Source organism: Flavobacterium sp. (assembly GCF_031423415.1).
Taxonomy (GTDB): Bacteria; Bacteroidota; Bacteroidia; order Flavobacteriales; family Flavobacteriaceae; genus Flavobacterium.
Window position 1 is genome coordinate 1 of the sequence record NZ_JANPFL010000083.1, and the last position, 46,779, is coordinate 46,779.

Sequence of the window (46,779 nt, forward strand, 5' to 3'; positions counted from 1 at the left end):
ACAATTTTAAGCTCCGATTCAACCAAATCAAGGAACAAATTGTTTTTTGGCTTAATTATTTGTTCAACTTCTATCCTGAAAATAATATTCCTATTTTTGTGGAAATTAAAAATAGCTCTTTTTAAGGGTTGACTAAATAATAAACACTGATAATTTTTGATTTTCTAATATATTTGCCACGGTTTTTAGATGTATTTTGACTTTGACAAAGTTTTAAATACCACCAGAATAAAGTCAGTAATTATTGCTAATAGATAAGAGGCTCATACAAGCTTCAAAATAATGACAGTTAAAAATGGAAAACAATAAAATTTTATACATAAATTTCTTTGATGGAATTGATGTTATCAAAGTGAACAAATTTATAGTGTTTGTAAATGATGCAATCAAAAATCATAATCCTTCGGAAATCATTTTCTTGATTGCTTCAGGCGGCGGTGATGTCGACTCAGGATTTGTCCTTTATAATTATCTTGTAAGTTTAAAACCTGCAATCTCTATCGGAATGCATAATGTTGGGAAAATCGATTCTATTGCCAACGTTATATTCGCAGCAGGCGAAAAGAAATTTGCCTCTCCAAATGCGTCATTTTTATTTCATGGTGTTTCAATGAATTTAAACGGGAGTTTTAATAAAAACAGTCTTACAGAATCGGTTAGCCGGCTTACAAGTATGGAGTTAAGAATTACCAAAACAATTAGTGAAAACTCGAAACTTACTGAAACGGAATTAGAAGCTCTCTTTCATCAAGGAGAAGATCGAAGTGTAGAATTTGCTCTTGAAAAAGAAATAATCCAAGAAATTAAATTCCCCGCAATTCCTGTTGGTGCAGTACATTTAATTATGAATTTCCAATAGAGCCCACTTTTGTCAAATATTTCAGTTCAGCTCACAAATTCTGGACAATAAAAGAATAGATTGAAAAAGGTGTTCCCCAATAGAAAGTTTTAGTTTTTTTAGTCTAAGCTTTAATGTTTTAATAAACGTATAATTTATAAACATCTAAAATAATCAAAAGAATTATTAAATTGAAAGGCCTAGTCCAGATGTAAAATCTTGAATAGGTTTTTTTTATTTATGATTTGTAACCAAAAAATGATAATCAAGTCATACTTGTCGATAAATTCAAAATTATCTCAATTTCATATTAGTTTTTTCTCAATTTATAATTGTATTTTTGCAGCGTTTTTGCAAACTATTCGCTTGCAATTTCAACAAACCTGTCTGTCGACAGGCAGGCAACAACTACAACAACAACAACAGTAAAATGAATCAAACAAAATATATTTTTGTCACAGGCGGAGTTACGTCTTCTTTAGGGAAGGGGATAATTGCGGCTTCATTGGCAAAATTATTGCAGGCAAGAGGATATCGAACGACTATCCAGAAGTTTGATCCATACATCAACGTTGATCCAGGAACATTAAATCCCTATGAACACGGAGAATGTTACGTGACTGATGATGGTGCTGAAACCGATTTAGATTTAGGACACTACGAGCGTTTCCTGAATGTTCCAACTTCGCAAGCAAATAATGTAACCACGGGACGAATTTACCTTTCGGTTATCGAAAAAGAACGAAGAGGCGAATTCCTTGGGAAAACAGTTCAAGTGGTTCCTCATATCACCAATGAAATTAAAGACAGAATGCAATTGCTTGGTAAATCGGGCGGTTTTGATATTGTAATAACTGAAATTGGCGGAACCGTCGGAGATATTGAATCTTTACCTTACATAGAATCAGTTCGTCAATTGGTTTGGGATTTGGGCGAAAATAACGCAATTGTCATCCATTTGACTTTGGTTCCTTATTTGGCAGCAGCCGGAGAATTAAAAACAAAACCTACGCAACATTCCGTTAAAACTTTGATGGAAAGCGGTATCAAAGCTGATATTTTAGTTTGCAGAACTGAACACGAAATTTCAGAAGAATTGCGCAATAAACTAGCCTTGTTTTGCAATGTAAAAAGAGAGGCCGTTATACAATCTATCGATGCTTCAACGATTTATGAAGTGCCTAATTTAATGCTCGAAGAAGGACTTGATGTAGTGGCCTTGAAAAAATTGGATTTACCAAAAAAAGCCGCTCCAGATTTAAAACATTGGAACACCTTTTTGCGAAGATTAAAAAATCCAAAACATACCGTAAATATTGGTTTAATTGGGAAATATGTTGAATTGCAAGATTCATACAAATCCATTTTAGAAGCATTTATTCACGCTGGTGCCTCTAATGAAACTAAGGTAAACGTGGTTTCTATTCATTCGGAATTTCTTAATGCCGATGATGTAGCAGAGAAAATGTCGGGATTAGATGGAATTCTTGTGGCGCCAGGTTTTGGCGGAAGAGGAATTGAAGGAAAAATTGAAGCCGTTCGTTATGCTCGTGAAAATAAAATTCCGTTTTTAGGAATTTGTTTGGGAATGCAAATGGCGATTATCGAATATGCTAGAAATGTTCTAGGTTATGCCGATGCCAATTCTACCGAAATGAATCCGGAAACGTCGCATCCTGTTGTCAATTTGATGGAAGAACAAAAAACCATTACAGATAAAGGTGGCACAATGCGTCTTGGTGCATGGAAATGTAATTTGAAACCAGATACATTGGCCTATAAAATATACGGAAAGGAAACTATTTCTGAACGTCATCGTCATCGTTACGAATACAATAGCAGCTATGTAGCCGTTTTGGAAAAAGCGGGACTGAAAGCTTCGGGTGTTAATCCAGAAACAGGCTTGGTAGAAATTGTAGAATTAGAAAACCATCCTTTTTTCATTGGAGTGCAATACCATCCAGAATACAAAAGCACCGTAGAAAACCCGCATCCACTGTTTGTAAGTTTTGTGGCAGCAGTTGTAAAAACAAAGAAGAAATAAGCCCCCTAGCCCCCAAAGGGGGAACTCGGGTATAAAATAATAAGTAAATAGTAAATAAACACATTCCAGACTCGGCTCCCTTTCCTCTGCCTGTCGGCAGACAGGTTTGGAGAGGGTCGGGGTGAGGATAAAAAATTAAAAATGGAAGAAAAAAAATTAGACCTCAATTCGATTATTGGTTTCGTATTGATTTTTGGTATCTTGATTTGGATAATGTATAACAACAAGCCTTCGGAAGCAACTATTGCAGCTGAAAAAGCCAAGAAAGAACTTGTTGCCAAAGAAGCTCAAAGAAAGGCAGTAGCAGTTAAACCACTTGCAATTCCAACCGTTGCAGTAGCAGGAGATTCAACTCAATTGGTTCAGTTGCAAAAAACATTAGGCGGTTTTGCTTATTCTGCAACACTTCCATCGGCAAAAGAAGGTTTTACCACTATCGAAAATGAAAAAGTAATACTAAAAATCGCCAACAAAGGTGGTTATATTGTCAATGCTACCCTCAAAAACCAAGAGAAATTTGAAAAAGGTTCAGGACAATTGGTTGAGTTGATCAAAGACAATAATGCCAATTTGAACATTCAATTGAAAACCAGCGATAATCGTACTTTAAATACAAAAGTGCTTTATTTCGAACCAACTTTAACCAAAGTCGAATCAGATCAAATCCTTTCAATGAAATTAAAGGCTGGTGCCAATGAATTCCTGGAATACAAATACATTTTGAAACCAAATGATTATATGGTTGGTTTCGATTTGCGTTCTCAAGGTTTGAATAAAGTTTTGAATACTGCCAAACCATTAGATTTAGAATGGAATTTAAAGACATACAGAAACGAGAAAAGTATTTCGTATGAAGATCGATATACGGATATTCGTTATGAATATGAAGACGGTAAAAACAATAGTACATCAGTATCTAGTAAAGACACTGAAGATACGCCAATCAAAGTGAGTTATATTGCTTTCAAACAGCATTTTTTCACTTCCATTTTATTGACAGACAAACCTTTTGAGACTTCAAAACTGCATTCGACAAAATTAGTTAATGACGAAACAATTGATACCGTTTTTACTAAACAATTAAAAGCAAATGTACCTTTAGCTTTCAGTAATGGTGAAATTGATTATAAAATGAACTGGTATTTTGGGCCATCAGATTATAAAACATTAAAACATTATGATAAAAATCTTGAAAAAATTATTCCATTAGGTTGGGGAATTTTCGGTTGGATTAATATGTTTATTTTCATTCCATTGTTTGGATTTTTAAGTACTACTATTGGACTTTCATTGGGAATCGCAATTATCATATTCACGATTTTGATTAAGATTGCCATGTCACCAATCACGTTTAAATCATTTTTGTCACAAGCAAAAATGAAAGTATTGCGTCCAGAAATTACTGAATTGGGTGATAAATTCAAAAAAGACCCAATGAAGAAACAACAGGAAACAATGAAGTTGTACAACAAAGCGGGCGTAAATCCAATGGCGGGTTGTATTCCAGCATTGATTCAACTTCCGTTTATGTATGCTTCGTTTCAGTTTTTTCCGTCAGCATTCGAGTTGAGACAAAAAAGTTTCCTTTGGGCCGATGATTTGTCTTCATTTGATGCCATAGCAAAACTACCATTTCACATTCCGTTATATGGGAATCATATTAGTTTATTTCCAATATTGGCCGCGATTGCGATTTTCTTTTATATGAAAATGACTTCTGGCGATCAGCAAATGGCTGCGCCTCAACAAGAAGGAATGCCAGATATGGCCAAAATGATGAAAATTATGATTTATGTTTCGCCAGTTATGATGTTAATATTCTTCAATAGTTATGGCGCGGGATTGAGTTTGTATAACTTTATTTCGAATTTGATTACCATAGGAATTATGATTGTTATCAAAAGATATTTCATCGATAGCGATAAAATTCACGCCCAAATTCAAGAAAATAAATTGAAGGAACCTAAAAAACAAGGGAAGTTCCAACAAAAACTGCAACAAGTTATGGAACAAGCCGAAGCTGAAAAAGCAAAAAAAGCTAAGAAATAGTCATAAAAAAATCCCGAAATTTTCGGGATTTTTTTTTGGTTTCGTTTTTAGGACAATTTGTCAAAAATTGTTGTTTCCGATTTAGTGGCTTTGGATGAAACTGAACACTTTTTTTAACTGAAGACTGAAAACTAGCTTTTCACTTCTTTATTGAAATATACTAAGTAATAATACATCTGCTTTTCTTCGTCCCAACCTTTTTCTACATATTTTTCGGCACTTTCCGGATTGATGAAATCCATTTTGATTTGAATTTGGGTGTCTAAGTTGATTACGTTTTTAATTGATTTTCTGGCATCTGAAACGGCTGCATTCGCAATTGGAAAAGTCGTCACGTCTTCGATGCTGTATTTTTCGCCTTTATCCACTTTGTAGTTTTTGAATTCAGGAATCAAATCAGGATTGTCCAGCACTTCATTCAAGAAATTGCTTTCTTCAAATTGGTCATTTTTGGCAAAATAATTGACCGAGCGATTCATAAACATCACTTCTTCTTTTTTGTCCTCGGCAGGAAAAACTACATCTTTGGCAAATCCTTGGCAGAATTTCAAGTATTTTTTGGTGATGAAATTCTCGTCTTCAAAAGCATCAACCGAAAGGAAATGTTCCAACCAATAACGGGCATCATAACGATTACTATCAACGGTCAAGATTTTATAACCTTCCTCTTTTTTATAATTGAAAATGATGCAGCCTTTGTCTAATTTGCTGAGGTTGATTCCGTGTTGCAAAATCATTTCTAAATTAGATTCTTTCTCTTCAAACTGCAAGAAATCCGATTGTAATTCGCTTTTGAAAATCCCAATCGCATCAACAACATTGTTGTCGATATTGATATTCGTCAAATGTGTCACATAAACTTCGCCGTTTTTGATGTGTGGATGGTTTGATTGTTCAAATAAATGAGTAGTAATTTGCTTTGAAACTTCATGAATAGTACTCGGATTTTCAAATATTTGAGTAGCCATTTTGAACATATCATTGTATTCCAAATCGACTTCGTGGGCAAACTGAAAGTAATTTTCTTCTTTTTCTCTAAACGGTTTAAAGAAATATTCTTTGATTAAAGGAACAATTTCGTCGTTTAAACTAAAAGGGTTTTCAGATAAAAAGATAGCTTCGTTGCGGCTTTTATTTCCCACTCTGTGAATGGATAAGGTTTCAATGTGGGTATTGAATAGGTTTATCATTAGTTATAAAGATTTTCCTCACCCCGACCCTCTCCCAAGGAGAGGGAGACTTGAAGTGAGTTTGTGGGTTTAAATATTAGGTGATTTTATTTAGAAATGAGAAAAAGTACTTTACTCATATTATTTTAATCCAGTTTTGGCTCCCTCTCCTACGGAGAGGACTGGGGTGAGGACTAATTCCAATTCTCTTCAAACCCGTAATCTTCGAAGCTATCGTCACTTTCGAACATATCGAGGTCTTCTTCGTCGAGGTCATCTTCAAATTCATTAAATTCTTCCTCTTCGTCCTCAGCAATAAAATGTTTATCCATCGCTTCAGCGGGCATTTCACCTACAGAGAAAATAGTTTCTGGATAGGTATTTCCAGCAACAATTTCTTCGATTGCGGCTAGTTCTACCAAGAAAGTCCACATACTGATGAAATCGTAAACATAAATAATCTTAGTATTTTCTTTGTCCAAAATATCCGAAAGTAAGTAATCGCTCATTGTTTTTTGTTCACCAGGAATATCACCAGTGTCAAACATCGGAATTTCGTCTTCTTGATTCCAAGTATCGTCACAAGTGTAGAAAGAAGCCACTTCCATACCGTCAAATCCAAAAGAATTGAAAATGGCGTTGTGAAAATCTTCTAACGTATCGTCGGCAAGTATCGCAATATCTCTAAAAATGTCGTCTGCGGCATCGAGAATTACTCTAAATTTATAAACCATAATTTTGTTTTTATTGAAAGTTCAAAGGTAAAATTTAATTTTAGATTTTAGATTTTAGATTTCGGATTTGTTGAAAAGATTTTTAGTTATGTAAATTATAAATTTAATTGCTTAATCACTTTTGCAGGATTTCCAACGGCCAATGAATTATCGGGAATATTTTTTGTCACAACTGAACCTGCGCCAATAACACAACCATTCCCGATAGTAATTCCAGGAAGAATAATGGAGTTACCACCAATCCAGCAATCATCTCCAATAGAAATGGGCAAAGCGTTTTCGAGTGTTTTTCTTGATTCAGCGTCAAGCGGATGATTGGCAGTGTACAAATGAACATTGGGTGCGAAAAAAACATTGGATCCAATACTGACTTTGGCTCCATCAAGAACAACACAATTTACATTAAAGTATACATTGTCGCCACAACTAATATTGTATCCGTAATCACAAAAAAAGGGCGGTTCAATGTAAAGATTTGCTCCAGTATTCGGAATTAATTCTTGGATTATTTCTCTTGCTTTTTTAGTTATTCGATATTCAATGACGTTTAATCTATGGAGTAAGTTTTTTGCTTTTCGTCTGTCTTTTACTAAAATTGGATCGCCTGCTAGATAGGCTTCTCCGTCAATCATTTTCTCTTTTTCGGTTTTCATAACGGTTTAATAGTGTATTGTAAATATAAAAGAAATTATACAAGAATACAATTCATCCCCATAATTCCTCAATTCGGTAAGTTTAAATTTTTAAACTGTTAAAACCCCCATAAATTTGTTCCAGCATTAATTAACAACATAAAAAGTAAAAATTATGACCAAAATTATTATCGTAATCGTACTCTTTATTTGCAGTTTGTTATAGCTAAAAACAAATGAAAAAAACTATCGTACTTTTTGTTACTTTTAAACCTGAAAACACTTTTTTGCCAAAATGGGGTTTAGAAAGAGCTGAAGCTGCTTTTAAAAATTGTAATTAAAATTTATATAATTCCTATTTAAACCTTTCAAAGTTTTAAAAAAAAATAAAATGAGTAACAAATTAGTAAAAGAATTTCCAAAGGCATTTATAATTTCATTAAGTATATTTTTTGTATTGATGCTATTAAAATACATTAATGGAAATAACATTCAATTTAATTATTTTCTATGGGTAAATTTTTGTTATACAATGCTTTATGGATTGAGTTTGTATTATGCCAATGCTTTGGTATTTATTTTTCTGGATTCAGTTTATAAAACGAATCGATTTTCAATAAATAGGCTTATTGTTGGATTTGTCAGCACTTTCTGCATTACTTTTTTCGTGGTTTTTCTTTTGCGAATTTTTGAAGATGTCATTGTCGAAAAGCAATCTTTTCAGGATTATATTCAAAATGAAGAAATGTCAAATTTTGTCATTCCTGTAGTCATCTTTTTGATCGTTTCTTTGGCTATTCATTCTTTTTATTTTTACAAAGCACTTCAAGAGAATAAAGTCAAAGAGCAGAAAATCATTGCTGGAACGGCTTCGGCTAAATTCGAAAGCTTAAAAAACCAAATCGATCCTCATTTTCTATTCAATAGTTTGAATGTTTTGAGTTCTTTGATTGAGGAAAATCCTGAAAATGCACAAAAATTCACCACTTCGTTGTCAAAGATATACCGCTATGTTTTAGAACAAAAAGACAAAGAATTAGTTTCGGTTGAAGAAGAATTGGCTTTCGCCAAAACGTATATGAATTTGTTAAAAATGAGATTCGAAAACAGTTTGTTTTATGAATTGCCGGCAACCGTAAATATCGCAGACGCAAAGGTTGTTCCGCTGTCATTGCAGCTTTTATTGGAAAATACGGTAAAGCATAATGTGGTTAGCGAACAAAGACCTTTGCACATTCGGATTTATGTTGAAGGAGATTATTTAACCATTCAAAATGATTATCAAAAGAAAGAAGTTTTACAGGAACGTAATGGAGTTGGTTTGCAAAACATCATCAATCGCTACGGAATTATCACCAACAGAAAAGTTTTAATAGAACAAAGCGAACAAACCTTCACCGTTAAAATACCTATTTTAACCAAACAAATTTCGATTATGGAAACAGCAACTTATAATGAAAATACAGCTTATTACAGAGCCAAAAAACGAGTAGAAGAACTCAAAGGATTATATGGAAATTTAATTGCCTATTGTTGTGTGATTCCAATTTTAATTTTTGTGAATTTGATGTATTCTCCACATTTTCAATGGTTTTGGTTTTCGGCGGTAGGTTGGGGATTTGGACTTTTGATGCACGCTTTCAAAGTTTTTGGCTACAGTTCCAATTGGGAAGAGCGTAAAATTCAAGAGATTTTAAAAAAAGAGGAAAACAAACAAAATTGGAAATAATATAAACTATTTGAAACGATGGAAAATAATTATCAAGAAGAAGAACGCTATTTTAAAGCAAAAAAAAGAGTAGAAGAAATCAAAGGGTTTTATGGGAACTTAATTTCATATGTCGCTGTTAACGCAGGTTTGTTGGTTCTCAATTTAGTGACTTCGCCAAAACATTTGTGGTTTTATTGGCCACTTTTATGGTAGGGAATTGGAGTGATTTTTCACGGTTTAAAAGTCTTTAATTACATGCCTTTTTTTAGTAGATATTGGGAAGAGGAAAAAATTAAAGAGATTATGGAAAATGAAAAAACAAATAAGGAAACTTGGAAATAATTTAAATTTTAAAAAAATGAGACAATCAAGAAGAATGTTTGAGGAATACCAATCAGAGAATTTTAATCCAGATGAGCGCTACAATTTGGCTTATAAACGAGTAAAAAGAATCAAAGGGTTTTATGTACACGTGATGGTTTATGTTTTGGTAAATATATTTATCGTTTATGGTAATTATTATGGAAATTCCAATAAAAATTTTGATTTTTGGAGTTGGGAAACCTTCTCAACAGCACTATTTTGGGGAATTGGTTTATTGGCTCATGGATTATCAGTTTTTGGAAGAAATATATTTTTTGGACAAAACTGGGAAGAGAGGAAAATCAAAGAGTTTATGGAAAAAGAAAAAAGCGAAAAATGGGAGTAGGAGAAGTATTCAGTTTTCTAGTGTTCAGATTTCAGGTTGCAGATTATTAACTTCAGAACTCTTAACCCTTAAACCCTCGAACTTCTCGCCCTTAACCCCTAACTTCCCAATGAAGACAATAATAATCGAAGACGAAAAACCTGCAGCAAGATTGCTCCAACGCAAACTCGAAAAACTCAATATCAATGCTGGAGTGATGCTACATTCCGTTGAGGAATCCATTGAGTGGTTTTCTAAAAATGAGCATCCAGATTTGATATTTCTTGACATTCAATTATCGGATGGATTGTCGTTTGAAATCTTTGAAAAAGTGAACATAAAAAGTGCTATAATTTTCACGACGGCTTATGATGAATATGCCCTAAAAGCATTCAAATTAAACTCTATTGATTACCTTTTAAAGCCCATTGATGTAGATGATTTGGAAGTGGCGATTTCTAAATTTAAAACACGTTTGCCAAAACTAGAAAATACCCTGCAATTGGATTTTGAACAAATAAAAAAAATGTTCCAAAATCCATTCGATGCTAATTTCAAAACTCGGTTTACGGTCAAAATAGGGCAGCATCTCAAAGTGATTTCTACTGATGAAATTGAATGTTTTTTTAGCGAAAATAAAGGAACTTATATTCATACTTTTGACAATAGGAATTATTTAATTGAAAGCAGTTTAGAAGTTTTGGAGCAAGAATTAGATTCTAAAAATTTCTTCCGAATTAGCAGAAAATTCATTATTCCATTAAAATCGATTAAGGAAATTGTGGTGTATTCGAACTCAAGATTGAAGGTAATTTTACCTTCTTATAAAGAGGAAGAGGTGATTGTAAGCAGAGAAAAGGTTCAAGAATTTAAAAATTGGATAGGATGATTCTATATTAAATTATTATAACAGATAAACATACTTAAAAATACTGGTGTTTAATTAATTACGAATTCAATATAGATTATCTCTATGGTGATTTAAGTTCTAAAAAAGGACTTTCTTATTCCTATTATGAAAAAAATCAGTAAGGAATAGGTAATAAAAAAAGGAACGATAAATTCTATCAAATTCATAGGCAGCATGATTGCAATAATTAGTAATTGAAAACCCAATCCGTAAACAGAAACGAACGTCATAAACCAGTTAGGAAACGTTTTTGCTTTGTATGCTTCACTGTCTAAAGTGTGAATTATTTTGTCGAAAATGCCATAGACAATTGTGTAAATTCCAAACCAAATATTGACCCATTTTTGAGTTTCTCCAGGTAAAGCTATTGGTGACTTGTCTTCGAAAATTTTGCTGGTTTTATCTCCTCCAATTGAATTATTTCTCAAAATTACATAATAATAATTGTATAAAGTTCCTTGTAATTGGATGCAAAAAAAGGCTAATAATGCCATCCAAAATGAAGTTTCGGACCGATAGCAAATCATCATAAAAAAGAAAAAATTGAGTATAATATCAAACACACTATCGAGGTATCTTCCAACATAAGAAGGTGTGTTTTTTAGTCGAGCCAGTTCGCCATCTACAGCATCAATAATCGATTTCAAGACGATGAAAAAACTAGCCAAAAAGTAATTGTTTTGCAAAATGCAGTAAATGGCAATTAAGCCACAAACACCAAAAAGCAGGGTGACGTGAATAGGTGTAAATCGCGTGTTTTTTAATTGATTGGCAAATAGTTTTGCAATCGGTCTTCCGTAATCCGACAAATCTAAGAATTTATCTTCGGCAGCAAGTTTAGACATTTATAGATGTTCAAAAAAAGAATGTGACAATATAGTCCGGTAATTATATCAATTGCCTACAGTTGTTTAGTAGGTTATTTTTTATTTAGAAAGTCGATGCAAAGTATAGGTCATCGCTGTGAGCAAAAAGAAAGCCATTATTTGATGAGTCAATCCAAGCCATAGTGGAACACTGTAAAGCAAGGTAAAAACGCCTAAGCTGAATTGTATAAAAACAATGAGTAGCAATGCATTGATTCCAATTTTCTGTTGCAAACTAAGCGTGTATTTTTTACTTTGGAAAAATAAAGCAAGAATGATTCCAACTACAAAATAAGCAAGCGTTCTATGCACAAATTGAACTCCACTTTTTCCTTCTGTTAGTCTTTGAAACCAAGTATTTTTTTCTAAAATAACACTTTCGTGAAGGAATTGTCCGTCGCTCATTAATGGCCAATGGTTGTGTATTAAACCGGCATTCAATCCAGCAACAAAACCACCGTAGATGATTTGCACTAGTAAAAAAACTAAAGCAATTCGAGCTATTTTTCGTAATGGGAGAATAACTTCTTTTTTGTTGGGATAAATCAAATCCAAGGCTACCCAAAGCGTATAAGCAAAGGTGATAAATGCAAAAGTCAAGTGTAATGCTAGTCGGTAATGACTCACGTCTGGATTGTCAATCAAACCGCTTCGAACCATAAACCAACCCAGAAATCCCTGAAAAGCACCCATTCCTAATAGTACGAAGCACTTTTTCAAAGTTTCGCTAGAGAGCCGTTTTCTAAGGAGAAAATAGATAAACGGAATGATGAAAACCAAACCAATAATTCTTCCTATCAATCGGTGAAACCATTCCCAAAAATAGATGAACTTGTAATCACTAATTGTGAAGTCGTTATGGATATTTATTTTTTGGTATTCTGGAAATTTCTTGTATTCTTCGAATGCTTGCGACCATTTTTCCTCGCTTAGCGGAGGAAAAGTATCGGTAACTAAATGCCAGTCGGTCATTGAAAGGCCTGAATTTGTTAATCGGGTGATTCCGCCAACCACAACCATAATAAACAATAAGCAGCAACCTGAAAGTAACCAGATAATGACTGATTTATTTTCTTTAATCATTGTTTTGATTTAATTTTTGCAAAGATATTTTATATTCAATTAAATATCAATTTAACAAGCGTTAATCTTTAGCCCTAATTTCTGTCCTTTTTTTAACACAAAGTCATAAGCAGCCTGATAGTCATTCGGGATTTCGCCTTCCAAAATAGCTTCTTTTACGGCTTCTTTCAAAACTCCAATTTCGCGTGATGGTTGCAAATTAAAAATTGCCATAATCTCTTCTCCAGAAATGGGCGGTTGAAAATTACGAACTTGATCTCGTTCTTCGACTTCTACAATTTTCTTGCGAACAATCTCGAAATTCTGATGGTATTTTTTGAATTTATTGGGGTTTTTGGTTGTGATATCGGCTTCACATAAAGTCATTAGGCTTTCAACATCTTCGCCGGCATCAAAAACCAAACGGCGCACGGCAGAATCGGTGACCATATCTTCAGATAAAACAATGGGACGCGAACTCATCACCACCATTTTTTGTACAAATTTCATTTTTTGGTTCAACGGCATTCGCAATCTTTCGAAGATTTTCTTGGCCATTTTCCCACCCAAGAATTCGTGACCGTGAAACGTCCAACCCTGTTTTTTGTTGAAACGTTTCGTTGGAGCTTTTCCAATATCATGCAATAATGCTGACCAACGCAACCAAACATCGTCCGTCTTTAAACAGATATTGTCGACCACTTCCAACGTATGATAAAAATTGTTTTTGTGGGTTTGTCCTTCAATTTCTTCCACTTGGTTTAAAGCAGTTAATTCCGGAAGAATAATATCTAAAAGACCAGTTTTGTATAATAGTAAAAATCCAATAGAAGGTTTGTCAGTTGAAAGAATTTTATTCAATTCATCGACAATTCTTTCTCCAGAAATAATATTGATTCGGTCAGCATTTTTTTTGATGGATTGCAAGGATTTTTTTTCAATATCAAATCCCAATTGATTTGCAAAACGAATGCCTCTCAACATTCGCAAAGGGTCATCAGAGAATGTAATTTCTGGATCTAACGGCGTTTTTATGATTTTGTTTTTCAGGTCATCCAATCCGTTAAAAGGATCTGACAATTCACCAAAATTATTTTTTTTTAAAGATAACGCCAAAGCATTGATGGTAAAATCACGACGGTTTTGGTCGTCTTCTAAGGTTCCGTTCTCAACAACGGGATTTCGGCTGTCAAGATTGTAAGACTCTTTTCGAGCGCCTACAAATTCGATTTCGGTTTCTTCATAACGTAACATTGCTGTTCCGTAGGTCTTAAAAACCTGCACTTTTGGTTTTTTAGGCAATAATTCCGAAACTTTTAACGCCAATTCAATTCCGCTACCCACAGCAACAATATCGATGTCTTTTTTGAAGTCTCTTTCCAATATTAAATCTCTCACGAAGCCACCAATCACATAACTTTCTACGTTAAGTTCTTGCGAAGCTTGAGAAATGACTTCGAATATTTTAGTATTTAATGCTTTGGTGTAGTTGGGTTTTACTGTAGCCACTGATTCACTGATTTTTTTAAAAGATTATTTAATAATTCTTTTGTATTCAAGAGAAGTCTTGTTGAAATTTACTAAAATAGCAAGTCTATGTCCAGAAACGTGCAAGTAGTTTAAGCATTGTGAAATATGCTTTTCGTGTATTGAATCTGTTGATTTTATTTCAATTATGATTTTATCTAGTACGATAAAATCAGCATAAAATTTATGATTTAAAATAATATCTTTATAATGAACTAAATACTCTTTCTCTCTATCAAAAGAAAAGTTAATCTTTTTTAACTCATATTCAAAAGCATCTTTATATACAATTTCGGAGAAACCTTTCCCCAAATTTTTATGGACTTCAATTAAAGCACCAATAATTTTATATGTATCATCTTCATATAAATAGTCTGACATAATAATCTGTGAGATTTAATTTTTAAAAAAAAATCAGTGAATCTGTGGCGAAAAAAAATTATTTTCGAATCACTTTTACCTGCGAATCGTTCGTTAATTTTATAATTGTCGAAGGTTTTCCTGCAATTTTATCGCGGTGCAAATTTACTACATAGTCCACACCTTTTATAATTTCTGGACTAATATCTTTGAAGGCAATAGGAGTTGGTTGTCCTGAAATATTTGCCGATGTAGAAACCAATGGCTTTCGCATCTTTTCAATTAGTTTAAAACAAAAAGGCTCTTTTACGATTCGGATTCCTAATGTATTGTCAACAGCTATTAAATTGGGTGCCACATTTCTGGGTTTGTCTAAAATTAGTGTAGTTGGTTTTTGCTTCGCCTGTTCGCTATCGCTCGAGCCGGATAAATCAATAATTTGCCAAGCCACTTCTGGAATATCCTTGAAAACGTTATACATCATTTTCTCACCATTCATCAAGACAATCATCGATTGAGTTTCGGTTCGTTGCTTGAGTGTATAGATTTTGGCAATAGCATCAGGATTTGTGGCGTCACAACCAATTCCCCAGACGGTATCTGTCGGGTAAAGGATAATTCCGCCTTGTTGGATTACTTCGAATGCTTTGTGAACTTCCTCGTTGAGGTTTTCCATAATATTACTATTTAAAACTATCTTTTATTGCTATTTTATATTTTTATAAATCGAATACAGTATCAACCCATTGATTTATAGTGTATTTTTTGTAGATACTTTCTTCTAAAGGTATATATGGTGTATTTAAAAAGCTAGAATCTATATTTATGTTGTTTTTATCAAGAATCAGAATATTATTAGGATTATAAAAATCGTATTTTTCTATAGACTTATTGGTAGTAATAATTTTTCTTTGCATTGCCATTGCTTCAAATATTCTAAAACTTAATCCGTCATGCTTGTGTCTAATGAGGTCTAAGAATATTTTTGAATTTTCTAATTCTTCTCTGAGGTCATTGATATAAAGAGGTTTTTTTCTAAAAATAATTTTTGGATTACTGTCTTTAGGTTCTTTTTTTCCTACTATTATGAATTTAAAATCAATGTTTTTGTCGGTAAAGTAATTGGCTAGTTTATTTAAAAACTCAAATCTTTCATCAATAGATAAAATAATAAAAACGGTATTTTTAATTTCAGTTTTATCACCTAATTCTTTTTTTTCTAAATAAATATAATTAGTAATAAATGTAAAATTATGTTTTTCACAGTCAAATAAATCAAATGAAAAGACTTTTTTAAAAACACCTTTAGTTAGATTTTTAATTGGAAATCTTTTGCAACTATCATAAATGTATGATATGTATAAGTCAGTAAGCTCCTTTATTTTTAAATGTGTTTTTTTGCTTATTCTATCTGGTCGAAGTACTAAAATAACATCTTGATGACCCAGTTGTTTTAGGCAATCAAGGATGTATTGTTCCGTTTTTATTTTCTTAATATTCTTATTAAAAAATAATTTAAAAAAGAAATTAGTGATTTTGTCGAAAAAAGAACTATACTTATAATGAAATTTTGAGATGTCAATATGATTTGCGTCAATATTTCGTCTTTTTAATTCTAGAACAATATAATGGTCAAAATCGAAAAAGTCGAAACTGATTAGGCAAATTTTCATATAGTTAGGCTTAAAAATGAGTTATTGTTTTAGAAACAATTCTTTTCAGAAATAATTTATAAAAAATAAATCATATTTTTTTACTGTTCAGCAAAAGTAGATATTAAATAGTAAATTGCAACAAATTTTATACAGCATCAATGTCAGGAAAAATACAAGTGGGTTATTTAGTTTCATATGATTATGAATTATTAAAAAATTCATTGCCAACTATATATACAGAATCAGATACCATTTTTTTGGCTATTGATAAAAATAGGAAAACATGGAAAGGGGATTCCATTGAAATTAATCCTGATTTTTTTGATTGGATCAAGGTATTTGATGTTGATAATAAAATTTTTTTTTATGAAGAAGAATTTTATATCGCAACCCTAACAACAATGCAGTGTGAAGTGCGAGAGCGAAAAATGCTTGCAGAAAAAATGGGGATTGGGAATTGGTTGATTCAATTAGATTCGGACGAGTATTTTTATGATTTTGAAAAGTTCGTCGCCTATTTAAAAAGCAAAAATAAATTTTTAAAAAATCCGCAGAGTAAAATTGTGCAAATTTGTTGTTTCAAAATCAATTTGTATAAATATGTTGAAGGAGGAGTTATGTATGTCGATAAACTAGATAAGTTTATGGTAGCAACCAACTATCCAAATTATAAAATTGGTCGGCACGGTAAATGCAGATCAATATATGTAAATTCTGTTTCGTTGCATGATTGCTTGTCAAGATCTAGGAGTGAACTTGAAAAAAAGTTAGATAATTGGGGACATAACGAGGATATAAACAAGGAAGAATTTTTAGAAAAATGGGATTCTGTAAATGTTTCCAATTATAAAAATATTCGCGGATTTTTCTATCTCGATCCAATGCATTGGAAAACAATTGAATATATGAAAGGTAATTCTCTTCAGGAATTATTAATAAATTTTAAATCAAGTGATACAATAAGAATAAGTTCCTTTTTTCTGGCTCGAAAGAATTTTGGACAATGGTTTAAATTCTTGTTTAAATAGTTTTATAACAAGATATCCTTATAGACTTTCAAATACTCAGCAGCAGCAATTTTCCAATCGAAACTTGCTGCTCTTTTTTTCATGAGTTCCTTCATTTCATTCTGATTAGCATTGAAATGATTCAATCCGTTGATCAAAATAGTTTTCATGTATTCTGGATCAAAATTATCCCAGTAATAGGCATTTTTGCCTCCAATTTCGGGTAATGAAGTTCTATTTGACAAAAACACGGGCTTTCCAAAACTCATTGCTTCAATTGGAGGAAGGCCAAAACCTTCCCTGATAGACGGAAAAACAAAAGCAAGGCATTTTGACAAATAAAATTGTTTGGCCAAATCGTTCACTTTTCCGGTCAGAAAAACGCGGTTTTGCAAGTTGTTTTCTTTTATAAAATTTTCAATTTCCTTGCCGTACGCTTTATTGTTGTTTCCCGATAAAATTAAATTGAAATCGGTTATGTGAACCATCATTTTAACTAACGACAGAAAATTTTTGCGTTCCAAAAAGTCGCCAATCGAATATAGAAAGGGTTTGTCGACCGGAATTGGTGAAATGAATTTTGAAGTGTCCAAAATTGTCGAAATAGGATTTCCGTTATGAATTAAATATTCAGGAATCTTTGGAACATCAAAATACTGGTGTGTTTGTTTTTTTGCGAATTCAGAAATATAAGTTATCGCTGTAGCTCTTTTTAGTTTTTCGATAAATAATTGATTTACTTTATGACTGATGTCTGTAGAGATTTCTTCCACAAAGTTCACATCGTGAACAGTCAGCAAGTAATTATTGACGTGAAAAGGTTCCACTTTTGTATTTTGATTTACAGAATGCCACAAATCGTATTTTTTTCTAGTTCTGAAAATCCAATGACGAGATAAGTTTTTGTATTTGTGGTATATGAATTTTTCTCCAAATTCGGTTTGAAGTAATCTCGGATTTTTTACATTTAATGTCAGTTCTAAATCATCAAACTCTAATTGCGAAAATCCTTTAATCAATTCATAATTAAAAGTTCCTAATCCAGTAGCTTTGTTCTTGAGGTTATGGGTTTCCAGAAAAATGGACTTTGTCATGGCAGGGATCAAATTTAAGCAAATGTAGGGTTTAAATTGTATAACCAAAAAGCATTGACTACTTTTGCTTATAATAATTATGCGTTTTGATGATAACAAATATCCATTCTAATTTCCTGAAAAACAAGTCAAGTTTTTTATCGATTATAAAAAATTTTAGCTCCACTGGGATTCTTTTTGGCGATGGACAACGAAATAAAATCAAATTGTTTGAGGTTGATGGAAAAACCATCAATGTAAAGTCATTCAAAATCCCGCATTTAATTAATAAAATAGCCTACAAATATTTTAGAAAATCCAAAGCGAGACGTTCTTTTGAATATGCTACAACATTGTTGGAAAAAGGAATTGGAACGCCACAGCCTATCGCTTTTTTTGAACACCAAGACTTTATTGGACTCTGCGATAGTTATTATATCTGCGAACACCTTCAATGCGATTTGACTTATAGAGAATTGGTTGAAATCCCTGTTTTTCCGGATCACGAGAATATTTTAAGGCAATTCACACGCTTTTCATTTGATTTACACGAAAAAGGAATCGAGTTTTTAGACCATTCTCCTGGAAATACTTTAATTAAAAAAAATTTTGATAGAAACTACGATTTCTTCTTGGTTGATTTGAATCGAATGAATTTTCACGACAGCATGAATTTTGACTCTAGGATGAAAAACCTCAGTCATTTGACGCCAAAAAAAGAAATGATTGCGGTGATGAGCAACGAATATTCTAAAGTATATACGGATCAAAAAGAAGAAGATATTTTCGAAAAAATGTGGTTTTACACTAATAATTTTCAAAAGCGTTTTGCCAAAAAAATTCGCTTGAAAAAGAAATTGAAATTTTGGAAGTCTTAATTTTATATGTGGCTAATTTTTTAAACCACATAGAGTTTAAAGTTTAAAAAATGATAAGAAGAAAGCTTCGCTTTTGAATAGATTTCATAGATTCTATGTGCAAAATTTATTGCTATGATGGTCTTTTTTTGTCTTTCAAACAACGTTTCTTCTATGTGGTTAAAAAAACTTGTTATATTAATGATTTCATAAAAGATTCTGTTTCAAAAACAATTCGATTTTATCCTTGAACAATTCGGGTTCGAATTCTTTATACAAGAAAAGTGCATTTTTTTTGAGTTCTTTCTCCTTTTTTGAAGCCAATAATTGGAATTTAAAATCATTCAAATGTACCGAAATATGATGTAGGCCGTCTTCCAGAGTCGCCCAAATTTTCTTTTCTATCCAAGGCGAAAAAATAGTAAAAGAGGGTTTTTCTAGAGCTTTTGCCATATTAATTGCTCCTCCATCGTTGCCAATAATCAAATCGCAATTGTTAATTAGGGCAATAAAGGAACGCAAATCACTTCCTAATAAATTAAAATAGATTTTTTCTTGTGTGGAAGGTTTGCAAGCGTCAAAAACGATTGTGGCATCCTTGATTTGCTTTGGAAAATAATTGAAAAGAATATTGACATCTTGATTGTCGGCAATGAAATCCACCACTTTTGCCATATATTCTAGAGGATACGTTTTTTGATTTTCGCTTCCCAAAAGGCTAATCATAACTGTTTTCCGGTCTTTCTTTAAATGATGATGTTTAAAAAGAGCAATTGCATCCCGATTTTCTGTATCGGTAACATATAATTTGGGAAAAGGATCAATCTCAATTTTCAAATCAAGAGGTTCTAACAAAGAAAGTCGTCTTTCGATGGCCAAGCCCAAATTTGTTTTTGGAAATTCGGCAAACGGGACATTGTCAGTATATAAAAAAGTGCGGCCAAATTTTTTATACGAGATTTTTCTTTTGGCTCCACTCAATAAAACAATCAGCCAACTTTCTAACTTGGAATACGCATCAATGATCAAATCGTATTTGATTCCCCGAATTTTGTGTGCCAAATTCAAGAATTCTCTTTTACTTTTGCGGTGTTTTTCTTGAAATATTAGAACATTGTCAATATTGGGATTGCCTTCCAATACAGGAATAGTCGATTCGTAAACCAAATAATCAATTTGGGCATCTGGATAGGCTTTACGCAAATTATTGCAAATGATGCTGCTAACAAGCACATCGCCGATCATTTTTTGTTGAATAACTAGTATTTTCATTACGAAGAAGGAATCGATTTTTGACATTACAAATTGAAGCAAAAAAAATCGATTTTGAGAAATAAGTTTTAAATAAAAATTCCAAATTCCAATCGATTCAACAATTGGAATTTGGAATTTAAATTATTGAAATTTAGAATTTACACTGCTACATCATATTCACGCAATGCATTATTCAGCGACGTTTTCAAGTCAGTTGAAGGTTTACGAGTTCCAATAATTAAAGCGCAAGGCACTTGAAAATCGCCAGCAGCAAACTTTTTAGTATAACTTCCAGGAATCACGACTGAACGAGCAGGAACAAATCCTTTTCTTTCGACAGGAGTTTCTCCAGTAACATCGATGATTTTTGTAGAAGCGGTCAAACATACATTTGCACCAAGAACGGCTTCTTTTCCAACGTGAACGCCTTCAACAATAATACAACGAGAACCAATGAAAGCACCATCTTCAATAATTACGGGTGCTGCTTGTAAAGGTTCTAAAACACCACCAATTCCAACACCACCACTCAGGTGAACGTCTTTTCCAATTTGGGCACAACTACCCACAGTTGCCCAAGTATCTACCATCGTTCCGGAATCAACGTAAGCACCAATGTTTACATAACTTGGCATCATAATTACGCCGCTAGCTATAAAAGCGCCATAACGAGCTGATGCTCCCGGAACCACACGAACTCCTTTTTCGGCATAATCTCTTTTTAATAACATTTTGTCGTTGTATTCAAAGATTCCAGCTTCTAGTGTTTCCATTTTTTGAATTGGAAAATACAGAACAACTGCTTTTTTCACCCATTCGTTTACTTGCCAACCCTCATCAACAGGCTCGGCAACGCGCAATTTTCCTGAATCTAATAATTCAATGACCGCTCTAATGGCATCAGTTGTTTTTGTTTCTTGTAACAAAGCACGGTTTTCCCAAGCTTGTTCTATTGTGGATTGTAAATCGTTCATTTTGTTAAAATTTTGAGCAAAGATAGGATTTTTAACCAAAAGCAAAAAGTCAAATCGAATTGAAAATGTTATATATTTGTATTTTAAATTGATTCATTATGGAAACAATCAGATTAGAATTTCAGCCCAACATAAAAGCCAAAATCTTGGAATTATTGAGTTCGTTCTCTTCGGATGAATTGAAAATAGTTTCCGAAAGACCAACTTTTGAGGATGAAAAAAGAATGCTTCAGTCCAGAATTGATAAAATTAATGATGGTACTGCTGTGTATTCTACTTTTGAGGAACTAGATGTTTTACTTGAAAAAACAATTTCAAAATATGAGGATTAAATTAACTATTGAATTTAATTATGATTTGAATGATATAGTTGATTTTATTTCAAAAGATAAACCTGTTGCTGCGAGGAAATTCAAAATTGAATTAATAAAAAAGATACAAAAAGATTTGAAACAACCTTTTCTATTCAAAAAATCAATTTATTTTGAAGACGAGAATATTAGAGATTATGTTTTTAAAGGTTATACAGTTGTTTTTAAGGTTGGTAATGACCTTGAACTTGTTTCAGTTATAGCAATTTTGAAACACAGAAATTCCCTATAAATAGAAAATTATGGAAACAATCAGATTAGAATTTCAGCCCAACATAAAAGCCAAAATCTTGGAATTATTGAGTTCGTTCTCTTCGGATGAATTGAAAATAGTTCAGGAAGATTTGGATTTTGATGAAAATAAGAAAAAAATAGCTAAAGCTTACGCTAAACTTAAAAGCGGTACTGAGAAAATGTATTCGATAGATGAAGTTGATGCAATTTTAGACAAAACATTTTCGGAATATGATAGTTAGTATTTCCAATGAATTTCTAAAATTATTGACAGAACAAGTTCGTTACATATATAAAGACAAACCACGAGCAGCATTAAAATTCAGGAAAGATTTACTTAAAATTATCAAAAAAGACTTAAATCAACCTTTTCATTTTAAGAAATCCAGATATATTGATGATGAAAATATAAGAGATTATGTTTTTAAAGGATATGTAGTTATTTAAGAGATTGATATTGAAAAGAATATAGTTTCTGTCTTCGGTTTCATAAAGTATAAAGACTCCTTATAAATGCCAAGAATTCTCGCCATAGATTACGGACAAAAACGCACCGGAATAGCCGTTACCGATGAACTGCAAATTATTGCTTCAGGTTTGACGACGATTTCATCCGCAACGGCGATTACTTTTTTAAAAGATTATTTTTCCAAAGAAAAGGTCGAAGCAGTCCTCATTGGTGAGCCAAAACAAATGAATGGTCAACCTTCGGAAAGCGCTTCCATAATAAAAGGATTTGTGACTCATTTTACCAATCATTTTCCAGATATGAAAGTCATTCGAGTAGATGAACGCTTTACTTCAAAAATGGCTTTTCAGTCGATGATTGATAATGGAATGAGCAAAAAACAACGCCAAAACAAAGCACTTATCGATGAGATTTCGGCAACTATTATGTTGCAAGATTATTTGACCCGAAAAACTTTCTAAAAACTACTGCTTACACTTGTGTTTAAGATTTCATCAGAACATTTGTTGTTTTTACAATATTTTCAGATAAATTGACAAGCCAAATAAGTTGTTCAATAACCAACTGTGCTTCTTGCATTTTTAATTGAAATTCACCATCGTCCATTGGAATTCCCTCTTTTAATTCGCTTGCACGAATGTTTTTTAGTTCTGTGAATCGAATTTCCAAATCAGCTTTATCTGTGTTTTCGGTTTCATTAATAGGCTTTTCATTCAAAAGATTGATGGCATTATCTAGGTTTTTCGTTACAGCATTCACCACTACATTAAATGCCTTGGAGGCAGAAGTTGTTTTATGAGATTGAATATAGGTGCCCAATGAAGCAGACGAGGCTAGTAAAGTATGGTTCAGTACAGCTAGTTTATAAACCTGTGGAAGTTGTTTTTGCTTTGATTTTGGTTCTTGAGCCATCCTTAGAAATGAAGACATCAAATTTCCAATTTCTATAAAAGCATTTTTTCGAGCCAATCGATACGAAGTTGAAACATCACTTTTTTTGTTATATAAGATGGATATCTCTTTTAAATAATTCTGGTTGGCTTAGATGGAATTTTTAAAATAAATTGGAATATTTAAAAATTCCCACGATGGCCATAAAAAATGATTAGTAAGAAACGCTAAACTACTTCCAACGAGCGTGTCTATGATGCGGTATTGAATAACGTCCTCTATATTTGGCGTCAATAAACCATATACAAAAACAATATACATAGTAACAAATGTTGCACTGATTTTATAATTGGTGTGTGTAAACGAAAATCCCAACAGTATGGAAATGATAGTTAAAGTACTTATAGCTATGTCATTGTGAATGAAGAATAGAATTCCAAAAGCGATTAGTCCTCCTACAATTGTTCCAAATATTCTATCAAATGACCGTGTTTTTGTCAACCCATAACCAGGACGCATAATCACAACTATCGTGAGTAAAATCCAATATTCGTTATGAAAAGCAAGAACTTTACTAAGGATAAAACCCAACAATATCGTTACCGTCAATCGCAAAGAATGCCTGAAAAGGGTAGAGGAAAAACTTAAATTTTCGAATAAAGTACTCCATACATAATATTGAGGAGTAAGGAATTTTTCTAAATCTTTATCTCTGCCATTAAATTCGTAGGAACTAAGTTTAGAGGCAAATGCCCGCTGAATAATTTTGATTTTTTCTACTTGTTTTTCGGCATATTGCAACATTGTAGTCAACATAAAAACGCCTTCATAAGCATCATTTTTTTCCGAGTTATTGCTATAATGAGTAATGGCGACTTCCAAGGCATTTAAGTCTCGGATTAAATTTGTTTTGGGGATGTAATTGCTTTTGTTTTTTACACTTTTGGAGAGTTTTTTTAAATTAGAAGCAAGATTATAGGCCAAAGTTTGATAAGTGAGCAATACTTCAGGATGTTTTTCAAATTTTTGGTGTAATTTGTTATGATCAAATGAAGTGGAAAGCGCCAGTTCCATTATTTCTACTAGTGAGACGAAAACGATGAGTAGTTTCCTGTTTTGGTTTGATGTCCCAGAATAATCGCTAATCAATACTTCTCTAATGTTTTGATGAATGTCATTCAATTCGACTTGCAGATGCAATTGCATTTCAATAATTGCTTTTCTATCAGCAGTAGGAGACCAAAGATCACCTCTTAATTTCAAATATTTTGCTGTTAATTTGAGGCATTCTGCTATTTGCATTTCGAGATAGCGATACGGTCTGATAAAATTAAAAAGAAGAGATATCAAAAGGTAAAATAGACCACCACCTAATAAAAGTAAGGCGTGTAAAAACATTTCCCAACCTGAATTAATATGTGCAAATGCTAATGAAACCGACAGCAAAGCAGAAAATGAAACCATAGTTGCTCGTTTTCCAAATACAGAAAGCATCGAAAGGAAGAAAACAGCCGTCACCAAAAATGGATAAAAAATACACGGATAGGGAGATACAATAGTAATCAATAAATTAGTTCCGGAAATCAGTAAAGCGGTAACTGTAACTCCTCTAATTTTGTCTTTTAAACTACTGGGAATATCACTAGGATAGGTTAAAAATGCACCAAGGGCAATAGTAAAACCTATCTGAAAATTGCCAAAATACGTAAACAATAAAACAGGCAAAACTGCTGCAATAGTTATTTTCAATGCATTGGTAAAATAAGAACTGTCTGTAAATTTTTGAATTTTTCTTATCATAAATTACGTATTGTCTACAAAGGTAAGAATTGTGTGATTTTAACACTACTATAACTGACTTAGATTTAAAACAAAATTTAAATATCAGGTCAGTATAATCGCATGTCTATTTTTTTGTTATTTTTGCGGACTGAAATAAGGAGAAAGAAATTTTGAATTGGCAGTACATAATACTTAATACAACACTAATGATTTTACCGATTGTAGGATATGGCGATCCAGTTTTAAGAAAGGTTGGAGAAATTCTTTCACCAGAATATCCCAGCTTAAAGGAAACAATTGCGAATATGTATGAAACCATGTATAATGCATATGGCGTTGGTCTTGCAGCACCACAAGTAGGATTGAGTGTTCGTCTATTTGTAATTGACACCACTCCTTTTGGAGACGATGACGATTTACCAATCGATGAGCAAAGACAATTGAAAGGTTTCAAACGCACTTTTATCAACGCCAAAATGTTGAAAGAAGAAGGCGAAGAGTGGGGTTTTAACGAAGGTTGTCTTAGTATTCCTGACGTTCGTGAAGATGTTTTTAGACACGAAAAAATCACGATTGAATATTGTGATGAAGATTTCAACGTAAAAACGGAAGTTTTTGATGGTTTGATTGCACGAGTGATTCAACACGAATACGACCATATAGAGGGGATTTTGTTTACTGATTTGATTTCGTCATTAAAGAAGCAATTAATCAAGAAAAAATTGCAAAATATAATGGATGGCAAAACCAGACCCGATTATAGAATGAAATTTTGCAATAAAAAAGGAAGATAAAATAATTTACGAATTTGGATTTACGAATTACGATTTTCATCAATAACCAAACAAACGAATAATTAAATACATATTTATAAAAATGAATTTAGAAAAAATATTATCAATTTCAGGAAAGCCAGGTTTATACGCACTAAAAGTTCAAACACGTACAGGTTTTTTAGCTGAATCTTTAGTGGACGGAAAAAAAATCAGCGTTGGCTTGAAAGTTAACGTAAGTTTATTATCTGAAATTTCAATTTATACTTTTAATGCAGAAAAACCTTTGACGGAAGTAATGCGAAACATTGCTATCAAAGAAAATGAAGGTCCAGCGATTTCCCACAAAGAAGACAATGCTACTTTAGTTGCCTATTTTACGGAAATCCTCCCAGAATATGATTCGGAACGAGTATATCCTTCTGATATTAAAAAAGTATTGAGTTGGTATAATTTACTTCAATCCAAGGGATTGGTTTCTAAAGAGGAGCCTAATCCCGAAATTTCGGGAGCGAACGCTGCAGAAATCAAAGAAAAAGTAGTTGAAGAAGTAGTTGCTGAAAAAGCTCCTGCCAAGAAATCAAAAGCCAAGAAAGCATAATTTAACTTTCTAAACTATATTTTAATCCTGTCACGATGTTTTCCTGACAGGATTTTTTTTATCTCTGAATATAAAATGTTATAATAATGTTGTAACTTTGCTCTTATTTTTTAATTTATGGAAACAAATATCATTACAATAGGAAATTCAAAGGGGATTATTATTCCTTCTAAACTGCTAAAAATTGCAGGCTTTAAAAGTGTCGTAAATTTAGAAATTAATGAAGGCAAATTAGTGATTAGTCCATCAAAGAAAGTTCGTGAAGGATGGGGCGAATTGATAAAAATGGAAATTGATAAAAATGGACAACCTAATTTGTTGATTCCTGATTTTTTTGATGATGAACAAGAAAATGATTGGCAATGGTAAAGCAATATGAAATTTATTGGGTTGCTCTTGACCCCACATTAGGAAGTGAAATCAATAAAGTAAGACCTTGTTTAGTAATTTCTCCAAATGAGTCAAATCAATTTTTGAACACCGTTTTAATAGCTCCAATTACTTCAAAAATTAGAAATTTCCCAATGCGATTGGGAGTTGTCTTAGAAAATAAAAACGGACAAATTTGTTTTGACCAAATTCGATGTATTGATAAAATTAGATTGAAAACTAAAATTGCGGCACTCGCAAAGAATGATGTAGAAAAAGTAAAAAATGTATTAAAAGAATATTTAGTTAACTAATGAACTCCAAACAAAAACAACTTCAAGCTTTCGAACGATTATTGAATATTATGGACGATTTGCGAGAAAAATGCCCTTGGGACAAGAAGCAAACAATCCAATCGTTAAGACATTTGACTATCGAAGAAACCTATGAGTTGGGCGATGCAATTTTAGATAATGATTTAAACGAAGTAAAGAAAGAGCTAGGCGATTTATTGCTGCACATTGTTTTTTATGCCAAAATAGGAAGTGAAACCAATGATTTTGATATTGCCGATGTTTGCAATGAAATATGCGATAAACTTATCCATCGCCATCCCCATATTTACAGCGATGTTGTGGTAAAAGACGAGGAGGAAGTCAAACAAAATTGGGAAAAACTAAAGCTAAAAGAAGGTAAAAAATCCGTTCTAGAAGGTGTTCCAAGAAGTTTACCAGCATTGGTAAAAGCCAGTAGAATTCAAGATAAAGTTAAAGGTGTAGGTTTTGATTGGGAAGAACCGCATCAAGTTTGGGATAAAGTGCAAGAAGAGTTAGCAGAACTTCAAGTGGAAGTTGAAGCTGGTGATCAAGATAAAATGGAATCTGAATTTGGCGATGTGTTATTTTCGATGATCAATTACGCTCGATTTTTAAATATCAATCCCGAAGATGCTTTGGAGCGAACCAATAAAAAATTCATTAAAAGATTCCAATACTTGGAAAGCAAAGCAGGCGAATTAGGCAAACCTTTAATGGATATGACTTTGGCAGAGATGGACATTTTTTGGAACGAAGCCAAAAAATTGTAATCGAAAATCTTTGATTTTCAAATATTTCAATTTTTTGGAACGAAGCCAAAAAATTGTAATTGAAAACGAATAGTTAAATTTGAAAAAGAAAAAATAACTTATAAAATATCGGCAATTCGCTTCAGTTTTGCACTATCCTTAATCACTATTTTTTTACCACTTAATTCAATCCATCCATTTTTATTAAAATCGGATAGCAATCGAATGCAACTTTCAGTAGCAGTTCCAATCATTCCGGCCAATTCTTCGCGAGACAACTGAATCTGCAGTGCCCCATCTTCGTTCTTTCCGAAAGTATCCTCGAGATAGACAAGAGTTTCTGCAAGTCGTTCTTTAACTGTTTTCTGAGAAATAGAAACCATATGATCACTTGTTTCTTTCAAGTCGCCACAAATCGTCTTCATTAAATTTCTTGAAAACTGGTTGTTGGTGTCGAAAAAGCTCAAGACTTCATTTTTTGGAATATAACAAACTTCCATATCTTCAAGAGCTACAGCACTTAAATTAGCAGGCTCCTCACTAATCAAGGTCCTTTGCCCTAATAATTCTCCTGCTTTAACTAATTTCACAATTTGATCTTTTCCGTTGGCGCTTAATTTTGACAGTTTGCAAACTCCAGAAGTGACGCAATAAATACCGTTAACACTATCTCCTTCTTCAAAAATGTGTTCTCCTTTTTTGATAATTCGGGAAGTCTTACATTCAGCAAGTTTTATCAATTCATCTTTATTAAGAGCTTTTAAGGAGCTGAGTTCTCTAACAATACATTGTTCACATTTACCCATAAAAATAGAATTAATCACGTTTAAGCAAATTTACAATTTTATATGATAATTATCATAACTTTTAACTTCTTGTGATGGTAAATTTGTTTTTGTAAATTAAACAAAACTAGACCTATGCAAAACTGTTTCCATTGTGGATTGGATATTGTAAAAGAAGATGAGCTTTTTTTTGATGAAAAACTTTTTTGTTGTAATGGTTGCAAAACCGTGTACGAAATTTTCAGTCTTAATGACATGACCTGCTATTATGATTTCGAAAAGTCTCCTGGAGCAACTCCGCAAGATATAAAAGGAAAATATGATTTTTTAGACAACGAAAATATCGTTTCGAAACTTTTGGAATTTCGTGAAGATAAGACAGCTATTGTATCACTGAATATACCTCACATTCATTGCAGTTCGTGTATTTGGATTCTAGAAAATCTTCAAAAGTTGCAAAAAGGAATTAGTACTTCAAAAGTTAATTTTCCCGAGAAGAAAGTTAGAATTACTTACAATTCCGAAGATGTTTCACTTAAAACTATTGTGCTTTTATTGAGTTCTATTGGGTATGAACCCTATATCAGTTTAGAAAATTACGAAACGGGCAAAAACAACGTCGATAGAAGTTTAACATATAAACTAGGCTTGGCATTCTTTTGTTTTGGTAATATTATGCTACTTTCTTTTCCCGAATATTTTGAAGTCAAGGAATTTTGGTTAGACACTTATAAACCTTTTTTCCGTTGGTTAATTTTTGCCTTGTCGCTACCGTCTTTTTTATATTCTGCCAGCGGCTATTATGTTTCGGCATACAAAAGCATCAAAACTGGAATGTTAAACATTGAAATTCCAATTGCTTTAGGAATCATCATATTTTTTGTCCGAAGCACTTTTGATATCATAATGGATTATGGTTCCGGTTTTTTCGACAGTTTAACTGGATTGATTTTCTTTATGCTTTTGGGCAAAATGTTCCAAATCAAAACCTATAGTTTCCTGAGTTTCGAAAGAGATTTCAAGTCTTATTTTCCAATAGCAATTACAAGAATCAATAGTGATACTTCTGAGGAAAGTGTCCCTGTTTACGATATTCAAAAAGGCGACAGATTACTCATTAGAAATCAAGAATTGATTCCGGTCGATGGTATTTTAATCTCTGATAAAGCTGAAATTGATTATAGTTTTGTTACAGGAGAAGCGATTCCTATTGCCAAAAAATCAGGTGATAAAGTTTTTGCTGGCGGAAAGCAAATTGGTAAAGTAATCGAAATGGAAGTTTTGCACTCGGTTTCCCAAAGCTATTTGACGCAATTGTGGAGCAACGATGTTTTTCAGAAAAATGTAGAACAAAGGCATAAATCTATTACGGATACCATTAGTCGTTATTTTACGCCAATACTTTTATTAATCGCTTTTGCCGGATTTGGTTATTGGAGTTGCATTGATGCCAATATTGCTTTCAATGTTTTTACAGCCGTTTTAATTGTGGCTTGTCCTTGTGCCTTGGCATTGACGGCACCGTTCACGATGGGTAATGTTTTGCGAATTCTGGGAAAAAAGAAATTCTATCTTAAAAATGCATTGGTAATTGAACAATTGGCAAAAGTAGATACCATAGTTTTTGACAAAACAGGAACGATTACGACTAATAAAAAATCGAATATTTCTTATTCCTCCCCCAACCCCTCCAAAGGAGGGGAGCCGAAAGTAGAAGAGATTGAACTAAATTTAATATTGATAAAAAACGCACTTCGTGGATCAAACCATCCATTGAGTAGGATGTTATATGACTTTTTGCCTGAAATTAAAATATTAAAAATAGATGATTTTGAAGAGATTGCAGGGAAAGGTATTGAAGCAAAAATAGAAGGAAATATAATTCGAATTGGTTCGGCAGAATTTTGTGCACCTCCTTTATCCGTTTCTGCTCCCTCTCCTTTGGAGAGGGTTGGGGAGAGGACTTCGGTTCACATCAAAATCAATGAAGTTTATTTTGGAAAATACATTTTTAATAATCAATACAGAGAAGGTTTAGCAGCACTTTTTAAGAATTTAAGTGCCCATTATCAAATTAAGGTTTTGTCGGGGGATAATGAAGGTGAACGTGCGTCATTGGAAAGTATTCTACCCAAAAACACCGAATTAATTTTTAATCAAAAGCCAGAACAAAAACTGGAATTTATAAAAAGACTGCAAGAAGAGGGCAAGAACGTAATGATGGTGGGAGATGGGCTAAACGATGCTGGAGCTTTGGCACAAAGTAATATAGGGATTTCGATCTCGGAAAACGTCAATGTTTTTTCGCCTGCCTGCGATGCCATTTTAGATGCCAATGAATTCGAAAATTTGAATTATTTTTTAAAATTGTCTAAAAAAGCTATCAAGACAATCAAGATGAGTTTTGCATTATCACTTTTATATAATGTAATTGGATTGTCATTTGCCATAAGCGGAAATCTACAGCCATTAGTAGCAGCTATAATAATGCCTTTGAGCACAGTTACTATCGTGAGTTTTGTGACAGTGATGAGTAGTTATTATGCAAGTAAAAAATAGAATTATATAACTTTTTAGAATTATTGCACTTTAATTTTGGGACTATTTTTATGATTACTTTTTAAGTGGATATGACAAATGTCATATTTTATTAAAACAGCCGTGAGTATTTTTGTCGATATAAATGTAAGATATGAGTGTTATTTATTTACTAATTTCCATCAGCATACTAGTAGCTATGGTCTTTTTTATTGCATTTATAATGGCAGTGAAGAAGGGGCAATATGATGATGATTATACTCCTTCAGTTCGAATGCTTTTTGATGATGAACTTGTCAAAAAAGTTAAGAGTGCAGCGCTGAAAAAGTTAAGCGATGATGAACAAACCCTTAACCTTTAACAAATAACATATAACCTTTTAACAAATAACTATTTATGGAAATGCAACAGTTTTATTATGATAACAAAATTGTAAAGAAATTCATTTACGCCACCATTGTTTTTGGTGTTGTGGGAATGTTAGTAGGGCTAATTTTGGCCATAATGTTTCTTTTCCCAAATCTTACCGATGGTATTTCATGGTTGAGTTTCGGTAGACTGAGACCTTTACATACCAATGCGGTAATTTTTGCCTTTGTTGGAAATGCAATGTTTGCCGGGGTTTATTATTCTTTACAACGACTTTTAAAAGCCAGAATGTTCAGCGACTTCTTAAGTAATTTGAATTTTTGGGGTTGGCAGTTAATTATTGTTGCAGCAGCCATTTCTTTGCCATTAGGTTACAGTACTTCCAAAGAATATGCTGAATTAGAATGGCCAATAGATATTGCCATTGCCTTAATTTGGGTAGCTTTTGGTGTCAATATGATTGGAACTATTTTAAAAAGAAGAGAGCGTCATTTGTATGTTGCTATTTGGTTTTACATTGCCACTTTTGTAACTGTTGCTGTTTTGCATATTTTCAACAGTTTAGAATTGCCAATATCCATGACAAAAAGTTATTCAGTTTACGCTGGAGTTCAAGATGCTTTGGTTCAATGGTGGTACGGTCATAATGCAGTTGCTTTTTTCTTAACAACTCCATTTTTAGGATTGATGTATTATTTTGTTCCAAAAGTGGCGAATCGTCCGGTGTATTCTTATAGATTGTCAATTGTTCACTTTTGGTCTTTGATATTTTTATACATCTGGGCTGGACCACACCATTTGTTGTATTCTGCCTTACCAAATTGGGCACAAAATTTAGGGGTTGTGTTCTCTATTATGCTGATTGCTCCATCTTGGGGAGGTATGATTAACGGATTGTTGACTTTAAGAGGAGTTTGGGATAAAGTGCGTGAAGAGCCAGTTTTAAAATTCTTCGTTGTGGCTATTACAGGTTACGGTATGGCTACTTTTGAAGGGCCAATGTTATCTCTTAAGAATGTAAATGCAATTGCACATTACACCGACTGGATTATTGCTCACGTTCACGTTGGAGCATTGGCTTGGAATGGATTTATGGCATTTGGTATGATTTATTGGTTGATACCGAGAATGACCAAAAGCACACTATATTCTTCTAAATTAGCCAATTTCCATTTTTGGATTGGAACCTTAGGAATTATACTTTATACACTTCCAATGTATGTTGCTGGTTTTACACAAGCTTCAATGTGGAAACAATTTAACCCAGACGGAACATTAACGTATGGTAACTTCCTAGAAACGGTAACTCAAATTATGCCAATGTACTGGATGAGAGCCATTGGCGGAACATTATATCTTATAGGAATGTTGGTTTTGGTTTACAATATTATTCAAACCGTAAGAGTTGGTGCAACCATAGAAGATGAATTAGCGGAAGCTCCAGCATTACAAAAAATTAATACAGGAAGAATCAAAGGCGAGAAATACCACGCTTGGTTAGAAAGAAAACCTATCCAATTAACCATTTTTGCGGTGATTGCCATTCTTATTGGTGGAATCGTTCAAATTGTTCCAACCATTATGATCAAATCTAATATTCCAACAATTGCTAGTGTAAAACCCTATTCACCTTTAGAATTGCAAGGTCGTGATTTATATATTCGTGAAGGATGCGTAGGCTGTCACTCGCAATCAGTTCGTCCTTTCCGTAGTGAAGTGGAACGTTATGGACCACAATCCAAAGCGGGAGAATTTGTTTACGATCACCCATTCCTTTGGGGTTCTAAACGTACAGGACCGGATTTATTAAGAGAAGGTGGTAAATTCAACGACAATTGGCATTTCAATCACTTTTGGAGTCCACAAAGTATTTCGGCAGGTTCTATTATGCCAGCTTACAAATGGTTGTTTGACAATGAAGCTATGGATATTTCAATGACTGAAATGAAAATGAAAGCGATGCAAACACTTGGAGTTCCATATACAGATGCTGATATTGCTAATGGTCAGAAAAATTTAAGAGCGCAAGCTATTCAAATTGAAGAAAGTTTGAAAAACGACCCTGACTTTGTAAAAAGTTATAAGTATAGCAAAGAAAAAGCCGAGGCTAGAGGTGAAAAATTTGTTCCAATGAATGAAAGAGAAATTGTGGCGCTAATCGCATACATACAAAGACTTGGAACTGATATCAAAGTAAAAACTACTAAATAAGAGTAATTATGTTCGAGCAAATTAAACATAATATGGAAACTATCGAAGGTATTGAGAGTTATCCTGTAACAGCTTTACTCATTTTCTTTCTCTTTTTTGTTGGACTTGCCTTTTGGGTTTTTTCTTATAAGAAAGATAAAATTGAGGAAATGAGTCAAATTCCTTTGAAAGACTAAAACCAAACCCAATGTATAATTTTCAAAAATAGATATAAAATGAAAAAATTAATCCCATCATATATTAGAGTTCTTGTCGTTTTCTTTGCGGTATTTGCTGCAATGGAATATTTCATAGATTCAGGAGATAGACCAGCATTTTTAAAATTTCCATTGGTGGCTCTCTTTTTATTAGTATTTCTGTTCTTATTGATAGCGATAGAAGTTACTGTAAATGCAGTTGATACCATAACATATCAATTGCTAACTGAAGAACAGAAAGCCAAATTAGAAGAAGTAAAAGAGGTGACTTTCACAGATAGTGCTACATACAAAAAAGTATTAGATTTCTTGCTTAAACCAAAACAAAACGATGATGAGGAGCAATTACTGCTACACCACGATTATGATGGCATCAAAGAATTAGATAATAATTTGCCGCCTTGGTGGGTGTATTTATTCTATGGTTGTATCATTTTTGCAGCGGTATATTTAGTTCGATTTGAAATAATGGGAGGCGATAATCAAGAAATGGAGCTTAAAAAAGAAATGGCTCAAGCCCAAATTGATATTGCTGAATATAAGAGGACAGCTCCAGATTTAATGGATGAAAATACAGTTACTTTGTTGACAGATGCTGCATCACTATCGGCTGGTAAAGCCATTTTTACAGCTAATTGCATACCTTGTCACCGAGCCGATGCCGGTGGACAAATTGGTCCCAACCTAACTGATGAATATTGGATTTTAGGAGGTGGAATAAAAAATGTTTTTCACACTCTAGTAAATGGTGGTAGAGATGGAAAAGGTATGATTTCGTGGAAAGGAACATTGAAACCTAAACAAATGCAAGAAGTGGCCAGTTATGTGTTGTCTTTAAAAGGAAGTAATCCAGTTAATCCAAAAGCTCCAGATGGAGAAGTTTGGGTGGGTCCAACAGTACCAGAAAAAGCACCCAAAAATCCTACAAATCTAAGTAGTACAGCAATAAAATAGTGCTATTTTTTATGAGTAGAAAATAATTTTTAAGTTCATAATCTTTGTCAAAGTCACTAAACTTGATAAAGATTTTATGACTAAATAAAGATCCCAAAAATGCCAAAATTACCAGACCAATATTTCAGAGATACCATCGGAACCATTGATGAAAACGGAAATAGGAAATTTATTTTTCCCAAAAAACCTTCCGGAAAATTTTATGATTACCGAAAGTGGGTGAGTTACGTTTTGTTGCTTATTTTGGTTGCAAATCCTTTTGTAAAAATCAATGGTAACCAATTTATGATGTTCAATGTTTTGGAAAGAAGATTCAATATTTTCGGATTTCCATTTTGGCCACAAGATTTTTACCTCTTTGTAATATCGATGATTGTTGGTGTTGTTTTCGTTATATTGTTTACGGTAATTTTTGGGAGAATATTTTGCGGTTGGATTTGCCCTCAAACTATTTTTCTCGAAATGGTTTTCCGCAGAATTGAATATTGGATAGAAGGCGATCGAGGGGCGCAAATTCGGTTAGAAAAACAAGAATGGAATGCAGAAAAGATTAGAAAAAAAGCCATAAAATGGAGCATATTTCTGATAATTTCTTTTGGTATTGCCAATGTTTTTCTCGCATATCTTGTTGGTAGCGACAAATTAATTGTAATGATCGAGGATGGTCCAGAATCTCATACCAGCACCTTAATTTCTTTATTTATTTTTACTGGAGTTTTCTACTTTATTTTCGTTTGGTTTAGAGAACAAGTTTGTATTATTGCTTGCCCTTACGGAAGATTGCAAGGCGTATTATTAGATAATAAATCCATCAATGTAGCTTATGATTTTGTTCGAGGCGAAAAGGAATTAGGCAGAGCCAAATTCAATAATCAAGAAGACAGGGCAGCTACCGGAAAAGGAGATTGTATTGATTGCAAACAGTGCGTGCATGTTTGCCCTACAGGAATTGATATTAGAAACGGAACTCAGTTAGAATGTATTAATTGCACGGCTTGCATCGATGAATGTGATACCATAATGGAAGGAGTTGGCTTGCCAAAAGGATTAATTCGATACGCCTCAGAGGATGAAATCGAAAAAAAGGCGAAGTTTAAATTTACGGCAAGAATGAAAGGTTATTCGGCTGTATTGTTTATTCTTATAGGGGTATTAGCTGGATTATTGTTCTTGCGAACTGATGTTGAAGCTGTTTTTTTAAGACTTCCAGGACAGTTGTTTCAACACAAAGGAGACAACATTAGCAATATTTATACTTTTAAGGTTATCAATAAAACCAATAACGATTTCAATGATATTCATTTTAAATTAGTTGGAATAAAAGGAACTTTAAAAGTTGTTGGTGAACAAGATTTAAAAGTGCCAAAACAAGGCATGAAAAGTGGCACTGTGTTTATAGAAATCAATCATTTTTTGTTGGAATCCGACAAAACAAAACTAGAAATAGAAGTTTACGATGGCAATAAAAAAATTGAAACAACTAAAACTAGCTTTTTAAGTCCCCGAAGTTTTGATTAAAGCCCCCGAACCCCCCAAGGGGGAACTATTATTGTGAATAAAAAATAAATTTATAAAAAATGGAAAATAATAACTTAAACAAACAAAATACTCCCGTTGGAGTTCCCCCTTCGGGGGCTAGGGGGCTAAATTGGGGAACAGGAATCGTAATTGCTTTTGCATTATTTATTACTTTTATTTTATATTTTATAATCAAAGTACAAATGGATTCTAAATACGACAACGAATTGGTTGTAGAAGAATATTATAAGCATGATGCTAAATTTGGTGATGAAATGGCAAGAGTTCAAAATGCTCAAGATTTGCCACAAAAGCCGACAATAAATAGTGCTTCGGAAGGAATTATAATAGTTTTTCCAGCCGTTTTTGTTTCAAAAGAAATAAGAGGGAAAGTCTCTTTTTACCGACCATCAGACAAAAAATTTGATTTTGAAATTCCTATTTCCCTTTCTAATTCTGCGATGAATATACCCAAAGAAAGATTATTAGGCGGCCGTTGGGATATTAATATGGAATGGCAATATGATGGCAAACCATATCTCACTAAAGAGGTTATTTATATAAATTAAAGATAATAGAAAATAGACGAAAAGAGAATAGATACTTTATCCTTTAACACAGCTTCTTTCGTCTATCAGTCTATTATCTATCAGTCTATTATCAAAAAAAATGCTCTACACTGCTTTCATCTTCGGTTTAATCAGTAGTTTTCACTGCATCGGAATGTGTGGTCCAATTGCTATGATGTTGCCTGTAGATCGAGATAATCAGGCCAAGAAAGTTACCCAAATCATAACCTATCATTTAGGAAGATTGACGGCGTATGCATCTATCGGTTTAATTTTTGGACTGCTGGGAAGAGGTTTGTATTTGGCTGGATTTCAACAAAAAATGTCGATATTTATTGGTGTTGCAATGATTGCTTTTATTCTAATTCCAGAAAAGGTTTTGTCCAAATACAATTTTTCGAAACCGGTTTTCAAATTGATTTCAAAAATCAAGGCAACATTGGGGAGTCAGTTTAAAAACAAGAGTTACAAATCCCTATTTACGATTGGTTTATTGAATGGTTTTCTGCCTTGCGGAATGGTTTATGTTGCGCTATTTGGTGCAATAGCAATGCAAAATGAGTTTTATGGCGCTCTATATATGATATTATTCGGATTAGGGACAGTTCCTATGATGAGCAGCGTGGTATATCTCAATTCATTTTTAACAATTTCGATGCGAAATAAAATTCAAAAATTCATCCCATTTGTTGCGATTATTATTGGTGCATTGTTTATCTTGAGAGGATTAGGACTTGGTATTCCTTACTTATCGCCATCAGATATGAGTTTGTTTGTACAATCAGCTTCTAATTGTCATTGATTATTTTTTTAAACCGTCATCGAGAATAATTTTGTACCTGGTGTTTTTCTTTTTAAACGCAAGTCAAATGCCATACAGATATTTCGGATAAAGGGTTTTCCAGCATTGGTCACTTTAATTCCATTTTTTTCGATAATGACCAATCCATCATTTTCCATTTCCTTCAGTTGGATAATAATTTCAGGAACTTCTGGAAAATAATTGGCTTCATCTAGCCAACAGGTTTCAAAATGGCACATCAAATTCAAGATGTGTTTTCTAATAATAAGGTCCTCATTTGTCAATAGATGTCCTCTTAAAATAGGTAATTTATCTGTTTTCAAAATTTTATAGTACGCCTCCAATTCTTTTACGTTTTGAGCAAAACTATACCAACTATCGCTAATAGACGAAACGCCTAAACCTATCATTAGTTGGGTTTTAGACGAGCTGTAACCCATAAAATTACGGTGTAATTTTCCGCTTTCGAAGGCTTTATATAATGTATCGCTTTTTAAAGCAAAATGATCCATACCAATTTCGTAATATTCATTTTCGAAAAGCAAATCCTTACCCACTTCATAAAGCTTTCGTTTCGCTTCATCTTTAGGAATATCTTCGTCGTTAAAGCCGCGTTGTCCGTTTCCTTTAATCCAAGGTACGTGAGCGTAACTATAAAATGCCAATCGATCGGGTTGCAGCGAATTAGTTTTTTCGATAGTGTCAATTATGTCGTCTATTTCTTGAAATGGCAATCCAAAAATAATATCGTGACCTATAGAAGTATAGCCAATTTCCTTAGCCCAAAAGGTAACTTTGGCCACATTATGAAAAGGTTGGATGCGATGAATCGCTTTTTGAACTTTTTCAGAATAATCCTGAACACCAAAACTTACTCTTCTAAATCCTAAATCATATAATTTTTGCAAATGTGCTCGGCTTGTATTATTAGGATGACCTTCAAAACTAAATTCATGATCTTTCGCTTTTTCGGCATAAAGAAAAATACCATTGATTAAATCCTCCAAATTTTTTGTCGAGAAAAAAGTGGGCGTTCCTCCACCCAAGTGAATTTCTTTTATGATTGGTTTTTCTTCTAGAATATTGCAATAAATCGCCCATTCCTTCAAAACAGCTTCTACATAAGGGTTTTCGACTTCGTGGTTTTTAGTAATTCGTTTGTTGCAACCGCAAAAAGTACACATACTTTCGCAAAACGGTAAATGAATGTATAAGCTCAGTCCTTCTTCCGAATTGCTTTCAGCAAATGATTTTTTTAAAGTGTCAATCCAGTTTTGATAGACAAAATCTGCCTCATCCCAATATGGGACTGTCGGATAACTTGTGTATCTTGGTCCAGGTACATTGTATTTTTGAAGGATTGAGTTTTTCATGGAACACAGTATTTTTTTCAATAATCAAAAGTAGTATGCAATTGTTAAAATTAAAATGATAATTATCATATTTCATTTTTGCGCAAAAAAAAACCTCATTCACTTGGTTTTGAATGAGGTTTTAAAATTGATTTTATAGGATTTAAACTTGATTTAAATTTCTAATTTGTTTCAGTTTATCCTTTAAAATTTCCATTTCTTCTCTGTGTTTTTCAATATTCTTGCGAACTTCTAGCACAATCGAGTTCTCTTTTTTAGCATTACGAGTATTGGTAAAAAACTGAATGTTATTCTCCAACTGAAAAATTTCATTCTTGATTTCATCAATTTTACGCATTAAGAAAATTTTCTCTCCTTCTAGTTTTTTCGTATCATTATTGTCCGATAATTGATCCATTCTATTAGAAAAACGCATCATTTCTGAATCTTTTTTACTCAAACTTAATTTTTCGAACAACGCGTCAAGTACTTTGTTGAATTTACCTTCGATGTGTCGTCTTGCGAATGGTACTCTTCCAAACTTTTTCCAAGTTTCAATATGTAATTTTATAGCAGCTAAATCTGTACTATGATCGCCAGACATCTGAAAATCTCTTAGTGTTTCCAGATAGGCTTTCTTATTGTCAAAAGCTTGTACTTCTTCACTGTTTTCCTCATTTTTTTGCTCTTTTAATTTGTCAAAATAATGATTGCAAGCGTCCTTGAATTCAATCCAAATTTTGTCAGAGTATTTTCTTGGCACGTGACCAATTTGTTTCCACTCTTCTTGAATTTGTTTCATTACAGGCGTAGTCATGGCAAAATCACTGCTTTCCTGCAGTTCTTTGGCTTTGGCAACAAGTGCTATTTTGCGGCTTAAATTGTTGTTTTGATCTTTTTTGATGTCTTTATAAAACGAGTTTTTGAAAGAATTAAAATTTCTCACTGCCGTTTTAAAAGCTGCCCAAGTTTCTTCATTTACTTCAGCGGGTACTTTCCCAGCAGAGAAAAAGGCAGTTCTCAAGGCTTCCACTTTTTCAATTTGGTTCAGCCATTGTGCGTGAGCATTTACTTTTTCGGTGGCCAATACTTCAATTTTGGCAATTATTTCTTTTTTCTTTTCTAAATTCTCCAGTTCAGTTCCTCTCATTTTTTCGAACAAAACTTCACGTTTGTCATGCATTTGTTTGGTTAAATCGCTAAACTTATTCCAAATTTCATCACGATGTTCTCTAGAAACTGGACCGATATCTTCTTTCCAAATTTTGTGTAAATCCTGTAATTCGCGAAAGGCTTTGTTGATATCTGCTTCGTTTACCAATTCCTCTACACGAGCAACAATTTTTTGTTTTTGTTCCAGATTATGTTTAAAATCAAGGTCTCGCGCTTCTCTGTCAAGGTGCAAATAGTCATAGAAATTTTCTACGTGAAAATGATAATTATTCCAAACGTGGTTGTATTTGTCTTTCGGAATTGGCCCTGCATTTTTCCATCGTTCTCTTAAATCATTAAAATGTTTAAAAGTATCTTTAAGGTTTTCCTGCGGATTGATAAGCTCTTTCAACTCTTCGACAATCGCCAATCTGTTTTCTAAGTTCGTTTTCAGGTTGGTTTGTAAACTTTTGAAATGTGTATTTTTATTGTCTCGATACAACGAATACAATTGGTCAAATTGTGTTTTTAGAGGAAAATGATAGGTAAATTCTTCAGTTGTGTCTGGGTTTTCAGCAAGAAATTCCTCTTTTTTCTCTTCTAGAAGATGGTGATATTTTGATAAGAATGATTTTTTAATTTCTTCGATATGGTCTTTTACCGACATCACTTTTTCATTGGTAACCAAATTTTTCAATTCGACAATAAGTGATTCTAATGAAAGAGCATCGTAATCCAACATCAGAATATCGTGACGTTCTTTCAAGGTTTCGTCTTCACTTTCTTCAGCATTATTGTCGGCAATGGCGTCGATAATGGTTTCTGTTTCAGACATTTTTGTTTCAGCAATATGCTCGCTTTCCGCATCAACAGGTTCAACTGATTCAGTTTCGATGGTCTGAGGAACTTCAATTTCATTTACAATTGGAGTTTCAGGAACTTCAATAGTTTCATTTTCGGGTTCTACATTACTTTCTACAATTGTTTCACCTTCTTCCTCGGCCAAATCGGTAGTTTCAACTGTCTGCATATCATCTAAAACTGTTGTTTCTGCTGATGCCGTTTCAACCGAACTGTTTTCTAAATTTCCATCTGCCTCAAGCAGGTTATCATTCTTTTCTTCTAACATTTTGTCAATGTGTAAGGGTTCATTTTTTTTTCGAGTGCGAAAGATAGTAAAGGATGTTCAAAATTCAAAGGAATTCCTTGATTTATAGTAGTTTTATGTTCAGGAATTGATTTGTCAAAAAAGCTATTTCGCACTTAAAGGGTGTTAATTTAAAAGTAATATATACGAATTTTTAAAAAACTTGAACTTAAATGTAATGAATTGCATATTTTGTTAAGAATCTTAAAATTAAACAATTTTCGGAAAAACAATCAGTAAAAATGACTCGGGAACTTCGGAACCGTTTATTTTGTGACATTAAAAAATGTGTAATACAAATTAAGGTACACACCATTTGGTGCAGTTCGTAGCATAGAACTTGCTAATTCTTGTCGGTAAGCCAAATCAATTCGAGCTTGACTATTAATTATAAATTGAATGGCAGGAACCACATCAAGATAGGATTTCCCATTTTCATTGATGGTTTGTCCAACAAATTCAATCATTAAATTAATGTTGGTTTGTTTATAACTCGTATATTTTTTAGGATACATTAATTTTCCAAAAGACAAAGTATAATTGGTAGCATTATCTCCTAGCGAATTTGGAAAAGGATTTTTCGAGGTATTATCAAACGCTTTTTCAAAACTTAGAGACGAACTTATGGCAACTTTTTTTATCAATTTTGTAGCGACTATTCCTGTTTCATAACCTGAATTGTGTCCCATAATTTCAATTTGATCTTGATGAATATCCGAGTTATTGAAACTATACCTACCAAAAGCGGCTAATCTAAAATGACTGTTTAAATCATCGGATGAGAAAAAGCGGTATTTGGCAAAAACACTTCCACCTTCAGTCACTAAACTAGCATTTCTATTACTGACAAAAGCGGTAGCTCTAAACATCAAACTTTTGTTTAAACCATAAGTTACTTCGGGCATAATATGATAATTATAGCCTGACTCGAACTTTTCTTTAAACAACAGCTGCATAGCATTAATGGCTAAAGAATTTGCAGGAACATTGCTGGCTGGATCGGTCAGTACAAAAAGTTCCTGACTAAAACTTTTTTGAAATCCAAGAAGGATTAACAAGAAGAGTATTTTTCTCATTAATTCAAGATTTTAATATGAAAATCATCTTCATTATTAGCAAGGTAGGTTTCCAGTTTTTTCAATGATTTTGATAATTTTTTATACTCTTTGTCAGTAACATAACCTTTATCTAAAACTTGAAAAGTAACCTCTTCTGAATCAATAGTTTTAGCATCAACTACTATGTACTTTTCATTTTTTATTGCACTAGTCTTTGATGTAAGCACTAATGAACCAATGGAAAAACCTGCTTTTTCAACACTTTGCTTAAAAGTAGTAGGACTTATTGTGTTGTTTTCCTTTAAGGTAACTGTAAAAGTATTAGTGTTCAAATCGGTTGCCACATTGGCTACTTCTGGCAACGCTTTTAATTGTTTATTGATGGCATTGGAACACATAGAACAGGTTAAGCCAGTTGCTCTAATTTCTGCTTTACTAATTTGTGCATTTGCATTTGAGAGACTCAATAACGCTAATGCGAGTAGTGTTACATATTTATATGATTTCTTCATTATTATCTTTTTAATAAAGTATTAATTTCAGCTTTTGTTGGGTTGATCGCGATTAGAATTCCTGTAGTATCAAATAAAAATTGACTTGGTAATACTTCAACACCAAATAAAACAGCAGTTTTTGCATCAAATCCATTCGGATCGTGTACTTGTGTGTATTTGACGCTGTCTTTTTCAATGGATTTTTTCCACTTTTCGATATCAGTATCTACAGAAATACCTACAATTTCAAATTTTGAACTGTCTATTTCTTTATGAAGTTGAACTAATTCTTTGTTTCCTTTTCTACACGGAGCACACCAAGAAGCCCAAAAATCAATAAGAACATATTTGTTTTTGAATGATATACTCGAAACTTCTTCATTATTGGCATTTTTTAAAGTAAAAATTGGCAAAGAGTCACCAACTTTTACTTGTGCTTGTATACTAAAAGAAAGAAAGAATAAAAACAAGATTCCCTTTTTCATTCTGCTATTATTTGATTGTTTCCACAACTTTCCCACAACTTAACATCATAGATCCAAAATACGGATTCTTAATATTATTTTCTTTGCTTAACCAATTCGCGCCTTGTCCATCATTTGCCATAGGGCAAAATTGATAATAAACTACTTTATCCGATTTAGAAACTTTAATTAATTCGTAGATTGAATTAGAAAGTGTGTTAAAAGAACCTCTTTGTTTTTTTGTATCAGTGCTCTCTGAAATTGCTGTAGCATCTTTTTTCAAATTTTCTACAACCTTCATCCAAACTATATGAACATCCATTTTTAATTCGCCCATTTTTATAGCATTTATTGATGCTACTAGTTCTTTTGCAGCTGCTGAAGCCGTTGTTCCATCCGTTTTTACCAGCGCCTCTTTAAGAGAAAAATAGTTTTCATAAACAGCATTTAATTGATTCGTTTTTGGTTCTTCGTTTGTTTGCATAACAGAATGATCGTGATTAGCATGTTCATCTGTAATAGCCATTGTTTGAGTTTCTGGTTTTACTGGAACTTTTGCAACTCGATCATATTGGCAGCAACCGTGCAGATTATTATATACGTCATCTGGAGCAAGAAATTTATCACTATCATAGCCTACGATAGCAATTCTTTTTAGGATCTCATCTTGATTGGTTTTTTTAGAATCATAGGTTAAAGTAGCCATACTAGAGTCTTGATTCCAATCGACTTTTGCTATTTTTTTTATGTTTCCTGCTTGTTCAATTTTAGATTTGCACATGCCGCAGTTTCCGTAGACTTTCACGGTTTCGGTTTTTGCGTTTTTAATTTGTGCATTTAGTGTAGTTGATAGCACTAACAAAAGGACTATCATTAAAGTATTTAACGATTTTTTCATTGTAAATGGATTTCTGAAACAGTAGGTTTCGGTTATTTTAAAAAAATATTGAGATTTCAACAACAGAAAGCTGTTGATAAATAGCCGTAAGTGTGGCTGTAAAAGATTGGTTTTAGCTTATTTTTGGTATTAGCCAAACGCTAGAAAAACCCGAGGAAATAAAGGTTTTCGAATTATAAAATTTTGATTTTTCAGATGAAAAATCGCAATTAGGGCTATTAAAATCGGTTTCAAAAGTAGAAATCAAACTAAAATTTATGGAAGTCGAACTCGTACAGTTGGAGTGACCACATTTTCCGCCACAACTATTGTCTTTGTCTTTTGAGTCTCTGCCATTACAACAGTCTTTTTTTTCTGTTTTAGAAGTGGTTTCTTTTTTGCAACAGGATTTTTCGGTTTTACTTCCACACGCATAACTCAAAGTTGGCGACAAAAAGAAGCCAAGTGTTAGAATTATAAGTAGTATGTGTACCCTTTTTTTCATTTGGCAAATATAAAAGATAATTTTAAAATAGTATGTTAATTTTTTAGCACGTTTTTTCTGGGATTTGTTCAAGGGTATCATATAACGTTCTTGGAATTTTGAGAAGGCTATTTTGCTTTTGAAAAAACTACCTGTTAGCGTGAAGCTATTGTAGCTGTTAATGTTCCTCTAAGATAAAGTTTCTTGCGAAACGTAAAAGTGAACATACCGCAAAACTCGCACCCGAGCGAAGCGAACTGACGAAGTAATTGCGACAAACGCCTGCTAATAGATGGTTTTTACACTAATTGGAGCACTCAAACTTGACCAGTTTCACACTTTTCAGCTTCGCTTTTAATTTTATGCTTACTTTGTGAGGAAGATTTGTGCGTAAACATTTTTCTACTTTGAGTTTTTCTGAAAATAGTTCTTTATTCTTCAAAAAAATTCGAGCGAAGCTCGATATTTATATTCTTAAACGGTGCGATGTTCGGGCAATATTTTTACGCATTACTTTCTGATACATTTTGGGTTGAAAGTTTGGTTTCTTTAGCAGCAAATTTTAATACGTTTTAAAAAACTAAAGGCTCAAAATTTACCCAGAATCATTGCAATCACTACGAACGAAGTTCCGTCGCTTCAAGCAGTTGCAAACTTCAGAACTGATTATTCTCCGTTATAAATAAAAATTCTTGCGAAATAAAAACATTCGGCTTGAACAAATTTCGCAATAGCACAAAAACGCTGTTGTGCGGTCACTTTTTTTAATCGTTAATTCTATTTTTTATATCCATTTTTTCGTGCAAAATTCTCACAACTTCCATTTCGGTATTTTCTATTTTTTTACAAAAAACCAAATGCGATTTCACTTTTGAATATCGATAATCTTTTCGAATGCTTCCAAAATCTTTGGTTGTTTCAAAATTTTCTGCGACAAATTCTATTTCATCCATTATCAAATTATAATATCGATTCGCTTGTTCAACCGACCAATTTTCAGCCGTATATATCCAAATAGTATTCAAATCGTCTAAAGCTTTTTCACTTATTACATATTCCGCCATTACTTTTGGAAATTTTCGTTCAACCGTTTTAGATTTTCTGTTCGGTTAAAATTTCGAATTTTCCCACTTTTTTCCCCAAGTTCTAATTCCGCAATTAGAGATTTAGTTTGAATTTCTTCCTGTTCAAAATGTCTCAAAGCAGTTCTGACAACTTCGCTTACCGAATTATATTTTCCTGTTGCAATTTGTCTGTTTATAAAATCTTCGTAATATTCTCCAATTAAAATTGATGTATTTCGTGCCATAATTTTATATTTTTTACAAATATACCAATTTATGGTATTTATTAATAATTTCGCTATTATTTTGTGGGTTTTCTGTCGCTCGAAAGTGTCGCTCAACTTGAGCTGGTCTTTAAAACCTCCGTTTTTTTTAAATTGAATTGTAAAATCAAGTAAATATAATAGTTTAAACTTTAAATAAATATTTTTTTTAAAGTGTCTGATTTTGTTTTTGGAACTTTTATTTCGCCGAAAGGTTTAAAATTGGCTTTAAGAAACGGCGGTAGATTACGCCAAAGGATTCGAAGAGGCTGGGAAAAGCCGCATCAGCCATTGCGCCAAACCGCTGTTGAACTAAACCTTCGGTAGCACTCGCGCTGATTTAGTACCTTTCAAAGATAATTAAAACTTTGAAAATATGACTACAAAAAAAAGCATCCAGATTTATTAAGAGAGAATAAAATTCTCAACCAAGCAAAGCGAGAAGTTCCGGGATTTGAGGAACTATTGGCTCGTTTTGAGCGCACGGTTTCGGTATTGGGACGAAGCCAAAGCAC

50 protein-coding genes and 1 pseudogene are annotated in these 46,779 nt (G+C 32.9%); 27 read left to right on the forward strand and 24 right to left on the reverse strand.

The features are described from left to right. Positions 1-295: 295 nt before the first annotated feature. From RMO83_RS07485 to yidC, 3 genes are all read left to right on the forward strand, one after another. The gene (locus tag RMO83_RS07485; protein ID WP_310559054.1) at positions 296-859 is read left to right on the forward strand and encodes an ATP-dependent Clp protease proteolytic subunit; all 564 of its coding nucleotides are present in this window, start codon (positions 296-298) and stop codon (positions 857-859) included. Between the two features lie 409 nt (positions 860-1,268). Beyond that, positions 1,269-2,882 carry a CTP synthase gene (locus RMO83_RS07490; RefSeq protein WP_310559055.1) on the forward strand — a complete coding sequence of 538 codons (1,614 nt, stop codon included), beginning with the start codon at positions 1,269-1,271 and terminating at the stop codon, positions 2,880-2,882. Positions 2,883-3,023: 141 nt separating this feature from the next. Further along, on the forward strand, positions 3,024-4,931 hold the full coding sequence (gene yidC, locus RMO83_RS07495; RefSeq protein WP_310559056.1) for a membrane protein insertase YidC: 1,908 nt from the start codon (positions 3,024-3,026) through the stop codon (positions 4,929-4,931). 131 nt (positions 4,932-5,062) lie between these two features. Here yidC and RMO83_RS07500 read toward each other — a convergent pair whose 3' ends face one another. The 3 genes from RMO83_RS07500 to RMO83_RS07510 form a co-directional block, all read right to left on the reverse strand. Beyond that, positions 5,063-6,121, reverse strand: a complete 1,059-nt coding sequence (locus tag RMO83_RS07500; RefSeq protein ID WP_310559057.1) for a nucleoid-associated protein — start codon at positions 6,119-6,121, stop codon at positions 5,063-5,065. Between the two features lie 173 nt (positions 6,122-6,294). Continuing rightward, positions 6,295-6,834, reverse strand: coding sequence for an IS1096 element passenger TnpR family protein (locus RMO83_RS07505; RefSeq protein WP_310559058.1), 540 nt, complete (start codon positions 6,832-6,834; stop codon positions 6,295-6,297). Between the two features lie 95 nt (positions 6,835-6,929). Next, a complete protein-coding gene (locus RMO83_RS07510; RefSeq protein ID WP_310559059.1) occupies positions 6,930-7,487 on the reverse strand; it encodes a sugar O-acetyltransferase in 558 nt (185 codons plus the stop codon). A 370-nt stretch (positions 7,488-7,857) separates the two neighbouring features. Here RMO83_RS07510 and RMO83_RS07515 point away from each other — a divergent pair, with 370 nt between their 5' ends. From RMO83_RS07515 to RMO83_RS07530, 4 genes and pseudogenes are all read left to right on the forward strand, one after another. Continuing rightward, positions 7,858-9,195 (forward strand): histidine kinase, encoded by a 1,338-nt coding sequence (locus RMO83_RS07515; protein ID WP_310559060.1) that lies wholly within the window; start codon positions 7,858-7,860, stop codon positions 9,193-9,195. A gap of 18 nt (positions 9,196-9,213) precedes the next feature. Then, a pseudogene (locus RMO83_RS07520) lies at positions 9,214-9,519 on the forward strand (2TM domain-containing protein). 16 nt (positions 9,520-9,535) lie between these two features. Further along, positions 9,536-9,886 carry a 2TM domain-containing protein gene (locus RMO83_RS07525; RefSeq protein ID WP_310559061.1) on the forward strand — a complete coding sequence of 117 codons (351 nt, stop codon included), beginning with the start codon at positions 9,536-9,538 and terminating at the stop codon, positions 9,884-9,886. A gap of 109 nt (positions 9,887-9,995) precedes the next feature. Beyond that, a complete protein-coding gene (locus RMO83_RS07530) occupies positions 9,996-10,754 on the forward strand; it encodes a LytTR family DNA-binding domain-containing protein (protein WP_310559062.1) in 759 nt (252 codons plus the stop codon). Positions 10,755-10,846: 92 nt separating this feature from the next. On the opposite strand, the gene RMO83_RS07535 is transcribed toward RMO83_RS07530, so the two are convergent. The 6 genes from RMO83_RS07535 to RMO83_RS07560 form a co-directional block, all read right to left on the reverse strand. Continuing rightward, on the reverse strand, positions 10,847-11,620 hold the full coding sequence (locus RMO83_RS07535; RefSeq protein ID WP_310559063.1) for a CDP-alcohol phosphatidyltransferase family protein: 774 nt from the start codon (positions 11,618-11,620) through the stop codon (positions 10,847-10,849). 81 nt (positions 11,621-11,701) lie between these two features. Then, complete coding sequence (locus tag RMO83_RS07540; RefSeq protein WP_310559064.1) at positions 11,702-12,724, reverse strand: COX15/CtaA family protein; 1,023 nt, start codon at positions 12,722-12,724, stop codon at positions 11,702-11,704. Positions 12,725-12,775: 51 nt separating this feature from the next. Continuing rightward, positions 12,776-14,212, reverse strand: coding sequence for an HD domain-containing protein (locus tag RMO83_RS07545; RefSeq protein ID WP_310559065.1), 1,437 nt, complete (start codon positions 14,210-14,212; stop codon positions 12,776-12,778). Positions 14,213-14,236: 24 nt separating this feature from the next. Continuing rightward, positions 14,237-14,611, reverse strand: coding sequence for a GxxExxY protein (locus RMO83_RS07550; RefSeq protein ID WP_310559066.1), 375 nt, complete (start codon positions 14,609-14,611; stop codon positions 14,237-14,239). A gap of 58 nt (positions 14,612-14,669) precedes the next feature. After that, positions 14,670-15,266, reverse strand: coding sequence for an L-threonylcarbamoyladenylate synthase (locus RMO83_RS07555; protein WP_310559067.1), 597 nt, complete (start codon positions 15,264-15,266; stop codon positions 14,670-14,672). A 43-nt stretch (positions 15,267-15,309) separates the two neighbouring features. Further along, a complete protein-coding gene (locus RMO83_RS07560; RefSeq protein WP_310559068.1) occupies positions 15,310-16,263 on the reverse strand; it encodes a hypothetical protein in 954 nt (317 codons plus the stop codon). A 158-nt stretch (positions 16,264-16,421) separates the two neighbouring features. On the opposite strand from RMO83_RS07560, the gene RMO83_RS07565 reads away from it, so the two are divergent. Further along, on the forward strand, positions 16,422-17,273 hold the full coding sequence (locus tag RMO83_RS07565; RefSeq protein WP_310559069.1) for a hypothetical protein: 852 nt from the start codon (positions 16,422-16,424) through the stop codon (positions 17,271-17,273). A 2-nt stretch (positions 17,274-17,275) separates the two neighbouring features. On the opposite strand, the gene RMO83_RS07570 is transcribed toward RMO83_RS07565, so the two are convergent. After that, a complete protein-coding gene (locus RMO83_RS07570) occupies positions 17,276-18,346 on the reverse strand; it encodes a glycosyltransferase family 1 protein (RefSeq protein ID WP_310559070.1) in 1,071 nt (356 codons plus the stop codon). Positions 18,347-18,435: 89 nt separating this feature from the next. Here RMO83_RS07570 and RMO83_RS07575 point away from each other — a divergent pair, with 89 nt between their 5' ends. Continuing rightward, positions 18,436-19,203, forward strand: coding sequence for a lipopolysaccharide kinase InaA family protein (locus RMO83_RS07575; protein ID WP_310559071.1), 768 nt, complete (start codon positions 18,436-18,438; stop codon positions 19,201-19,203). A 186-nt stretch (positions 19,204-19,389) separates the two neighbouring features. Here RMO83_RS07575 and RMO83_RS07580 read toward each other — a convergent pair whose 3' ends face one another. After that, positions 19,390-20,481: a glycosyltransferase family 9 protein gene (locus RMO83_RS07580; RefSeq protein WP_310559072.1), complete on the reverse strand. Its 1,092-nt coding sequence runs from the start codon at positions 20,479-20,481 to the stop codon at positions 19,390-19,392. A gap of 113 nt (positions 20,482-20,594) precedes the next feature. Continuing rightward, a complete protein-coding gene (locus RMO83_RS07585; RefSeq protein ID WP_310559073.1) occupies positions 20,595-21,410 on the reverse strand; it encodes a 2,3,4,5-tetrahydropyridine-2,6-dicarboxylate N-succinyltransferase in 816 nt (271 codons plus the stop codon). 98 nt (positions 21,411-21,508) lie between these two features. Here RMO83_RS07585 and RMO83_RS07590 point away from each other — a divergent pair, with 98 nt between their 5' ends. The 5 genes from RMO83_RS07590 to ruvX all read left to right on the forward strand — a co-directional run bounded on the left by RMO83_RS07590 (position 21,509) and on the right by ruvX (position 22,945). Continuing rightward, positions 21,509-21,742 (forward strand): hypothetical protein, encoded by a 234-nt coding sequence (locus RMO83_RS07590; protein WP_310559074.1) that lies wholly within the window; start codon positions 21,509-21,511, stop codon positions 21,740-21,742. Continuing rightward, positions 21,732-22,013, forward strand: a complete 282-nt coding sequence (locus tag RMO83_RS07595) for a type II toxin-antitoxin system RelE/ParE family toxin (protein WP_310559075.1) — start codon at positions 21,732-21,734, stop codon at positions 22,011-22,013. The genes RMO83_RS07590 and RMO83_RS07595 overlap by 11 nt, the downstream gene beginning before the upstream one ends. Before the next feature lie 10 nt (positions 22,014-22,023). Continuing rightward, positions 22,024-22,257 (forward strand): hypothetical protein, encoded by a 234-nt coding sequence (locus RMO83_RS07600; protein WP_310559076.1) that lies wholly within the window; start codon positions 22,024-22,026, stop codon positions 22,255-22,257. Continuing rightward, positions 22,247-22,462 carry a type II toxin-antitoxin system RelE/ParE family toxin gene (locus tag RMO83_RS07605; RefSeq protein ID WP_310559077.1) on the forward strand — a complete coding sequence of 72 codons (216 nt, stop codon included), beginning with the start codon at positions 22,247-22,249 and terminating at the stop codon, positions 22,460-22,462. Before RMO83_RS07600 ends, RMO83_RS07605 begins: the two co-directional genes overlap by 11 nt. A gap of 66 nt (positions 22,463-22,528) precedes the next feature. Beyond that, on the forward strand, positions 22,529-22,945 hold the full coding sequence (gene ruvX, locus RMO83_RS07610) for a Holliday junction resolvase RuvX (protein ID WP_310559078.1): 417 nt from the start codon (positions 22,529-22,531) through the stop codon (positions 22,943-22,945). A 22-nt stretch (positions 22,946-22,967) separates the two neighbouring features. Here ruvX and RMO83_RS07615 read toward each other — a convergent pair whose 3' ends face one another. Both RMO83_RS07615 and RMO83_RS07620 read right to left on the reverse strand, forming a co-directional pair. Then, positions 22,968-23,414 carry a hypothetical protein gene (locus RMO83_RS07615; RefSeq protein ID WP_310559079.1) on the reverse strand — a complete coding sequence of 149 codons (447 nt, stop codon included), beginning with the start codon at positions 23,412-23,414 and terminating at the stop codon, positions 22,968-22,970. A 111-nt stretch (positions 23,415-23,525) separates the two neighbouring features. Further along, entirely contained in the window at positions 23,526-25,175 is a 1,650-nt protein-coding gene (locus tag RMO83_RS07620; protein ID WP_310559080.1) for an FUSC family membrane protein, read from the reverse strand. Positions 25,176-25,363: 188 nt separating this feature from the next. Between RMO83_RS07620 and def the strand changes: the two genes are divergently transcribed. The 5 genes from def (at position 25,364) to mazG (ending at position 27,987) form a co-directional block, all read left to right on the forward strand. Beyond that, complete coding sequence (def, locus tag RMO83_RS07625) at positions 25,364-25,951, forward strand: peptide deformylase (protein ID WP_310559081.1); 588 nt, start codon at positions 25,364-25,366, stop codon at positions 25,949-25,951. 82 nt (positions 25,952-26,033) lie between these two features. Then, positions 26,034-26,531 carry a DUF5606 domain-containing protein gene (locus tag RMO83_RS07630; RefSeq protein WP_310559082.1) on the forward strand — a complete coding sequence of 166 codons (498 nt, stop codon included), beginning with the start codon at positions 26,034-26,036 and terminating at the stop codon, positions 26,529-26,531. 117 nt (positions 26,532-26,648) lie between these two features. Continuing rightward, the gene (locus tag RMO83_RS07635) at positions 26,649-26,900 is read left to right on the forward strand and encodes an AbrB/MazE/SpoVT family DNA-binding domain-containing protein (RefSeq protein WP_310559083.1); all 252 of its coding nucleotides are present in this window, start codon (positions 26,649-26,651) and stop codon (positions 26,898-26,900) included. Further along, positions 26,894-27,214 carry a type II toxin-antitoxin system PemK/MazF family toxin gene (locus RMO83_RS07640; protein ID WP_310559084.1) on the forward strand — a complete coding sequence of 107 codons (321 nt, stop codon included), beginning with the start codon at positions 26,894-26,896 and terminating at the stop codon, positions 27,212-27,214. The genes RMO83_RS07635 and RMO83_RS07640 overlap by 7 nt, the downstream gene beginning before the upstream one ends. Then, positions 27,214-27,987, forward strand: a complete 774-nt coding sequence (gene mazG, locus RMO83_RS07645) for a nucleoside triphosphate pyrophosphohydrolase (RefSeq protein ID WP_310559085.1) — start codon at positions 27,214-27,216, stop codon at positions 27,985-27,987. The genes RMO83_RS07640 and mazG overlap by 1 nt, the downstream gene beginning before the upstream one ends. 98 nt (positions 27,988-28,085) lie before the next feature. Here the strand turns inward: mazG and RMO83_RS07650 are convergent, their stop codons facing one another. After that, on the reverse strand, positions 28,086-28,772 hold the full coding sequence (locus RMO83_RS07650) for a Crp/Fnr family transcriptional regulator (RefSeq protein WP_310559086.1): 687 nt from the start codon (positions 28,770-28,772) through the stop codon (positions 28,086-28,088). A 114-nt stretch (positions 28,773-28,886) separates the two neighbouring features. On the opposite strand from RMO83_RS07650, the gene RMO83_RS07655 reads away from it, so the two are divergent. The 8 genes from RMO83_RS07655 (at position 28,887) to RMO83_RS07690 (ending at position 37,909) form a co-directional block, all read left to right on the forward strand. Next, a complete protein-coding gene (locus RMO83_RS07655) occupies positions 28,887-31,310 on the forward strand; it encodes a heavy metal translocating P-type ATPase metal-binding domain-containing protein (RefSeq protein ID WP_310559087.1) in 2,424 nt (807 codons plus the stop codon). A 133-nt stretch (positions 31,311-31,443) separates the two neighbouring features. Further along, positions 31,444-31,650: a cbb3-type cytochrome oxidase assembly protein CcoS gene (ccoS, locus tag RMO83_RS07660; protein ID WP_310559088.1), complete on the forward strand. Its 207-nt coding sequence runs from the start codon at positions 31,444-31,446 to the stop codon at positions 31,648-31,650. 35 nt (positions 31,651-31,685) lie between these two features. After that, positions 31,686-33,869 carry a cytochrome-c oxidase, cbb3-type subunit I gene (gene ccoN / locus RMO83_RS07665; RefSeq protein WP_310559089.1) on the forward strand — a complete coding sequence of 728 codons (2,184 nt, stop codon included), beginning with the start codon at positions 31,686-31,688 and terminating at the stop codon, positions 33,867-33,869. A gap of 8 nt (positions 33,870-33,877) precedes the next feature. Then, positions 33,878-34,045: a CcoQ/FixQ family Cbb3-type cytochrome c oxidase assembly chaperone gene (locus RMO83_RS07670; protein ID WP_310559090.1), complete on the forward strand. Its 168-nt coding sequence runs from the start codon at positions 33,878-33,880 to the stop codon at positions 34,043-34,045. A gap of 39 nt (positions 34,046-34,084) precedes the next feature. Further along, entirely contained in the window at positions 34,085-35,020 is a 936-nt protein-coding gene (locus RMO83_RS07675) for a cbb3-type cytochrome c oxidase N-terminal domain-containing protein (RefSeq protein ID WP_310559091.1), read from the forward strand. Positions 35,021-35,119: 99 nt separating this feature from the next. Continuing rightward, complete coding sequence (gene ccoG, locus RMO83_RS07680) at positions 35,120-36,538, forward strand: cytochrome c oxidase accessory protein CcoG (RefSeq protein ID WP_310559092.1); 1,419 nt, start codon at positions 35,120-35,122, stop codon at positions 36,536-36,538. 59 nt (positions 36,539-36,597) lie between these two features. Next, a complete protein-coding gene (locus RMO83_RS07685) occupies positions 36,598-37,107 on the forward strand; it encodes a FixH family protein (protein WP_310559093.1) in 510 nt (169 codons plus the stop codon). A 100-nt stretch (positions 37,108-37,207) separates the two neighbouring features. Beyond that, on the forward strand, positions 37,208-37,909 hold the full coding sequence (locus RMO83_RS07690; RefSeq protein WP_310559094.1) for a sulfite exporter TauE/SafE family protein: 702 nt from the start codon (positions 37,208-37,210) through the stop codon (positions 37,907-37,909). A gap of 8 nt (positions 37,910-37,917) precedes the next feature. Here the strand turns inward: RMO83_RS07690 and hemN are convergent, their stop codons facing one another. The 9 genes from hemN to RMO83_RS07735 all read right to left on the reverse strand — a co-directional run bounded on the left by hemN (position 37,918) and on the right by RMO83_RS07735 (position 46,246). Beyond that, positions 37,918-39,282, reverse strand: coding sequence for an oxygen-independent coproporphyrinogen III oxidase (gene hemN, locus RMO83_RS07695; protein ID WP_310559095.1), 1,365 nt, complete (start codon positions 39,280-39,282; stop codon positions 37,918-37,920). Positions 39,283-39,424: 142 nt separating this feature from the next. Further along, positions 39,425-41,248 (reverse strand): DUF349 domain-containing protein, encoded by a 1,824-nt coding sequence (locus RMO83_RS07700; protein ID WP_409025005.1) that lies wholly within the window; start codon positions 41,246-41,248, stop codon positions 39,425-39,427. 578 nt (positions 41,249-41,826) lie between these two features. Beyond that, positions 41,827-42,636, reverse strand: coding sequence for a hypothetical protein (locus RMO83_RS07705; protein ID WP_310559097.1), 810 nt, complete (start codon positions 42,634-42,636; stop codon positions 41,827-41,829). Further along, on the reverse strand, positions 42,636-43,130 hold the full coding sequence (locus RMO83_RS07710; RefSeq protein WP_310559098.1) for a heavy metal-associated domain-containing protein: 495 nt from the start codon (positions 43,128-43,130) through the stop codon (positions 42,636-42,638). Before RMO83_RS07710 ends, RMO83_RS07705 begins: the two co-directional genes overlap by 1 nt. Before the next feature lie 2 nt (positions 43,131-43,132). Continuing rightward, a complete protein-coding gene (locus RMO83_RS07715; RefSeq protein ID WP_310559099.1) occupies positions 43,133-43,597 on the reverse strand; it encodes a TlpA disulfide reductase family protein in 465 nt (154 codons plus the stop codon). A gap of 7 nt (positions 43,598-43,604) precedes the next feature. Continuing rightward, on the reverse strand, positions 43,605-44,474 hold the full coding sequence (locus RMO83_RS07720; protein ID WP_310559100.1) for a DUF3347 domain-containing protein: 870 nt from the start codon (positions 44,472-44,474) through the stop codon (positions 43,605-43,607). Between the two features lie 112 nt (positions 44,475-44,586). Next, positions 44,587-44,958 (reverse strand): hypothetical protein, encoded by a 372-nt coding sequence (locus RMO83_RS07725; RefSeq protein WP_310559101.1) that lies wholly within the window; start codon positions 44,956-44,958, stop codon positions 44,587-44,589. Positions 44,959-45,701: 743 nt separating this feature from the next. Further along, positions 45,702-46,001: a type II toxin-antitoxin system RelE/ParE family toxin gene (locus RMO83_RS07730; protein ID WP_310559102.1), complete on the reverse strand. Its 300-nt coding sequence runs from the start codon at positions 45,999-46,001 to the stop codon at positions 45,702-45,704. Beyond that, positions 46,001-46,246: a type II toxin-antitoxin system ParD family antitoxin gene (locus RMO83_RS07735; RefSeq protein WP_310559103.1), complete on the reverse strand. Its 246-nt coding sequence runs from the start codon at positions 46,244-46,246 to the stop codon at positions 46,001-46,003. Before RMO83_RS07735 ends, RMO83_RS07730 begins: the two co-directional genes overlap by 1 nt. Positions 46,247-46,779 lie beyond the last annotated feature (533 nt).

What these genes read in the sequence shown, in the direction of transcription:
- RMO83_RS07570 (WP_310559070.1), bottom strand. Translation starts at nt 18,346, where the DNA reads ATGACAAAGTCCATTTTTCTGGAAACCCATAACCTCAAGAACAAAGCT.
- RMO83_RS07490 (WP_310559055.1), top strand. Translation starts at nt 1,269, where the DNA reads ATGAATCAAACAAAATATATTTTTGTCACAGGCGGAGTTACGTCTTCT.
- yidC (WP_310559056.1), top strand. Translation starts at nt 3,024, where the DNA reads ATGGAAGAAAAAAAATTAGACCTCAATTCGATTATTGGTTTCGTATTG.
- RMO83_RS07525 (WP_310559061.1), top strand. Translation starts at nt 9,536, where the DNA reads ATGAGACAATCAAGAAGAATGTTTGAGGAATACCAATCAGAGAATTTT.
- RMO83_RS07590 (WP_310559074.1), top strand. Translation starts at nt 21,509, where the DNA reads ATGGAAACAATCAGATTAGAATTTCAGCCCAACATAAAAGCCAAAATC.
- RMO83_RS07605 (WP_310559077.1), top strand. Translation starts at nt 22,247, where the DNA reads ATGATAGTTAGTATTTCCAATGAATTTCTAAAATTATTGACAGAACAA.
- RMO83_RS07540 (WP_310559064.1), bottom strand. Translation starts at nt 12,724, where the DNA reads ATGATTAAAGAAAATAAATCAGTCATTATCTGGTTACTTTCAGGTTGC.
- def (WP_310559081.1), top strand. Translation starts at nt 25,364, where the DNA reads ATGATTTTACCGATTGTAGGATATGGCGATCCAGTTTTAAGAAAGGTT.
- RMO83_RS07560 (WP_310559068.1), bottom strand. Translation starts at nt 16,263, where the DNA reads ATGAAAATTTGCCTAATCAGTTTCGACTTTTTCGATTTTGACCATTAT.
- RMO83_RS07685 (WP_310559093.1), top strand. Translation starts at nt 36,598, where the DNA reads ATGGAAAATAATAACTTAAACAAACAAAATACTCCCGTTGGAGTTCCC.
- RMO83_RS07505 (WP_310559058.1), bottom strand. Translation starts at nt 6,834, where the DNA reads ATGGTTTATAAATTTAGAGTAATTCTCGATGCCGCAGACGACATTTTT.
- RMO83_RS07515 (WP_310559060.1), top strand. Translation starts at nt 7,858, where the DNA reads ATGAGTAACAAATTAGTAAAAGAATTTCCAAAGGCATTTATAATTTCA.
- RMO83_RS07555 (WP_310559067.1), bottom strand. Translation starts at nt 15,266, where the DNA reads ATGGAAAACCTCAACGAGGAAGTTCACAAAGCATTCGAAGTAATCCAA.
- RMO83_RS07650 (WP_310559086.1), bottom strand. Translation starts at nt 28,772, where the DNA reads ATGGGTAAATGTGAACAATGTATTGTTAGAGAACTCAGCTCCTTAAAA.
- ccoS (WP_310559088.1), top strand. Translation starts at nt 31,444, where the DNA reads ATGAGTGTTATTTATTTACTAATTTCCATCAGCATACTAGTAGCTATG.
- RMO83_RS07630 (WP_310559082.1), top strand. Translation starts at nt 26,034, where the DNA reads ATGAATTTAGAAAAAATATTATCAATTTCAGGAAAGCCAGGTTTATAC.
- RMO83_RS07615 (WP_310559079.1), bottom strand. Translation starts at nt 23,414, where the DNA reads ATGTCTTCATTTCTAAGGATGGCTCAAGAACCAAAATCAAAGCAAAAA.
- RMO83_RS07720 (WP_310559100.1), bottom strand. Translation starts at nt 44,474, where the DNA reads ATGAAAAAATCGTTAAATACTTTAATGATAGTCCTTTTGTTAGTGCTA.
- RMO83_RS07585 (WP_310559073.1), bottom strand. Translation starts at nt 21,410, where the DNA reads ATGAACGATTTACAATCCACAATAGAACAAGCTTGGGAAAACCGTGCT.
- RMO83_RS07595 (WP_310559075.1), top strand. Translation starts at nt 21,732, where the DNA reads ATGAGGATTAAATTAACTATTGAATTTAATTATGATTTGAATGATATA.
- RMO83_RS07535 (WP_310559063.1), bottom strand. Translation starts at nt 11,620, where the DNA reads ATGTCTAAACTTGCTGCCGAAGATAAATTCTTAGATTTGTCGGATTAC.
- RMO83_RS07575 (WP_310559071.1), top strand. Translation starts at nt 18,436, where the DNA reads ATGATAACAAATATCCATTCTAATTTCCTGAAAAACAAGTCAAGTTTT.
- mazG (WP_310559085.1), top strand. Translation starts at nt 27,214, where the DNA reads ATGAACTCCAAACAAAAACAACTTCAAGCTTTCGAACGATTATTGAAT.
- RMO83_RS07725 (WP_310559101.1), bottom strand. Translation starts at nt 44,958, where the DNA reads ATGAAAAAAAGGGTACACATACTACTTATAATTCTAACACTTGGCTTC.
- RMO83_RS07700 (WP_409025005.1), bottom strand. Translation starts at nt 41,248, where the DNA reads ATGTCTGAAACAGAAACCATTATCGACGCCATTGCCGACAATAATGCT.
- RMO83_RS07580 (WP_310559072.1), bottom strand. Translation starts at nt 20,481, where the DNA reads ATGTCAAAAATCGATTCCTTCTTCGTAATGAAAATACTAGTTATTCAA.
- ruvX (WP_310559078.1), top strand. Translation starts at nt 22,529, where the DNA reads ATGCCAAGAATTCTCGCCATAGATTACGGACAAAAACGCACCGGAATA.
- RMO83_RS07635 (WP_310559083.1), top strand. Translation starts at nt 26,649, where the DNA reads ATGGAAACAAATATCATTACAATAGGAAATTCAAAGGGGATTATTATT.
- RMO83_RS07655 (WP_310559087.1), top strand. Translation starts at nt 28,887, where the DNA reads ATGCAAAACTGTTTCCATTGTGGATTGGATATTGTAAAAGAAGATGAG.
- RMO83_RS07675 (WP_310559091.1), top strand. Translation starts at nt 34,085, where the DNA reads ATGAAAAAATTAATCCCATCATATATTAGAGTTCTTGTCGTTTTCTTT.
- RMO83_RS07485 (WP_310559054.1), top strand. Translation starts at nt 296, where the DNA reads ATGGAAAACAATAAAATTTTATACATAAATTTCTTTGATGGAATTGAT.
- RMO83_RS07500 (WP_310559057.1), bottom strand. Translation starts at nt 6,121, where the DNA reads ATGATAAACCTATTCAATACCCACATTGAAACCTTATCCATTCACAGA.
- RMO83_RS07670 (WP_310559090.1), top strand. Translation starts at nt 33,878, where the DNA reads ATGTTCGAGCAAATTAAACATAATATGGAAACTATCGAAGGTATTGAG.
- RMO83_RS07640 (WP_310559084.1), top strand. Translation starts at nt 26,894, where the DNA reads ATGGTAAAGCAATATGAAATTTATTGGGTTGCTCTTGACCCCACATTA.
- RMO83_RS07690 (WP_310559094.1), top strand. Translation starts at nt 37,208, where the DNA reads ATGCTCTACACTGCTTTCATCTTCGGTTTAATCAGTAGTTTTCACTGC.
- RMO83_RS07530 (WP_310559062.1), top strand. Translation starts at nt 9,996, where the DNA reads ATGAAGACAATAATAATCGAAGACGAAAAACCTGCAGCAAGATTGCTC.
- RMO83_RS07730 (WP_310559102.1), bottom strand. Translation starts at nt 46,001, where the DNA reads ATGGCGGAATATGTAATAAGTGAAAAAGCTTTAGACGATTTGAATACT.
- RMO83_RS07620 (WP_310559080.1), bottom strand. Translation starts at nt 25,175, where the DNA reads ATGATAAGAAAAATTCAAAAATTTACAGACAGTTCTTATTTTACCAAT.
- RMO83_RS07735 (WP_310559103.1), bottom strand. Translation starts at nt 46,246, where the DNA reads ATGGCACGAAATACATCAATTTTAATTGGAGAATATTACGAAGATTTT.
- RMO83_RS07715 (WP_310559099.1), bottom strand. Translation starts at nt 43,597, where the DNA reads ATGAAAAAGGGAATCTTGTTTTTATTCTTTCTTTCTTTTAGTATACAA.
- RMO83_RS07710 (WP_310559098.1), bottom strand. Translation starts at nt 43,130, where the DNA reads ATGAAGAAATCATATAAATATGTAACACTACTCGCATTAGCGTTATTG.
- RMO83_RS07600 (WP_310559076.1), top strand. Translation starts at nt 22,024, where the DNA reads ATGGAAACAATCAGATTAGAATTTCAGCCCAACATAAAAGCCAAAATC.
- RMO83_RS07510 (WP_310559059.1), bottom strand. Translation starts at nt 7,487, where the DNA reads ATGAAAACCGAAAAAGAGAAAATGATTGACGGAGAAGCCTATCTAGCA.
- hemN (WP_310559095.1), bottom strand. Translation starts at nt 39,282, where the DNA reads ATGAAAAACTCAATCCTTCAAAAATACAATGTACCTGGACCAAGATAC.
- ccoG (WP_310559092.1), top strand. Translation starts at nt 35,120, where the DNA reads ATGCCAAAATTACCAGACCAATATTTCAGAGATACCATCGGAACCATT.
- ccoN (WP_310559089.1), top strand. Translation starts at nt 31,686, where the DNA reads ATGGAAATGCAACAGTTTTATTATGATAACAAAATTGTAAAGAAATTC.
- RMO83_RS07550 (WP_310559066.1), bottom strand. Translation starts at nt 14,611, where the DNA reads ATGTCAGACTATTTATATGAAGATGATACATATAAAATTATTGGTGCT.
- RMO83_RS07705 (WP_310559097.1), bottom strand. Translation starts at nt 42,636, where the DNA reads ATGAGAAAAATACTCTTCTTGTTAATCCTTCTTGGATTTCAAAAAAGT.